Source organism: Arthrobacter sp. AQ5-05 (assembly GCF_003287975.1).
In the GTDB taxonomy this organism is placed as follows: Bacteria; Actinomycetota; Actinomycetes; order Actinomycetales; family Micrococcaceae; genus Paeniglutamicibacter.
Window position 1 is genome coordinate 110,735 of sequence record NZ_QMKQ01000001.1, and the last position, 57,671, is coordinate 168,405.

The 57,671-nt window shown below is 67.5% G+C and carries 52 protein-coding genes and 1 other RNA gene (2 of these 53 running past the window's edge); 39 read left to right on the plus strand and 14 right to left on the minus strand.

The annotated features are described in order from the left end of the window. The 13 genes from DQ353_RS00590 to ssrA form a co-directional block, all read left to right on the plus strand. A protein-coding gene (locus DQ353_RS00590) for a type II secretion system F family protein (RefSeq protein ID WP_286166531.1) crosses the window boundary here: on the plus strand, positions 1-733 show its 3' portion. The gene continues 209 nt to the left of window position 1, outside the view; the window shows 733 of its 942 coding nt (coding positions 210-942); its start codon lies beyond the left edge, outside the window; it ends in the stop codon at positions 731-733. Between the two features lie 190 nt (positions 734-923). After that, positions 924-1,118, plus strand: a complete 195-nt coding sequence (locus DQ353_RS00595) for a hypothetical protein (protein ID WP_245348633.1) — start codon at positions 924-926, stop codon at positions 1,116-1,118. Between the two features lie 10 nt (positions 1,119-1,128). Then, entirely contained in the window at positions 1,129-1,536 is a 408-nt protein-coding gene (locus DQ353_RS00600) for a TadE family protein (protein WP_113760868.1), read from the plus strand. Beyond that, on the plus strand, positions 1,529-2,059 hold the full coding sequence (locus DQ353_RS00605; protein WP_113760869.1) for a hypothetical protein: 531 nt from the start codon (positions 1,529-1,531) through the stop codon (positions 2,057-2,059). The genes DQ353_RS00600 and DQ353_RS00605 overlap by 8 nt, the downstream gene beginning before the upstream one ends. A gap of 88 nt (positions 2,060-2,147) precedes the next feature. Continuing rightward, positions 2,148-2,585, plus strand: a complete 438-nt coding sequence (locus tag DQ353_RS00610) for a hypothetical protein (RefSeq protein ID WP_113760870.1) — start codon at positions 2,148-2,150, stop codon at positions 2,583-2,585. A 191-nt stretch (positions 2,586-2,776) separates the two neighbouring features. Further along, positions 2,777-3,892 (plus strand): peptide chain release factor 2, encoded by a 1,116-nt coding sequence (prfB, locus tag DQ353_RS00615; protein ID WP_113760871.1) that lies wholly within the window; start codon positions 2,777-2,779, stop codon positions 3,890-3,892. Positions 3,893-4,202: 310 nt separating this feature from the next. Beyond that, entirely contained in the window at positions 4,203-5,009 is an 807-nt protein-coding gene (locus DQ353_RS00620) for a CoA transferase subunit A (RefSeq protein ID WP_113760872.1), read from the plus strand. Between the two features lie 3 nt (positions 5,010-5,012). Continuing rightward, positions 5,013-5,645 carry a CoA transferase subunit B gene (locus DQ353_RS00625; RefSeq protein ID WP_071213557.1) on the plus strand — a complete coding sequence of 211 codons (633 nt, stop codon included), beginning with the start codon at positions 5,013-5,015 and terminating at the stop codon, positions 5,643-5,645. 291 nt (positions 5,646-5,936) lie between these two features. Then, the gene (gene ftsE / locus DQ353_RS00630; protein ID WP_071213556.1) at positions 5,937-6,764 is read left to right on the plus strand and encodes a cell division ATP-binding protein FtsE; all 828 of its coding nucleotides are present in this window, start codon (positions 5,937-5,939) and stop codon (positions 6,762-6,764) included. Beyond that, positions 6,761-7,675: a permease-like cell division protein FtsX gene (gene ftsX / locus DQ353_RS00635; RefSeq protein ID WP_113760873.1), complete on the plus strand. Its 915-nt coding sequence runs from the start codon at positions 6,761-6,763 to the stop codon at positions 7,673-7,675. Before ftsE ends, ftsX begins: the two co-directional genes overlap by 4 nt. Positions 7,676-7,772: 97 nt before the next feature. Continuing rightward, a complete protein-coding gene (locus DQ353_RS00640; RefSeq protein ID WP_286166532.1) occupies positions 7,773-9,182 on the plus strand; it encodes a peptidoglycan DD-metalloendopeptidase family protein in 1,410 nt (469 codons plus the stop codon). Positions 9,183-9,238: 56 nt separating this feature from the next. Further along, the gene (gene smpB / locus DQ353_RS00645) at positions 9,239-9,721 is read left to right on the plus strand and encodes an SsrA-binding protein SmpB (RefSeq protein WP_113760875.1); all 483 of its coding nucleotides are present in this window, start codon (positions 9,239-9,241) and stop codon (positions 9,719-9,721) included. Between the two features lie 110 nt (positions 9,722-9,831). Continuing rightward, positions 9,832-10,201: a transfer-messenger RNA gene (gene ssrA / locus DQ353_RS00650) on the plus strand. 101 nt (positions 10,202-10,302) lie between these two features. Here ssrA and DQ353_RS00655 read toward each other — a convergent pair. The 3 genes from DQ353_RS00655 to DQ353_RS00665 all read right to left on the minus strand — a co-directional run bounded on the left by DQ353_RS00655 (position 10,303) and on the right by DQ353_RS00665 (position 15,301). After that, positions 10,303-12,084, minus strand: a complete 1,782-nt coding sequence (locus DQ353_RS00655) for an HNH endonuclease signature motif containing protein (RefSeq protein WP_181578177.1) — start codon at positions 12,082-12,084, stop codon at positions 10,303-10,305. A 258-nt stretch (positions 12,085-12,342) separates the two neighbouring features. Continuing rightward, positions 12,343-13,089: a PspA/IM30 family protein gene (locus tag DQ353_RS00660; protein WP_113760877.1), complete on the minus strand. Its 747-nt coding sequence runs from the start codon at positions 13,087-13,089 to the stop codon at positions 12,343-12,345. Positions 13,090-13,243: 154 nt separating this feature from the next. Beyond that, entirely contained in the window at positions 13,244-15,301 is a 2,058-nt protein-coding gene (locus tag DQ353_RS00665) for a TPM domain-containing protein (protein WP_113760878.1), read from the minus strand. A 273-nt stretch (positions 15,302-15,574) separates the two neighbouring features. Here DQ353_RS00665 and DQ353_RS00670 point away from each other — a divergent pair, with 273 nt between their 5' ends. The 4 genes from DQ353_RS00670 (at position 15,575) to DQ353_RS00685 (ending at position 20,124) form a co-directional block, all read left to right on the plus strand. Beyond that, positions 15,575-17,224: a S1C family serine protease gene (locus DQ353_RS00670; protein WP_113760879.1), complete on the plus strand. Its 1,650-nt coding sequence runs from the start codon at positions 15,575-15,577 to the stop codon at positions 17,222-17,224. Positions 17,225-17,566: 342 nt separating this feature from the next. Beyond that, positions 17,567-18,388, plus strand: a complete 822-nt coding sequence (locus DQ353_RS00675; RefSeq protein ID WP_181578178.1) for an electron transfer flavoprotein subunit beta/FixA family protein — start codon at positions 17,567-17,569, stop codon at positions 18,386-18,388. 22 nt (positions 18,389-18,410) lie between these two features. Next, a complete protein-coding gene (locus tag DQ353_RS00680) occupies positions 18,411-19,364 on the plus strand; it encodes an electron transfer flavoprotein subunit alpha/FixB family protein (protein WP_113760880.1) in 954 nt (317 codons plus the stop codon). Positions 19,365-19,368: 4 nt separating this feature from the next. Continuing rightward, a complete protein-coding gene (locus tag DQ353_RS00685; protein ID WP_113760881.1) occupies positions 19,369-20,124 on the plus strand; it encodes a PIG-L deacetylase family protein in 756 nt (251 codons plus the stop codon). 122 nt (positions 20,125-20,246) lie between these two features. Here DQ353_RS00685 and DQ353_RS00690 read toward each other — a convergent pair whose 3' ends face one another. From DQ353_RS00690 to folP, 5 genes are all read right to left on the minus strand, one after another. Beyond that, positions 20,247-20,804 carry an anti-sigma factor gene (locus DQ353_RS00690; protein ID WP_181578179.1) on the minus strand — a complete coding sequence of 186 codons (558 nt, stop codon included), beginning with the start codon at positions 20,802-20,804 and terminating at the stop codon, positions 20,247-20,249. Positions 20,805-20,880: 76 nt separating this feature from the next. After that, positions 20,881-21,351 (minus strand): tRNA (cytidine(34)-2'-O)-methyltransferase, encoded by a 471-nt coding sequence (locus DQ353_RS00695; protein WP_113760883.1) that lies wholly within the window; start codon positions 21,349-21,351, stop codon positions 20,881-20,883. Between the two features lie 107 nt (positions 21,352-21,458). Then, positions 21,459-22,400, minus strand: a complete 942-nt coding sequence (locus tag DQ353_RS00700) for a J domain-containing protein (protein ID WP_113760884.1) — start codon at positions 22,398-22,400, stop codon at positions 21,459-21,461. Between the two features lie 176 nt (positions 22,401-22,576). Further along, positions 22,577-23,320: a dihydrofolate reductase family protein gene (locus tag DQ353_RS00705; RefSeq protein WP_181578180.1), complete on the minus strand. Its 744-nt coding sequence runs from the start codon at positions 23,318-23,320 to the stop codon at positions 22,577-22,579. After that, positions 23,320-24,288 (minus strand): dihydropteroate synthase, encoded by a 969-nt coding sequence (folP, locus tag DQ353_RS00710; RefSeq protein WP_113760886.1) that lies wholly within the window; start codon positions 24,286-24,288, stop codon positions 23,320-23,322. Before folP ends, DQ353_RS00705 begins: the two co-directional genes overlap by 1 nt. Positions 24,289-24,423: 135 nt before the next feature. Here folP and DQ353_RS00715 point away from each other — a divergent pair, with 135 nt between their 5' ends. From DQ353_RS00715 to DQ353_RS00730, 4 genes are all read left to right on the plus strand, one after another. Further along, on the plus strand, positions 24,424-25,362 hold the full coding sequence (locus DQ353_RS00715) for a hypothetical protein (protein WP_146755167.1): 939 nt from the start codon (positions 24,424-24,426) through the stop codon (positions 25,360-25,362). A gap of 137 nt (positions 25,363-25,499) precedes the next feature. Next, a complete protein-coding gene (locus tag DQ353_RS00720) occupies positions 25,500-26,690 on the plus strand; it encodes a cysteine desulfurase family protein (RefSeq protein WP_113760888.1) in 1,191 nt (396 codons plus the stop codon). After that, positions 26,687-27,823: a tRNA 2-thiouridine(34) synthase MnmA gene (gene mnmA, locus DQ353_RS00725; RefSeq protein WP_113760889.1), complete on the plus strand. Its 1,137-nt coding sequence runs from the start codon at positions 26,687-26,689 to the stop codon at positions 27,821-27,823. The genes DQ353_RS00720 and mnmA overlap by 4 nt, the downstream gene beginning before the upstream one ends. A 159-nt stretch (positions 27,824-27,982) precedes the next feature. After that, positions 27,983-28,363, plus strand: coding sequence for a VOC family protein (locus DQ353_RS00730; protein WP_113760890.1), 381 nt, complete (start codon positions 27,983-27,985; stop codon positions 28,361-28,363). Positions 28,364-28,396: 33 nt separating this feature from the next. Here the strand turns inward: DQ353_RS00730 and DQ353_RS00735 are convergent, their stop codons facing one another. Both DQ353_RS00735 and DQ353_RS00740 read right to left on the minus strand, forming a co-directional pair. After that, positions 28,397-28,900, minus strand: a complete 504-nt coding sequence (locus DQ353_RS00735; protein ID WP_286166534.1) for a hypothetical protein — start codon at positions 28,898-28,900, stop codon at positions 28,397-28,399. Between the two features lie 85 nt (positions 28,901-28,985). Beyond that, the gene (locus tag DQ353_RS00740; RefSeq protein ID WP_113760891.1) at positions 28,986-29,510 is read right to left on the minus strand and encodes a tetratricopeptide repeat protein; all 525 of its coding nucleotides are present in this window, start codon (positions 29,508-29,510) and stop codon (positions 28,986-28,988) included. Positions 29,511-29,650: 140 nt separating this feature from the next. Between DQ353_RS00740 and DQ353_RS00745 the strand changes: the two genes are divergently transcribed. Continuing rightward, positions 29,651-30,151, plus strand: coding sequence for an MFS transporter (locus DQ353_RS00745; protein WP_113760892.1), 501 nt, complete (start codon positions 29,651-29,653; stop codon positions 30,149-30,151). Between the two features lie 430 nt (positions 30,152-30,581). On the opposite strand, the gene DQ353_RS00750 is transcribed toward DQ353_RS00745, so the two are convergent. Continuing rightward, positions 30,582-30,947 (minus strand): hypothetical protein, encoded by a 366-nt coding sequence (locus tag DQ353_RS00750; protein WP_113760893.1) that lies wholly within the window; start codon positions 30,945-30,947, stop codon positions 30,582-30,584. Positions 30,948-31,165: 218 nt separating this feature from the next. Between DQ353_RS00750 and DQ353_RS00755 the strand changes: the two genes are divergently transcribed. The 6 genes from DQ353_RS00755 to DQ353_RS00780 all read left to right on the plus strand — a co-directional run bounded on the left by DQ353_RS00755 (position 31,166) and on the right by DQ353_RS00780 (position 38,327). Continuing rightward, complete coding sequence (locus tag DQ353_RS00755; RefSeq protein WP_113760894.1) at positions 31,166-32,803, plus strand: ABC transporter substrate-binding protein; 1,638 nt, start codon at positions 31,166-31,168, stop codon at positions 32,801-32,803. Between the two features lie 118 nt (positions 32,804-32,921). Then, complete coding sequence (locus DQ353_RS00760; RefSeq protein ID WP_181578209.1) at positions 32,922-34,007, plus strand: ABC transporter permease; 1,086 nt, start codon at positions 32,922-32,924, stop codon at positions 34,005-34,007. A 3-nt stretch (positions 34,008-34,010) separates the two neighbouring features. Beyond that, positions 34,011-34,982, plus strand: a complete 972-nt coding sequence (locus DQ353_RS00765; protein ID WP_113760896.1) for an ABC transporter permease — start codon at positions 34,011-34,013, stop codon at positions 34,980-34,982. After that, on the plus strand, positions 34,979-36,661 hold the full coding sequence (locus tag DQ353_RS00770) for a dipeptide ABC transporter ATP-binding protein (protein ID WP_113760897.1): 1,683 nt from the start codon (positions 34,979-34,981) through the stop codon (positions 36,659-36,661). The genes DQ353_RS00765 and DQ353_RS00770 overlap by 4 nt, the downstream gene beginning before the upstream one ends. Before the next feature lie 180 nt (positions 36,662-36,841). Continuing rightward, positions 36,842-37,234, plus strand: coding sequence for a chorismate mutase (locus DQ353_RS00775; protein WP_113760898.1), 393 nt, complete (start codon positions 36,842-36,844; stop codon positions 37,232-37,234). Position 37,235: 1 nt separating this feature from the next. Further along, on the plus strand, positions 37,236-38,327 hold the full coding sequence (locus DQ353_RS00780; protein ID WP_286166535.1) for a uroporphyrinogen decarboxylase/cobalamine-independent methonine synthase family protein: 1,092 nt from the start codon (positions 37,236-37,238) through the stop codon (positions 38,325-38,327). A gap of 16 nt (positions 38,328-38,343) precedes the next feature. On the opposite strand, the gene DQ353_RS00785 is transcribed toward DQ353_RS00780, so the two are convergent. Beyond that, positions 38,344-39,306 carry a DUF7847 domain-containing protein gene (locus DQ353_RS00785; protein WP_220093944.1) on the minus strand — a complete coding sequence of 321 codons (963 nt, stop codon included), beginning with the start codon at positions 39,304-39,306 and terminating at the stop codon, positions 38,344-38,346. Positions 39,307-39,681: 375 nt separating this feature from the next. On the opposite strand from DQ353_RS00785, the gene mtrA reads away from it, so the two are divergent. From mtrA to secA, 7 genes are all read left to right on the plus strand, one after another. Then, complete coding sequence (gene mtrA / locus DQ353_RS00790) at positions 39,682-40,359, plus strand: MtrAB system response regulator MtrA (protein ID WP_071213530.1); 678 nt, start codon at positions 39,682-39,684, stop codon at positions 40,357-40,359. 20 nt (positions 40,360-40,379) lie between these two features. After that, positions 40,380-42,182, plus strand: coding sequence for an MtrAB system histidine kinase MtrB (gene mtrB / locus DQ353_RS00795; protein WP_113760900.1), 1,803 nt, complete (start codon positions 40,380-40,382; stop codon positions 42,180-42,182). After that, a complete protein-coding gene (locus tag DQ353_RS21245) occupies positions 42,175-43,890 on the plus strand; it encodes an LpqB family beta-propeller domain-containing protein (protein ID WP_181578181.1) in 1,716 nt (571 codons plus the stop codon). Before mtrB ends, DQ353_RS21245 begins: the two co-directional genes overlap by 8 nt. 83 nt (positions 43,891-43,973) lie before the next feature. Further along, entirely contained in the window at positions 43,974-44,855 is an 882-nt protein-coding gene (locus DQ353_RS00810; protein ID WP_181578182.1) for a ComF family protein, read from the plus strand. 151 nt (positions 44,856-45,006) lie between these two features. Beyond that, positions 45,007-45,723: a ribosome hibernation-promoting factor, HPF/YfiA family gene (gene hpf, locus DQ353_RS00815; protein WP_113761222.1), complete on the plus strand. Its 717-nt coding sequence runs from the start codon at positions 45,007-45,009 to the stop codon at positions 45,721-45,723. A 24-nt stretch (positions 45,724-45,747) separates the two neighbouring features. Beyond that, positions 45,748-46,968, plus strand: coding sequence for a winged helix-turn-helix domain-containing protein (locus tag DQ353_RS00820; protein ID WP_113760903.1), 1,221 nt, complete (start codon positions 45,748-45,750; stop codon positions 46,966-46,968). A gap of 77 nt (positions 46,969-47,045) precedes the next feature. Further along, on the plus strand, positions 47,046-49,772 hold the full coding sequence (gene secA, locus DQ353_RS00825; RefSeq protein WP_113760904.1) for a preprotein translocase subunit SecA: 2,727 nt from the start codon (positions 47,046-47,048) through the stop codon (positions 49,770-49,772). Here the strand turns inward: secA and DQ353_RS00830 are convergent. After that, positions 49,769-50,452 carry an Rv3235 family protein gene (locus DQ353_RS00830; RefSeq protein ID WP_113760905.1) on the minus strand — a complete coding sequence of 228 codons (684 nt, stop codon included), beginning with the start codon at positions 50,450-50,452 and terminating at the stop codon, positions 49,769-49,771. The genes secA and DQ353_RS00830 overlap by 4 nt on opposite strands. A gap of 58 nt (positions 50,453-50,510) precedes the next feature. Beyond that, on the minus strand, positions 50,511-51,329 hold the full coding sequence (locus DQ353_RS21930) for a LysM peptidoglycan-binding domain-containing protein (protein WP_220093945.1): 819 nt from the start codon (positions 51,327-51,329) through the stop codon (positions 50,511-50,513). 100 nt (positions 51,330-51,429) lie between these two features. Here DQ353_RS21930 and DQ353_RS00840 point away from each other — a divergent pair, with 100 nt between their 5' ends. The 4 genes from DQ353_RS00840 to DQ353_RS00855 form a co-directional block, all read left to right on the plus strand. Further along, the gene (locus tag DQ353_RS00840) at positions 51,430-51,975 is read left to right on the plus strand and encodes a hypothetical protein (RefSeq protein WP_113760907.1); all 546 of its coding nucleotides are present in this window, start codon (positions 51,430-51,432) and stop codon (positions 51,973-51,975) included. 191 nt (positions 51,976-52,166) lie between these two features. Beyond that, the gene (locus DQ353_RS00845) at positions 52,167-52,823 is read left to right on the plus strand and encodes a CpaB family protein (protein ID WP_220093946.1); all 657 of its coding nucleotides are present in this window, start codon (positions 52,167-52,169) and stop codon (positions 52,821-52,823) included. Beyond that, on the plus strand, positions 52,820-54,070 hold the full coding sequence (locus DQ353_RS00850; protein ID WP_113760909.1) for a CpaE/TadZ family protein: 1,251 nt from the start codon (positions 52,820-52,822) through the stop codon (positions 54,068-54,070). Before DQ353_RS00845 ends, DQ353_RS00850 begins: the two co-directional genes overlap by 4 nt. A 105-nt stretch (positions 54,071-54,175) precedes the next feature. Further along, positions 54,176-57,671, plus strand: partial view of an NAD-glutamate dehydrogenase gene (locus DQ353_RS00855; protein ID WP_113761223.1) — the 5' portion only. It continues 1,319 nt past the right edge of the window; the window shows 3,496 of its 4,815 coding nt (coding positions 1-3,496); it begins with the start codon at positions 54,176-54,178; its stop codon lies beyond the right edge, outside the window.

Here is a 57,671-nt window from a genome sequence, read left to right on the forward strand (position 1 = left end):
TCCGATGCTGGCCGACGTGGCCAGGCTGTCCCAACGCCTGAACCCCAGCAACGAGGCAATGGCGCGGCGGCTGGCCCGGGCCGGGCTGGGTATCAGCGTGCTGGATTTCCGTGCCCAGCAGCTGCTGTGGTCCGCCGGGCTGACCCTGGCCGGTGCCGCGCTGCTCGGCGCGAACCTCGTGGCCGGGCGCTTCAACCCGATGTTCGCGTTCCTCGTCCTGGTCTCTTGCGCCGTCGGCGGCTACCTGCTGCGCGACTGGTACCTGGGGGAGCAGACCACTCGGCGCAGCCGGCGGATCCTTGCCCAGTTCCCCACGATCGCCGAACTCATGGCGTTGGCGGTGGCCGCGGGGGAGAGCACCGTGGGTTCCATTGAACGGGTGGCCCGCACCTCGAGGGGAGCGCTCAGCGAGGAATTCGCGCTGACGCTGGCCCACGTCCGCGCCGGGGCAACCCTGGCAGAGGCCCTGGCGGAGATGTCGGACCGGATCCAGCTGACGGCCATGACCCGATTCGTCGACGCGATCACGGTGGCGGCCGAACGCGGGACCCCGATTGCCGCGGTGATGCGGGCCCAGGCCCAAGACGTGCGAGACGCGGCCAAGCGCGAACTGATGGAATCTGCCGGCAAGAAGGAAATCGGCATGATGGTGCCCATAGTTTTCGGCGTGCTGCCGCTGACCATCGTTTTTGCGGTGTTCCCGGGGCTCGCGCTGATCGACATGAACTACTGACAGGAGGAGGAAAGGTACACGCCGCTCCCTTCGGCGCGGCGACATGCACCGGGCGGGGAAGACCCGGGGCACGAGACACGGAATCGCATCATGAAGCACCAGGCTCCCGCGGCCGTGAAGGCGGCGGAGCAAACCAGCAAGGAGAAGGAACATGAGGATCGCAGAGAAGTTCTGGTTGATGGTCATCGGCATGGGAATGTGGGTCGGCACCCGCACCATGGACCTGGCCGGAAACATCAAGCGCAACGAACGCGGTGACGTCCCGGGCTGGGTCATGATCACTCTCATGAGCGCTTTGCTCGTGGCGGCGCTCCTGGCCATCGCCGGCCCGCGCCTGGAAGAGCTGTTCAACCAGGCGATCGACCGGGTTGCGGGGATGGGCTAGCGACGCCGGCATGCCAAGGCTAGTCGCATCCGGGAAGCACGGCACGCAGGAGAACCAGCAGGGTTCGGCGGTCGCCGAGTTCGTGATGGTCTCCGCGCTGCTGATCGCGGTGTTCATGGGGATCCTGCAGCTGACTTTTGCGCTGCATGTGCGCAACACGCTCATGGATGCCGCGGCCGCCGGTGCCAGATACGGAACGCTGGCCGACCGCGGGCCTGGCGACGGGGTGCGCCGCACCAAGGAACTGATCCGCGGGGCGCTCAGCGACCGGTTCGCTTCCAATGTGCACGCCACACCCGTCGACATCGGCGGCACACCGGGCGTGCGGATCACCGTGCGGGCAGGAATCCCGCTCTTCGGGATGGTCCCGTTCATGGGTGAGTTCGTGGTCCAGGGGGAGTCGGTGCGATATGGATAGGACACGACGGCGCACCGCTCCCGGAGAGGTCGACGCCTGGCCCCGGTGCCTGGGGGTCGCACGCTGTCCGGCCGCCACCAATCCCGCCGCAACCGTCAGGGGGCGTCGTGCCAGCCGCGGCACCCAAGCCGGCTCGTCCATCATCGAATTCATCTTCCTGGTGGTGCTGCTCCTGGTGCCGTTGGTCTACCTGGTGGTGGGCGCCGCCCACGTCCAGGCGGCCAGCTATGCAGCCGTGGGTGCGGCGGACCACGCAGCCAAGGTCTTCGTTACTGCCCAAACCGAAAGCCAAGGCCGTGCAAGGGCGGCCGATGCCGTTCAACGCGCAGCAGCCAACATGGAGATCGGGCCCGGCCGCACGCATTTCACCTACAGCTGCCGGGGCACCTGCCTTTCAGCGGGAAGCACCGTGACGGTCCATGTGTCCATCAAAACGGTCCTTCCGCTGCTCCCCGAGGGCTGGGGCTGGAGCACCGGCAGTGTCGGGTCCGATGCAACCCAGCGGGTCGATCGATATGGGTAGCCGCGCGGGAATACTCGTGAGGCCCCGCCCGGGGGACACACCCGCACCCCGGCCGGTTCCCGGCGGCCACCGGAGCGAGGCGCGAACCATGCTGCCACCGGGGCGCGAAGCGGGCCAATCCATGGTGCTGATCATCGGAATGGTAGCGATCGCCCTGCTGGCCATCAGCGTCGTGCTCGCCGCCACGGCGGTCAACGTCCAGGCGCACAAGCTCCTCTCGGTGGCCGACGGCGCGGTCGCTGCGGCAGCCGACAACTTCGAGCTCACCGCCGGGGGAGAGGATATTGCCACGCTCCGCCTGCAACCCGCCGAGGTCCGGCACGCTGCGGAAAAGTACCTCGGTGACATCAACGCCGGGGCAGGCTTTTCCAACCTGCACATCGTTGCCGCGGGGGTGGAACCGGATGCTGTCACCGCACATGTTCGGCTCGGTGCGGTGGTGCACCCGCCCATCATCGGCTGGGTGGTCCCGAGCGGAGTGGATATCCGGGTGGATGCCTATGCGCGGACGCTGCTTTCGCGCTGAATTCCCGTCGCACGGGCTCGGGGCGATGGGTACTGCAGTCGCAGTCCGGACCCCGGCGCCCGCGCTCGCCGGAATCGCACGGCCGACCGGATCCGAACCGCGGCACAGCCCCTTCGTGCCCGGACGCATTGGGCACAATCACCGGTCGGCGCAATGCCTGGCCCCGCAAATGTCGTAGGCTGGAAACTACCATGGCTTCAACTGACTTTTCTGCCGAAATCAAATCACTGCGCTCCACCTATGCCTCCATTGAAGAGGTTTCCGATGTGCCGCGCATCCGTGCGGACATTGCAATGCTCTCCGAGGAAGCCGGTGTGCCCGATCTTTGGGACAACCCGGCCGCCGCGCAGGTCGTCACCTCCAAGCTCTCGCACCGCCAATCCGAGCTTGAACGACTCACCGTCATCCACAACCGCATCGAGGATCTGGAAGTGCTTGTCGAACTCGCGGAAATGGAAGGCGACGCCGACACCTTGCAGGAGGCCGAGACCGAATTCAAGTCGGTGCGCAAGGCCTTGGCCGACCTGGAAGTGGTGACCCTGCTCTCCGGCGAATTCGATTCGCGCGAGGCTGTTGTCACCATCCGTGCCGGTGCCGGTGGCGTGGACGCCGCGGACTTCGCCGAGATGCTGATGCGCATGTACCTGCGGTGGGCGGAAAAGCGCGGTTACTCCACCCGGGTCATGGACACCTCATACGCCGAAGAGGCCGGCCTGAAGTCAGCGACCTTCGAGGTCAATGCCCCCTATGCGTACGGCACGCTGTCGGTCGAGGCAGGTACCCACCGACTGGTGCGCATCTCTCCTTTCGACAATCAGGGCCGCCGCCAGACTTCTTTCGCCGCGGTCGAGGTCATCCCTTTGATCGAACAAAACGACTCAATCGAGATCCCGGAAAATGAGATCCGCGTCGATGTGTACCGTTCCTCGGGCCCCGGCGGGCAGTCCGTGAACACCACTGACTCCGCGGTGCGCATGACTCACATCCCCACGGGCATCGTGGTGTCGATGCAGAACGAAAAGTCGCAGATCCAGAACCGTGCGGCCGCGCTGCGCGTGTTGCAGTCGCGACTGCTGCTGGTGAAGAAGGCCGAACAGGATGCACAAAAGAAGCAGATGGCAGGCGACGTGAAGGCATCGTGGGGCGACCAGATGCGCTCCTACGTCCTCAACCCCTACCAAATGGTGAAGGACCTGCGCACCGAGCACGAGGTTGGAAACACCTCTTCGGTGCTCGACGGCGAAATCGACGACTTCATCGACGCCGGGATCCGCTGGCGCGCCGCGCAGCGCCGCCCGGGAGCCTAAACACGCACCAACGCCAAGGAGGTCCCGCAGACACATTTCACCATGTGCCTGGGGGACCTCCTTCGTTGTCTGCACGGAGTCAGGAACATCGGCGCACGGGGCCAAGGCCGGGCCGCAATCTCGGGATGCCGGTCGGCCCGTTCGGCGGCCTTTTGGGCCTCATAAGTGAATTTCCCGCTTGGACGTCCTACGATGTGGCTAAGGAACCACACGCAGGTCATGCGATGCCAAGCATCCAAGCACGGGTGCTTCGTGCCAATCGGTATGTGGTGTCCGGGTATCGTCCATTCGCAATCCCAGGAGTGCAGCAATGCTAGACAAGACCTACGAATCTGCCGGCGCCGCAGTAGCGGACATTCCCGAATCAGCATCCATCGCGGTTGGCGGCTTTGGACTCTCGGGAAACACCAACGCACTGATCCGTGCGGTATTGGAAAGCGGGGTGGGCGACCTCAAAGTCGTCTCGAACAATTGCGGAACCGACGAGCACGGCCTGGGGATTTTGCTCGGTGCCGGCCGGATATCGAAGATGACGTCCTCCTACGTCGGGGAGAACAAGGAATTTGCGCGCCGCTACCTCAAGGGCGAACTGGAACTCGAACTGACACCGCAGGGTACCCTCGCCGAGAAACTGCGCGCGGGCGGAGCCGGAATTGCGGCCTTCTACACACGTACCGGCGTCGGCACCCAGGTGGCCGAGGGTGGGCTGCCCCAGCGATACGGGCCAGACGGAGAAATCCTCCAGGCTTCCCAACCCAAGGACCAGCGTGACTTTGCGCTGGATGGGGAAACCAAGACATTTGTCCTTGAGGAATCCATCGTCACCGACTATGCGCTGGTGCATGCGGCCTACGGAGACCGTCATGGCAACCTCGTGTTCAACAAGGCCGCCCGGCAGTTTTCGCCCGTAGCGGCGATGGCGGGGAAGATCTGCATTGCCGAAGTGGAGCATTTGGTCGAGCCCGGCGAACTCGATCCCGATGCGATCCACCTGCCCGGGGTCTTTGTCCACCGCGTGGTCGAGGTCGGAACCGACATCGAAAAGCCAATTGAAAAGCGCACCGTGCAGGCAGCAACCGCTGCATCGGGCGACCGGTCGCTGAAGAAGGAGGCCTAAGCAATGTCTTGGTCACGCAATGAAATGGCGGCCCGCGCCGCGCTTGAACTGCCCGACGGAGCATACGTGAACCTGGGGATCGGCCTGCCCACGCTAGTGCCGAACTACGTTCCTGCCGACCGCACGTTGGTGCTCCAATCGGAAAATGGGATCCTTGGCGTTGGCCCGTATCCCGCCGAGGCAGATGTCGATCCCGACCTGATCAATGCCGGGAAGGAAACCGTGACAGTGCTTCCCGGCGCCAGCTACTTCGATTCGGCCACCAGCTTCGCGATGATCCGCGGCGGCAAGATCGACGCAGCAATCCTCGGTGCCATGCAGGTTTCCGCCGCCGGAGACCTGGCCAACTGGATGATTCCGGGCAAGATGGTCAAGGGCCCAGGCGGAGCCATGGACCTGGTCCACGGTGCCAAGCGCGTGATCGTCCTGATGGAGCATGTGGCCAAGGACGGCAGTGCGAAGATCGTCAACGAATGCTCCCTGCCCCTGACCGGCCGTGCGGTGGTGCAACGCATCATCACAGATCTCGCCGTCATCGACATCACGGATGCAGGGCTTCGTTTGATCGAATGCGCTCCCGGTGTCACCCCCGAGCAGGTCCAGTCCGCGACGGAAGCTCCGTTGCTGCTGGGGTAGCGCCGATTCCCGGTCGTGCAGGAGGTCATCGATCCCTGCGCCGGGAGCGGGCGTGTCGTTGCCTTAGCGGGAGACTTGCCCGCGCGGTGTTGAGCCCGCGGTCCGCGGTTGAAGGCCACGGATCGGATACGCAGCGCGCGCCCATCGGACTCACAGTTTCGGGACACACCCGCTTTTTGTCCCGGATGTGTGCCGCCGGGACGGATAGAGTTCAAGGGCTGGCTTTGCAACTTCCTTCAACAAAGTCCCGTGCCTGGATCATGCGCCGGCGATCCCGCGGGCAGAGCTGCGATGATTAGATTCGAAAACGTCACGATGGTCTATGACCAAAAGTCACGCCTTGGTTCGGAGAATGCGCGCCCTGGCCTCGACGACGTAACCATTGAAATTGACCGCGGTGACTTCGCGTTTCTTGTTGGGGCCTCCGGCTCCGGCAAGTCCACATTCCTCCGCCTGATCCTTCGCGAAATCGTGGCAACCGGTGGTTCGGTGCACGTTGCCGGACAGAACGTTGCACGTATTCCATCGTGGCGCGTGCCCAAGCTGCGCCGAGGCATCGGCGTCGTGTTCCAGGACTTCCGCCTGTTGCCGCAGAAAAACGTGTTTGAGAACGTCGCGTTTGCGATGCAGGTGGTCGGTGAAAGCCGAAGCGCCATTCGAGACCACGTGCCAGAGGTCTTGAAACTTGTGGGCCTCGAAGGCAAGGAGAAGCGCCAGCCCGACGAACTATCCGGCGGTGAACAACAGCGCGTGGCCATTGCCCGCGCCATTGCCAACAAGCCACAGATCCTGCTCGCCGACGAGCCCACGGGAAACCTTGATCCGGCAACGAGCGTCGGGATCATGAACGTGCTGGACCGGATCAACCAAAACGGCACCACGGTGATCATGGCTACGCACGATGACGGCATCGTCAACTCGATGCGTCGCCGGGTCGTCGAGCTTTCGCTCGGCAAGATCATGCGCGATGAAAGCGCCGGCGAATACACCTCGATGATCCCGGTGATCAACCAGGACGGCACGCGCGAATTGCGGCAGGCCGATCACAGCACATGGCAAAAACCGTCGACCGGTAACCAGGCCTTTGCGCCGTTCGACACTGAGGACGACATGCCATGAAACTCGGATTCATTCTTGGCGAAGTAGGCTCAGGCCTCCGCCGCAACCTTTCCATGGTCGTATCCGTCGTCTTGGTCACCTTCATTTCTTTGACCTTCGTGGGCACCGCTGCCCTGATGCAGATGCAGATCACGCAGATGAAGGGCTACTGGTACGACAAGGTCCAGGTGGCCATCTACCTCTGCGGTGAACACAATGAAGGGACCAACTGCGCCGAGGGCGCGGTCACGGAAGGCCAGCGCGGCGAAATCGAGTCCATGCTGGGCTCGGCGGCCGTCAAGCCATACGTGGAGAACTTCGAGTACGAATCGAAGGAGCAGGCGCTCACCCACTTCCGCGAACAGTTCGACAACTCCTCGATGAGCGAAACGGTCACGGCGGACCAACTGCCCGAGTCGTTCCGGGTTTCGCTGGTCGATCCGGAGAAATACCAGATCATCAAGGAACTCTTCTCGTCGATGGATGGCGTGGACGTGGTGGTTGACCAACGGGAGTTGCTGGAAAAGATCTTCTCCATCATCAATATCGCTTCCTTCGTCGCCATTGGCATTGCCGGGGTGATGATCCTGTGTGCCGTGCTGCTCGTGGGCACGACAATTCGCCTATCGGCCTACTTGCGCCGCCGCGAAACCGGCATCATGCGCCTGGTTGGCGCCTCAAAATCCTCACTCCAACTACCCTTTGTCCTGGAAGGTGTCATCTCCGCGCTGATTGGTGCGCTGTTGGCCTCCGGGGTCTTGTGGGCTGCGGTGAGATTCCTGATCGACGACAAGCTGGCCCTGGAGTACAAGGACACGGCATTCATTTCCACTGGCGAGGTATTCATGGTCGCGCCGTGGCTGATCCTGCTGGGTGTGGTTTTGGCTGGTGTATCGTCGTTGGTAACCTTGCGACGCTACTTGAAGGTTTAGTGCGTCGCTTCCTCATGTCAGACTCGCTTCCCATAGGACTCAAAGGACATTTATGTTAGCCAAAGCAGTATGGTGCCGGATTGCGCGTTCAGGGGCCGTGGGTGCGCTTTCAATCGCACTCCTGGTTTCCGGAGGCGTAGGCGCCCACGCCGACGAGCTAGATGACCGCAAGGTCCAGGTAGAGCAGAACATCGACAATCTCTCCGAGGATCTTGAAGTCCTTGACGGTGATATCAAGGCCACCGACGCAAAACTCCGTGGATTGCAGGCGCAGCTTCCCGCTGCCGAACAGGCCTTGGCCGATGCCCAGGGCAGGGTGCGCCGAGCTTCCGACGAAGCGGCGGACCTCGCCCGTCGGGTGCAGGCTGCCCGCGAAACCCGCGACCAGCTGAACGTGAAGATTGCCGAGGGCAAGGCGAAGCTGGAGGACTCCAAGCAAATCATTGGCCAGATCGCCACTGAGGCCTACAAACGTGGTGGGGTCTCGTCCGACCTGTCCTTGCTGTTGAACGCGACCTCCGACGGCAACCTGGCAGCAGGGATGGACCTGGCCGACCAAGCCATGCGGTCGCAGAACGCGGCGCTGGATGCCCTCTCCGAGCAGTCCGCCACCGACGCAAATGCCAAGTTGCGGTTGGCAGCGGTGGAAGCCGAAATCACCGACCTCAAGTCCGCCGCCGATGCTGCGCTTGCGCGTGAACAAGTAGCCCGAGACGATGCGGAATCCAAGAAGCAGTCGCTCGACGGCATCATCACCCAGACCGACGCCTTAAGTGCAGAGCTCTTGGCCCAACGGCCCCGTATCCAGCAAAGACTGCGCGCCGAAGAAGTCGAAAAGGCCCAGGTCAATGCGGATATCAAGGAGCGGCAAGAACGGCTGATCCGCGAGGAAGCCGAACGCAAGCGCAAGGCCGCGGAGGCCGAACGCAAGCGCATCGCCGAGGCAAAGGCCAAGTGGGAGCGCGAGGAAACAGCGCGAGCCAAGAAGGCCAAGGAAGAAGCCGCGCGGCAGAAAAAGAAGGATACCTACGTCAAGCCCCAATACGTGGCGCCGAAGCCGCAAGCCGTTCCCCAGGAACGTAGTTCCTGGGGTCTGATCAAGCCCGTGTCCGGTGGACGACAGACCTCGGGCTTTGGCTGGCGACCCACCCCGTCCGGAACGATCGACTACGGGGGGCGTGGCGGCTATGTGCACGCCGGTGTCGACTGGGGCTTTGGCGGGCAGTGTGGTTCGCCGGTGCGTGCCGCTGCCGACGGCGAAGTGTGGATGGCTGGCTGGGGTGGAACCTCCGGAAACAAGGTCACCATCAGCCATGGCGTGGTCAAGGGCAGGGCCCTGGCCACAAACTACCACCACATGCAGCGTGTGGTGGTCAGCGCGGGGCAGCACGTCAAGCAGGGCCAGGTCGTCGGCTACGTCGGCACCACGGGCAACTCCACCGGCTGCCACATGCACTTTGAGACCATCGTCAACGGTACGGCCGTAAACCCATTGGGACTTCTCTAGCGGTAAGCTATAAGCTCGCCAAGTGAAGAAACCACTCGCGGAGAGGAGAAGCCAACGTGTCTAAGAAAGACCCGCAAGAACGGATCATTGCAAGCAACCGCAAGGCCCGACACGACTTCGAGATTCTCGATACCTACGAGGCCGGCATGGTACTCAGCGGGACCGAAGTCAAGTCGCTGCGTGAGGGTAAGGCATCGCTGGTCGACGGGTTTGGGCAGTTCTACCGCAACGAGTTGTACATTGAGAACGTCTACATTCCGGAATACCTCAACGGATCGTGGACTAACCACGCAGCGCGGCGGCGACGCAAGCTGCTGCTGCACCGCATGGAACTCCTGAAGATCGAGCGCAAGATCAACGAGGCAGGTCTGACGATCGTGCCGCTGAGCCTGTACTTCAAGAACGGGCGCGCGAAGATCGAAATCGGTGTGGTCCGCGGCAAGAAGGAATACGACAAACGCCAATCCCTGCGTGAAAAACAGGACAACCGCGAAGCGCTGCGCACCATGCGGGAACGAAACCGCGGGGTGCGCGAGTAAGTCTGGTTGCGCCAAAGGAATAGACCTGACGCTAATGTGCGTTAGACTATATATGCACGGTTGATCCGTGTGGTTGGAGCGGCGCAAGCTGCTCATTGACAACAAAATACGGGGATGATCGGTTTCGACGGTGTGAGTCGCGACATGTGAAGCGGGCCGAGGATGCAAAGTTATCTCGTTAACGATCTTTGCAAAACAATAAGTGCCGACTCAAAGCGCACTGACTTCGCTCTCGCTGCCTAAGCAGCCAGACAGTCCGTAAGCCAGGGGATGCTATCGCCCCTGTTCCTTACGTCATTTAGATAGCCACTGCGGGTAGTTAGTGTTACCGGAACGACCCGCATAATTTAGGTAACTGTGCCCGGACCAGCCGCTTGTTTGCAAGACGACTGGGGCAGAGAAAATCCAACGCAAACTGCGCCCGGAGAAGACCTGGCAACACCACATCGGACGGGAGTTCAATTCTCCCCATCTCCACAACGAAGGCCCTGCAGATCCACGGATCCGCAGGGCCTTTCTTGCGCCTGCACGATTTTTCGAACCAAGGACCCTGATCGAAGCGGTGGCATGCAGGACCGCAGCTAGAACAGCTTGGGATTGGTTTGCCGCCGGTGCTGCCAGTAGTCGTTGCGACGCGGGATTTGTTCCGGATCGAGGTACTTGGGCAATAGCACTGCCGGCAAACCATCGCCGTCCCGGACAAGCCGTATCTTTCCGGAATGGAAATCATGGTGGTGGGCGCTGCAACCAGGACCGGTGTTTTCCACACTTGTCACCCCGCCGTCCTCCCACGAGTCGATATGGCACATTTCGCAGTGCTCCGGCGGCACCGAGCAACCCGGAACCAGGCATCCGCCGTCCCTGGCGAGAATGCCCTCCCGCATGTAATCCGGGACAAACCGCTGTTCCCGGCCCAGATCGAGGATCTGGCTCTCGCCGCTGAACACGATTGGCAATACGCCGGAGTCGCACAACATACGTCTGAGTTCTCCTGGGCTGATGTCCAGCCCGTGGGCGCTGATGCCTGCTTGTTCGGCCAGCCCGAGAAGCGTTTCGAGCCGGCAGTACACCACCAATGTCGCCCTGGCTAGGCCCCTGCCGCCCTTGGCGGAGCCACCGACGCTTTGCAGGGCGTTGAGGATTGATTGCAGGCGGCGCCGTGCCGGTGCCAGTCCATCGAGCCGAGAATCCTCATCCTCCTGCCAGTGACTTGTCGGGGCGGCTGTGGGAATCCCGGGGTCCCGCGTGGCCAAGCCGGGGTAACTGTTGGCCTTGTTGGCTGACAGGCCCAGATCCGTGTATGCGGCCCGGGGGAGTGCTTCGGCCGCGGTTTCCGGGGTGATGGCCCATGCGGGAATCGGGGGCGCGTCGTCCATTTCCAGCTCGCCGCCGTCCCGGCGTGCGGGTGCTTGGGTTCGAGCCGCGGCATCGCGGGCAAGATCCTCCCTGTTGCCCGCAGTGGTGCGTGCGTTGTCCGCATGGGCGAAGTGCGACAGGAAGATCTCTGCCTGTGAATTGAGTACGCACATGCTGAAGTACGAGAAGTGCTCGGTGCGGCGGGTCAGGAAGATCCCGGTCTTGGCGTCGATCTCTTCGTCGCTGGGCTCGCTGGGAGCAGTTTTCTCCAACGATCGCTGCCAAGAGGTGACGAGCTTGCCGGTCGCCTGTGGACCCTGGGTGCGCAACGAATCCAGGACTTGGTCTTCCAAGGTGGTGGAAAGTTTCTCGGCCTCGGGTTGTCTCTTGATGACGAGTGCGACCTTGTCCATCTTCTTCGCCACCTGGATCGCGTGCCTGGGGTCAACCGTCCCGGACTGGGCGTCCTCGGAAAGCCTGGGGTAGCGGGCAGGTCGGCTGACCCCGTTGACGTCCACATGGGGTGCCAGTGCGGTGGCTGCATTGATCCGGTCACGTACCTCGAAGTATGCGGTCCCCAGCAGGTGCTGCAGGAAATCCGCGGTGTCCTTGTGGGGCATCCGGCCGGTAGGGGCAGTCGGCGGGTCGGTGGGCAGTGAGCTCATCCCTGCCAAGAACGGTCCGGGCTCGGCCACAGTGGCGGAAAGCTGCTCCATGGTCTCGATCGGCAACTCGTGGGCCAGGGTGCGTTGGGCGGATTGTGCGGCGAGGATCTGCGCATAGGAGGTGCGCCGGTGGGCACGTTCGACGATTAGTGCGACCATGGCTGCCTCGGTGGGTGAGGTTGAGCCGGTGGCCAGTTCGGTGGCGGTGGCAACGAAGAATTCCTCAGCGGCGAGCAGCACGCGCAAGCGATTGGCCCGGGCCACCGCGTGGCCGGGCATGGAGCCCCGGCCGGTGTGTCCACGGCCCTGGCCCAGGATCTGGGCGAACTGCTCGGTGTTCATGCCATTGAGCATGCCCGATCCACCCGTGTCCGATCCAGAGGGTTTGAAAATCTGTGGATAACCGGCAAATTAACGCCGGGACCCGGGTGCGCGGGTCCGCTGACGGCGGACGCCGGGACCCGGGACAGGTATGCCCCGGGACGGCAAAAAGGACGGACGAGGCCCCGCGAACCGGAATCATCCCGGTGTGCAAGGCGCCCGTCCGTCCTTTTGGCAGGCGGCCGCAGGGGCCGCCAAGGCGCGTGTGCGCGTGCTTGGTTACTCGTCGGCGCCGGTGGTGATCGAGGGCGCGGTCTTCGGAGCCTTCAGCGCAGCCAGACGGGCCTCGATCTCTGTCTGCTCGCCCATGTCCTCCAGCGAGTTGAACTGGGCGTCCAGCGACGAGGAGGCAAGCTCCGCGGCGCCGCGCACGCGGGCCTCTTCGCGACGGATCTTTTCCTCGAAGCGTCCGACCTCGCTGGATGGATCCATGATGTCGATGGACTTCACGGCCTCCTGCACCTGGTTCTGGGCCTGGGCGGACTTGGCGCGGGCCACGAGCTCGTCGCGCTTGGAAACCAGTTCCTGGCGCTTGGACTTCATGGCGTCCAGGCCGGACTTGAGCTTCTCCACGATCTCGCGCTGCGAGGTGATGGTCGGCTCCGAGGACTTCGCCTCGGACTCGGCCTGCATCTGGCGCTGGATGGCGACCTTGGCCAGCGAGTCGAACTTGTCGGCGTTGGCCGCCTCGCCGGCGGAACGGAACTCATCGGCCTTGCCCGAGGCGGCCAGGGCCTTGCTGCCCCAGTCTGAGGATGCCTGGATGTCCTCGTTGTAGTCTTCCTCGATCATGCGCAGGTTGCCAATGGTCTGGGCGACGGCGGTTTCGGCCTCGGCAATGTTGTCGGTGTAGTCGCGAACCATCTGGTCGAGCATCTTCTGGGGATCTTCGGCCGAATCGAGCATGGCGTTGATGTTGGCCTTGGCCAGCTGGGAGACACGACCAAAAATAGACTGCTTTGCCACGGTGAGACCTTTCGTTGACTGACTGGTTGATCTTCTTCTGTCGCGCTTCCGGATGCCGGAACCGCAGTACTGCAATCTGTGGGGGTGCCGGTCGGTTGCCGGGACCCGTGGCACCGACCGGGGGCGGTCGCTACCGGTGCTGGGGTGCTGCCGGCTAGAAGTTACCCCCCGCGCCATCGCCGAACCCGCCGCCGAAGCCACCTCCGCCGCCGCCGAATCCGCCAAACCCGCCGCCGCCGAAAACGCCGCCGCCGGAATCACCGGAGTGCGAGCCGCCGCGCAGGATGGAATCGATGAGGATGCCGCCGAGGATGGCGCCGCCCAGGCCGTTGCTTCCGCCCCGGCCGCCGCCGAAGCCGCCGCCGAAGCCGTTGACGTCGTTTTCCGCCTCGCGGGCGGCTTGGTCGGCCAGCGCCGAGGCATGCTCGGCGTAGGACAGGGCGTTGACCGGGTCGGAGGAGGCCATCCGCAGGGCTTCCTCGAGGTTTCGCTGGGCCTCCGCCAGCCGGGTGCGTGCCGTGGCGCCGACGCCGCCGCGCCGGGCGCGGATAAAGTCGTCGGTGCCGCTGATCTTCATTTGGGCGGAGCGGATGGCCGCCTGCAGCTGGTCGGCCGCACGGCGGTTGCGTTCCTGCGCATCGCGGATCTGGTTCAGCTGCTCGTTCAGCGGACGAAGCCCGGCATCGACCTCGGCCAGCAAGGCGACCGGGTCCACCCGCCCGGTGCCGACCTGCCCCTGGACCGAGGACAGCGCGGATTCCAGGGCGGCGACCGATCCGGCCAGCTCCGGGTTGGAACCGTTGGCGACCAGGGCGCGTCCCTGGGCCAGGTCCTGGGCGGCGGTGGAGACCATGGACTCGAGGTCGGTGCGGGCCTTGTCCAGGTCGTCTCCGGCGTGGGCCACGGCATCGAGCAGCACGGTGGCCTGGTGCACGGCGTCCTCCCCGGCGCGGACCGCAACGGCGGCCTCGGCGGTTTCGGCCGCGGCGATCTTCGCCTCGGCGGTGGACACCGCGGTGTCGGCGAAGTCCAGCCGTTCGGTGGCCTCGGCGATGTTGGTGTGGACCTGGTTCAGCGCGCCGTCGGTGTAGCGGGTCGCAAGCTCGGTGAGCTGCCCCTGGACCGTGCCGACGCGCTGGCGCAGCGGCTCGATCCGGGCCTTGAGCGAGCTGGCAGCCTCCGGTGCGTTCTTTTCCAGCTCGCGCAGCGAGGCGAATTCCTCGGTGTGCTGCTCGAGGGTCTCATTCACGGCCTCGCAGCGGCGGATGATCTCACCGAGCCAGGAGCGCTGTTCTTCCTCGGTGTCGGGGATCTCGTCGTCCAATTGCTGCTGCAGCTTGAAGGACTCGGACATGTGGGTCTTGGCCGTCTCGATGTCCTCGGCGAAGGGCTTGATGGCCGCCTCGCCGAATTGTGCCTGGGCGAAGCCGACCTCCTGCTCGGAGGAGCGGATGGCGTCGTCGGCGGCAATGAGCAGGCTGCCGGCCTTGGTGCGCAATTCCGGGATGCCGAGCGATGCCAGCGGGTCCAGCGGCTTGCCGTCGGGACCGGTGGCCACCTGGGGGAGCTGCGCGGGGAGCTTCTTGCGGCGGGTCAGCGCCCAGGCGGTTGCCCCGCCGACCACCACGACGCCGCCGACCAGCAGCCAGCCGGCGGTGCCGCCACCGCTGGATCCGCCGTTGGAGCCCGAACCGTTCGAGCCGGTGGCGGCTTGCCCGCCGTCGGGGGTCTTGCCGTTGGAGACGTTCTCGATGCCGGTCACGGCACCCAGGGCCGCGGCGGCCCACTGCTTGTCGGACAGCTCGGGAGAAACCATCTGGTTGAAGATGTCCTGGCCCGAGGCGTGCAGCTCGCTGCGGTCGTTGGTGGTGAACCTGGCGTTGCGATCCTGGACGGCGACGGCCAGCACCACGTCGCTGGTGCCCATGTTCTTGGACTTGGCCACCTCGGTGACCCACTCGTCGGGGTTGTCCGGGTTGGTGAAGGTATCCACGTAGATGACGTAAAGCGACTGGCCGGTATCCCGCTTCAGCTGCTTCACAGCGTCCTCGACCTCGGAGGTGCCCGAACCCAGGACGTTGGCCTGGTCCACGACGAACTGGCCCGGGGGGATCTGCACGGGGGAGTCGGCCAGTGCCGGGGGTGCAAGCATGAACAGGGACAAGATTCCTGCGGAGGCAACTAGTGCCATCCGCCGGGGGAGCGATTTCATGGTTTTCCTTCACCCTTGCATGGTCGGCCGCAGAAAATGCGCGGATCGTTGCATGATTCCAAGCAACTTTCCGGTTTCTGCTGTCGATGTTGATTCTAGGTGGGTGAAACGCGCGAGTCCACAGAATCGCCGGTGCATCGGGCAGGCGGTTTTCGAATCACACCTTCTCACAGCCGACACTCAGGTTCTCCTTTTCGCCACCACAGCCCGCACGGGCATAGTTGTAACCAAGAAACGCAGAGGAATCCACCGTCAGGGATTGGAAGAACAGTCATGAGCGAGAACCAGTTTGAGCAGCCGGGCACCGGCCGCGATCCGGAACAGCAGCCGGAATCCGGCGCCGTGCCGCCGCGCCCCGCGACCCCGCCGGGCACCCCGGCCAACGGTTCGGGCGACTCGGCCGCGGGCACCGACGGCACGCAACCGGTCTCCCGGATCGAAGGGGCGACGGATCCGACGCAGGCACTGCCCCGCCACCCGGGCAACCCCGGCCAGAATGCACCGGCACAGGACACCCCGGCGCAGGGGCCGGCAACCGGTGCGCAGCCGCAGCCTCCCTACGGCGCCCCGGCCCCCGCGCAACAGCCGGCGCACGCCTGGAACTCCGCGTCGCAGGGCGGATCGCCATACGGCACCCCGACCGCCGAAGAACACGCCTCCGCCTTCGGCGCGCCGCTTCCCCCGGCCCGGAACAACGCGCCGAAGAAATTCACCTCCGGCGCCCTGATCGTGGGCATGGTCGCAGCCGCACTGGTGGGCGCCGGCAGCGCGGTGGGCGCCAACTACGTGATGAACACCAACCCCACGGCAGCCGCCTCCTCCAGCACCACCCCGCAGGGCGACGTGGTCATCAACAACCCGAAGAACGTCACAGCTGTCACCGCCGCGGCCGCCAAGGCCAGCCCCAGCGTGGTCACCATCGACGTCGCAGGCACCTCCGAGGCGGGTTCGGGCTCGGGCATCATCCTGGACACGGCCGGGCACATCCTGACCAACACCCACGTGGTGACCCTGGGCGGGACCACCAGCAGCCCGAAGATCGCGGTGCGCACCTCCGACGGGAAGGTCCACGACGCCACCGTGGTGGGCACCGACCCGCTCTCGGACCTGGCCGTGATCAAGATCGACGCGCAAGACCTGGTTCCGGCCACCCTGGGAGCCTCCGGGAGCCTGAACGTGGGCGACACCGCCATCGCGATCGGCGCTCCGCTGGGCCTGAGCGGCACCGTCACCGACGGCATCATCTCCACGCTGAACCGCACCATCTCCGTCGCCTCCTCCGCGGTGCCCAAGCAGTCCGAGGGCAGTGACTCGAACGGCAACGGCAACCAGTTCAACTTCCAGTTCCCCGGCGCCCCGGACCAGCAGCAACAGCCATCCAGCTCCACGGGTTCGATCTTCATCAACGTGATCCAAACCGACGCGGCGATCAACCACGGCAACTCCGGCGGCGCGCTGGTGGACGTGAACGGGAACATCATCGGGGTGAACGTCGCGATCGCCTCCTCCGGATCCAGCGCCAGCTCCTCGGGCGACAGCGGATCGATCGGCGTCGGGTTCGCCATCCCGATCGATTACGCCAAGCGCATCGCCAAGGACATCATCGACAACGGCTCGGCCACCCACGGGATGCTCGGGGTCACGGTGCAGGCCAAGCCCGCCGGGGTGGCCAGCGGCTCCTCCTCGTCCTTCAGCATCGGTGCCGAGGTGAAGTCGGTCGTTTCGGACAGTCCCGCGGAGAAGGCCGGGTTGAAGGTCGGCGACGTGATCACCGGGGTGGATGCGCGCAGCATCTCCGACAGCACCTCGCTGACCGCCGCGATCCGCGAGATCCCGGCCGGCGGCACCACCGAAGTCCGCTACACCCGCGGCGGCGCCGAGGCATCGACCACCGTGACGGTGGGCGAAACCCCGGCCCAGTAGCGGCGCACCCGGGCGACACACGGCGCAACATGGCCGGTGCCGCCCCGGGTCACACCGCGCAACGCGGAGCAATGCAGTGAAATATTGACGGACGCGGCGTGCCGGCTGCCAGGACCCGTGCTGGCGCCCGGTGCGGCGCGTTTGCCGCATGCGTGCAGCGTTTGCGGTGCCGGTGCGCCCGGCCCCGCCGCCACTTGCGCCCGGGGCGGGCCTGCGGGCGCCTCCGGGCACCGATACGATGGAGCGGGGAGATCGGCCGGTCCTGCCCGCACTCGGCGGCGCCCGGTGCGCACCGGCCGCGGTTTCCCACGCAGATCTGTCCAAGTTTCCAGAAAGGCAGCAATGAGCCAGAACACCGGCACGCCCCTGAACATTCTCGTGTTGGTCAAACACGTGCCAGATGTCCAATTCGATCGCCACCTGACCGGCCCCGGGCAGCGGTTGGACCGCAAGGATTCGGTCCTGTCGGAACTCGACGAGTACGCCATCGAGGCGGCCTTGGCGCTGGCCGAGTCCCGCGGCGGGGACAAGGCGGGGAACACCGTCACGGCCATGACCATGGGGCCCGAAGCGGCAGCGAACGCCGTGAAGAAGTCCCTGCAGATGGGGGCGGCAGCGGGCGTGCACATTTGCGATCCCGCGCTGGCCGGTTCCGATGCCGGGGCCACCTCCCTGGTGCTGGCCACCGCCATCAAGCAGCTGGGCGGCTTCGACGTGGTGCTCACCGGCATGGCCTCCACCGACGCCGAGACCTCCCTGGTTCCCGCGCAGCTGGCCGAACGCCTGGGCGTGGCGCAGCTGACCAACCTGTCGAAGCTGGAGGTCGCGCCCGGAAGCAACACCGTCACGGCGCTGCGCGTCGGCGAGGACGGAGCCCAGTGGCTGGAGTCCGCGCTGCCGGTGCTGGTCTCGGTCACCGACCAGGCCAACGAGCCGCGCTACCCGAACTTCCGCGGGATCCTGGCGGCCAAGAAGAAGAAGGTCACCACGCTCACCCTCGCGCAGCTGGGCCTGGCCGAAGAGGCAGTGGGCGCCGCCGGGTCCGCGACCCGCGTGCTCTCCGCCGCGCCGCGCCCGCCGCGCGCCGCAGGGCAGGTCATCACCGACTCCGGCCAAGCCGGCATCGCGCTGGTGGACTTCCTTGCCGACGCCAAGCTGATCTAGCACCACTTTCAAGGGGAACAACATGTCGAACATCTTGGTATACATCCACGACCCCGCCGGCGCGCCGACCAAGGGGCAGCGCGAACTGCTGGCCCTGGCCGCCCGCCTGGGCGAGGCCAGCGCGGTGCTGGGCGGCCCGGCCGACGCGGCCGCACTGGCGTCGCTGGGCGCAGCCGGCGCCACCGGATTCTACGCCGCGGCCGGCGGCCTTGACGCCACCGGGCTCATCGCCCCGGCGGTCTCGCTGCTGGAGGCCGCAGTGCGCGAATCGGGCGCCACCGCGGTGCTGCTGCCCAACACCGTCGAGGGCCGTGAAATCGCCGCACGCACCGCCGTGCGCCTGGACGGCGGGGTCATCACCGACGCCATCGACGTCGACGCCGAGTTGACCGTGACCAAGCCGGTGCTCGCCGGCAGCTACACCGTCAAGGCGCAGGTCACCCGCGGCCCGGCACTGATCACGCTGAAGGCCAACAGCGTCGAGGTGCCCGACGCGGCCCCGGCCGCCGGAGCAGCCGCCCCGGTGCGCGAGCTCGAGCTCGGCGACACCGGCCCGGCGGCCAGCATCACCGCCACCGCACCGCACACCGCCACCGGCCGCCCGGAACTTTCCGAGGCCCGCTTCGTGGTCGCCGGCGGACGCGGCGTGGACGGGGACTTCGGCCCGGTGGAGGATTTGGCCGACGCCCTGGGCGCGGCGGTTGGTGCCTCGCGCGCCGCCACCGACGCCGGCTGGATCGACCACGCCGCGCAGGTCGGGCAGACCGGTGTGACGGTCTCCCCGCAGCTGTACATCTCCGCCGGCATCTCCGGGGCGATCCAGCAGAAGGCCGGAATGCAGACCGCCAAGACCATCATCGCGATCAACAAGGACCCCGACGCGCCGGTGTTCGAGATCGCCGACCTGGGCATCGTGGGCGATTTGGCCGTGGTGCTGCCGCAGGCAGCCGCCGAGATCCGCCGGCGCAAGGGCTAGGCGCATGGGCATCTTCGACCCGGCAGTGCACCCGGTGCGCCGGGTGATGTGCTTCGGCGCGCACCCCGACGACCTGGACTTCGGGGCCTCGGGCACCGTGGCGGCCTGGACCGCCGCGGGCGTGGAAGTGGAGTACTGCATCATGACCGACGGCGACGCCGGCGGGTTCGATGAGCGCACCGCAGCTGGGATCACCGCGACCCGGCATGCGGAGCAGCGCGCGGCCGCGGCCCTGGTGGGCGTGGAGACAGTGCACTTCCTGGGGGAGGCCGACGGGTTCCTGGAGCCCAACCACCGGGTCATGAAGCAGGTCGTCGCGCTGATCCGCACGCTGCGCCCCGACGTGGTGCTGGCCATGCACCCGGAACGGAACTGGGAGCGGATCCAGCGCTCGCACCCGGACCACCTGGCCTGCGGCGAGGCGGTGACCCGCGCCATCTACCCGGCGGTGGAGAACCCGTTCTCCTACCCGGAACTCGTGGAGGCGGGACTTGAGGCCTACAAGCTGCCGTGGCTGTGGCTGTACGGTGCCCCGGCCGAGCGGGAGAACCACCGGGTGGATGTCACTGCGGTGTTCGAGCTCAAGCTTGCCGCGCTGCGCCAGCACCTGAGCCAGCACCCCGACGTGCCGGCCATGGAGCGCTACGTGCGCCGGCAGTCGCAGGAGCAGGGTGCGATCGCCGGGCTGGCACCGGGCGCGCTGGCCGAGGCATTCCATGTGGTCGCGGTCAACGCGGCGGACACCATCGCCGGTTTCTAGACCCGGCGCATCAAGCCGCGGGCCCGCGGCGGGTTAAGCACGTGTGGGCCGCCTCCCATTCACAGGGGAGGCGGCCCACAGTCGTCTGCGGCGCGGGTGTTGCGCCGGGACCGCAAGGTGCGTTACTTGGCTTCGGGCAGGTCAAGCACGGCCAAGGGCTCGGTGCTCGGGGCGGTGCTGCTTCCGTCGCCCGGTTCCACCGAAACCATGACGGAGGCGAGCTTGTCCACGCCGTTGAACCCTTCCCTGACGGGTTTGTCCGACGGGGCGATGGTGGCCAGCAGGGTGGGCCGGTCGGTGGAGGCCTCGATGAGCCACACCACGTAGTCCTCGGTGGGGTCGATGGCCGGCAAACCGGTCAGCTCGATCATCCCGGCGTCGGCCTTCGCGGAGGTCTTGAGCACCGCATGCCCGCCGCCCTCGAGGTCCGCCTGGGCGACGACCTGGTCGGAGGCGCGCTCGACCTTGGAAACGTAGTTGGTCGGAATCAGGTTCACCAGCCCGGCGACCAGGCCGATGACGACCACCGCCAAGGCAGCGACCACGAACATCCACTTCTTCAGCGGGCGCCGGACGGGGGCCTCGGCGTCCGTGGACACCGCATCGACAAGATCCATGCCGAGGTCGTCGTCGTTCTCGTCGCCGCGGTGCGCAGGGTATGCGGGATCGGTGCCGGTCATGATGTTGCCATCCTTTTCAAAGAGCGGGGGTGGCCGGTAATTGCCACGTGTAAGCATAGGCCAGAAGGCTAGGGATTTAGTGTGTGCCGCCGGGGGCGAAGCCGTGCTGGCGCCAGGCCTCGTAGAGCGCGATGGATGCGGAATTTGCGAGGTTCAGCGAGCGGCGGGCCTGAAGCATCGGCAACCTGACGGTGGCGGTGATGTGCGCATCGTTCTTCAGTTCCGCCGGCAGCCCGACGGACTCGGGGCCGAAAAGCAGCACGTCGCCCGGTTGGTAGGACACCTCCGTGTAGAGGGTGCTGCCCTCGGAGGTGAAGGCGAAGACGCGCGCGGGGGCCAGTGCCGCCCAGGCGGATTCGATGTCCGGGTGCACGGTGACCACCGCCAGGTCGTGGTAGTCCAGGCCCGCGCGGCGCAGCTTGGAGTCCTCGAAGTCGAAGCCCAGCGGCTCGACGAGGTGCAGTTCGGCGCCGGTCACCGCGGCAAGGCGGATGGCGTTGCCGGTATTGCCGGGAATTTCGGGAGTGTAAAAAAGGATTCGGAACACGCACCCCAGTTTACGGTGCGCCGGGCCCGCCCATGGTGCCGGGCGCTCCGGCGGCGGTTCCCCGGCTGGTCCGCGGGGCCGGTGAGCGTGGCCGGGTGCGCAGGTGGCTAGTACATTCCGCCGATGAGCCGGGCCAAAATGGTGCGATCCACCACATGCGGGGTGGGCCCGGTGCCCAGGAACATCTTCATTTCCCGCACCAGGTTCACGGCGTTGACCACGTTGAGCACGTTCATCGGCCCGGGTTCGGCGCCGCGCGCGTAGTCGATGACCGGTTCGTGCAGGTTCCCGTCGGGGGACAGGAGCACCGTCCACCCGGTCACGTTCAGCTCCGGGAAGAGGCGCTGCATCTGGTGCACCACCGGCCCGAGACGCGGCGGGTCGATGTGCTTGCCGTCGCGCAAGAGGGTCGAGCCGTCCCAGCGGTAGACGCCCCTGGGCAGCAGCATCGAGTGCACCAGGGCCAGGCGGTAGCCGCCGAGCAGGGCGTGGTCGATGTATCCGCCGCCTGGGGCGTGCAGCCCGTTGACCAGGCGGGCCGAGGGCAGGGCGGTGAGCACCTGGCGTGAAAGCAGCTGCACCGAGCGGTTCTCGCGGGCCAGTCGTGCCTGGGCACCGAAGATGCCGCGCTTGCGCGGGGTGCCGTGGACCTGGCGGATGGAGGTGGCCCTGTCGATGGCCCCGGGCTCCTCGAGCCCCGGCAGGTAGATCGTGGCGTCGGTGGCCGAGGGGCGGGGACCCGAGGTGCCAAAGCGCATGGAGCCGGCTGCGCTTGGGGGGTGTGCCGGTTCGGTGCCGTAGGTCCCGGGTGCCGGGGCGCCCCCGCGCAGATAGCTGGACTCGGTGCCGTAGCTGCGGTCGTAGCGCGTGCGGGCGTCCGGGTCGATGAGGGTTTCGTAGGCGAGCGTGGCGCGGGCAAAGTCCCGGGCGTCGCCGCCGTGGTCGGGGTGCGTGAGCCGGGCCGCCTTGCGGTAGGCGGACTTGATTTCCCGGGGGCCGGCGGTGGGGGCAATGCCCAAGACTTCATAATGGGTTTGCCGCTGGGCCACGTGGCCGCCTTTCGGTTCGGGGTGCAGGAGGACGGGGGGTGCAGGCCCCCCCGGCTCGGGGGCGCGCCGGGTCCGAAGCCCGGTATCGCTCCAGCGATCCTACCGGTTCCGGGTGCTGGTTTGCTGCGTGGAGGCCCGGGCCCCCGGCTTCGGGCCAGTGGCCCGGAGTGCGGCTTTTAGCCTCGGCGGTATTCGGCCAGCAGGGTGCCGTCCTCCTCCAGCAGCAGGTTCAGCCCCAGGTGCCGGGGTTCATCGCCCTGCTGCCCCCGGGAGATCCGGGGCCCGTCGCCGCCGGCCAGCACGGGGGAATAGGTCACGCACAGGCTGTCGAGCGCGTCCGCGCGCTGGAAATCGGCCAGCAGCGTGGGTCCGCCCTCGGAGTGGATCACGCGCAGGCCACGGGCATGCAGGGTCTCGATGATCCAGCGCGGGTCGATCGCGGGTCCGGGGGCCTGCGCCGAGACGACCTCGGCCACCGCACCCAGGGCCGCTGCGCGCCCTGGATCGGCCGAACCGGAGCCCAGCAACAGGATCTTCCCGGGGTTCTTGGTGAACAGTGCGCTGTGCACATCCAGGTCCAGGCGGCCGGAGACGACCACGAGCAGCGGGCGCTCGGGCATCCCGTTCGCCAGGCGCCAGGCGCGCGAGGCGGCATCGAGCAGCTCGCCCTCGTAGCCCTCGGCGCGGATGGTCCCGGCGCCGACGACAATGGCATCGGCCAGCCGGCGCAGCAGCATGAACACGCGATGGTCCGGGGCGGTGCCCAACGCCCCGGAGAGCCCCTCGATGCTAGCCGCCCCGTCGGTCGAGCTGACGAAGTTGAAACGGACGAAGGGCTCGGTGCCGGGCCCGGGCGCGTACCAGTCAAGCAGCTGCCGATCGTCGGGGTCCGGGGCGGGGGCGGGAAGCAGCCTGCGCATCAGGCGTCCTCCCGGGCCGCCGCGCGCACGGTGTGGCCGGCGGCTCCAAGGGCCTCGGGGTGGGCCGGTGCGTTGACATCTCCCATGTTGTGCGCCAGGTACGCCGGTTCGCGCCATCCCATGGCAGCCTCCAGCATCCGGATGGTGGAGACCGACTCGGGGACGTTGTGCATGCGGATGATCCGCGCCCCGTTCATGATGCACATCGCGGCAGCGGCCATCGACCCGGCAGTGCGTTCGGCCTTGGGTGCATCGAGGGTCTCGCCGATGAAGTCCTTGTTGGACACCGCAGCAAGGCTCGGGTAGCCCAGCGCGGCGATGGCCTCGAACCCGGCGGTGATGGCCAGGGTGTGGCGGGTGTTCTTGTTCAGGTCGTGCCCGGGGTCAACGATGATCTTGTCCTCGCCGATTCCCAGGGACCTGGCGAAGCCGACCTTGTCGTGCAGGTAGGCGGCGACCTCGGCCACCACGTCGCGGTAGCGCGGGCGCGGGTAGACGGTCCGCGGGGCGGCCAGCGAGTGGGTGATGACCAGGTGCGCCCCGGCCTCGGCGACCACGGAACCGAGTTCCGGGTTGCTCAGCCCGGTGGTGTCGTTGATGACGTCGGCGCCGGCGGCCAGGGCCGCGGCGGCAACCAACGGGTCGAACGTGTCGGCGGAGATGATCACGTCGCTGTGGGCGCGAACCGCCTCGATGACCGGGATGATCCGCTGGGCCTCCTCCTGCCAGGACAGGGCGGGTCCGGGGGAGAAGGGCACCCCGCCAATGTCGATCCAGTCGGCGCCCGCGTGCGCCGCATCCAGGGCGGCGTCCACCGCGGAGGCCAGGGCGAAGGTGGCCCCGGAATCGTAGAAGCTGTCGGGGGTGCGGTTGATGATGGCCATCAGTGCGATCCGCGAGCTGAAATCGATGCTCCGGTGCCCAAAGCGGTGGACCGGGTGGCGGAGGGCTGGAAGGTACATGCTCATGCGGGCTCCTTGCGGGGATCTGTTATACCATTCTTACCAGTTTTAGAAGGATTTGCGTGGATTGGACCGGCCCCGGGTGCCGCCCGGCCGGGTGCTCGGCGGGCGTGCGGCCCCGCGCATGGGTACGCTGAATGAATGACTTTGAACTTCACCACCCCGGATGCCGGTGCGTGGATCGTTGCGGCACTGCAGGAACAAGGACGGGATGCGGACACCGCAAACCTGGTCGCGGGGCAGGTCCCGCGCGGCTACGAGGCCTACGCGCGGATCTTCCACCCGGCGATGGGCCCCGACGGGCAGCCGGTGCGCTGGGGACAGATCGCCGCACGGCGCGGAACCACCATGCACGCCCTGGCGCAATTCGCCGCGCTCTCGGGCATCGGCGAGGACGGGGTGCCGCTGGCCGAGGATTCCTGGGAGGGCGAGGCCCCCGGCTGGGACGGACTGGGTGCCGCCGAACTGCGCGCCATGGCCCCGCTGCTTGCCGCCCACACCACCACGCCGGAGCAGATCCACCTGGCCCTGTGGAACGGGCTCGCATTCATCCACGGCGGGGACCAGGTCGAGGTCGTCATCGAGGACGACCCGGACCTCGATGCGCAGCAAAACGCCGCGCGTGCCGCGCAGCTCGCCGCCAAGGCCAAGACCCCGGCGTTCTCCGATGCGGTGCGCAACGCACCGACGCTGCAGATCGGCTCCGGCTACCGCTCCTTCTACCTCTTCACCGGGGACGGGCAGGACCTGGCCAGCCCGCTGTGGGCACGGACCTCGCTGGGGGAGCAACGCCAATCGCCCAACCTGGCCTGGCCCCAGGACCGCAAGTGGCTGATGAGCACCGAACTCTACGAGGACTCCACCATCGTCGGCGGGCCCCGCGCGCTCATCGACGCACTGCTGGGCTGCGCGGACCTGGAAGCCCGGGAGGTGGAGGCCGACTCCCGGCTCGACGCAGCCGGGGACACCCGCAACGAACTGCCCGAGGCCGACACCGTGCCCTTCGACCCGGAGGAACTGGCCGGGGAATACTTTGGAGGGGAACAGAACCAGGGGGGCGGACGCCCCTTCGACAGCTGAAGCGAGGATCGCGCAGGCCGCGGGCCGGGCCCCGGACAAGCTGTGAGCAATCACTCCGCCCCGAAAACCCCCAACACGGCTAGAATTGTTCGGTGTCCACGAGCCCCATTTACCTAGACCACGCAGCAACGACACCCATGTCGGACGCGGCGCTGGCAGCCATGACCCACGAACTGGCCCAGACCGGCAACCCATCCTCGCTGCACGGTGCCGGCCGCCGCGCCCACCGCGTCATGGAAGAATCCCGCGAACGCCTCGCCGCCGCGGCCGGGGCCCACCCCTCGGAAGTCATCTTCACCTCCGGCGGCACCGAATCGGACAACCTCGCGCTCAAGGGCCTGTACTGGGCCCGCAACGGCGCCGATGCACGCCGCACCCGCATCCTGGTCCCGGTCATCGAGCACCACGCGGTGCTCGACACCGCCGAATGGCTCGCGGCCCACGAGGGGGCAACCATCACCTGGCTGCCGGTTACCTCCGACGGGGTCATCGACCTGGAGGTGCTCGCCGCCGAAATCGCCCGCGATCCCGCATCCATCGCGCTGCTCACCTGCATGTGGGCCAACAACGAGGTGGGCAGCGTCCAGCCGATCGCCGAGGTCGTCGCGCTCGCCGGACCGGCCGGCATCCCGGTGCATTCCGACGCGGTCCAGGCCTTCACCGCGTTGCCCATCTCCTTTGCCGATTCCGGCCTGGCCACCATGGCCGTGTCCGGGCACAAGATCGGCGGCCCGGTGGGCATCGGTGCCCTCTTCGTGCGCCGCGATGCGGTCCTGACGCCCATCCAGCACGGCGGCGGACACGAACGCGCGCTGCGCTCCGGCACCCTGAACGCCGCCGCGGCTGCGGGTTTCGCCGCGGCGGCCACCGAGGCCACGGCCAACCTGGCTGCCGAAACCGAACGCCTGGCATCCCTGCGCGACGCACTGGTCGCAGGGGTGCACGAGCGCATCCCCGAAGCGGTCTTCAACGGCACCGCGGATCCGGCGCACGCCGGCACCCGGCTTCCGGGCAACGCGCACTTCACCTTCCCGGGCTGCGAGGGCGACTCGCTGCTCTTCGTGTTGGACATGCTCGGGGTGCACTCATCCACGGGCTCGGCCTGCACCGCGGGCGTGCCCCGGCCCTCCCACGTGTTGCTGGCCATGGGTCGGGACGAGGAAACCGCCCGCGGGGCCCAGCGCTTCACGCTCGGGCATACATCGAGCGCCGCCGACATTGGGAAACTGGTGGCGGCATTGCCCGAGGCCTACGCGCGGGCGCAAAAGGCCGGCATGGCCGCACAAGTCAGCAGCATCCAAACAGCAGGGACAGGGTTTACACGATGAAGGTATTGGCAGCAATGAGCGGCGGGGTCGACTCGGCCGTTGCGGCGGCGCGAGCGGTCGATGCCGGCCACGAGGTCGTCGGCGTGCACCTGGCCCTGTCCCGGATGCCCGGCACCCTGCGCACCGGCTCGCGCGGCTGCTGCACCGTCGAGGACTCCAACGACGCCTGGCGCGCCTGCGACAAGCTGGGGATCCCGTACTACGTGTGGGACTTCTCCGAGCGTTTCAAGGAGGATGTGGTCGATGACTTCATCTCCGAGTACGAGGCCGGGCGCACCCCGAACCCCTGCATGCGCTGCAACGAGCGCATCAAGTTCGCCGCGTTGCTGGAAAAGGCCATCGCGCTGGGCTTCGACGCGGTCTGCACCGGGCACTATGCCAAGGTCATCCGCGATTCCGCAGGCAACCCGGAGTTGCACCGCGCCGCCGACTGGGCCAAGGACCAGTCCTACGTGCTGGGCGTGCTGACCCATGAACAGCTCGACCACTGCATCTTCCCGCTGGCCGACACCCCCTCGAAGGCGCTGGTCCGCGCCGAGGCCGAGGCCCGCGGGCTCTCGGTGGCCAACAAGCCCGACAGCCACGACATCTGCTTCATCCCCGACGGGGACACCCGCGGCTGGCTGGCCGAGCGCATCGACATGACCCCCGGTGCGATCGTGGACCAGGAGGGCAAGCCGCTGGGTGAGCACGAGGGCGCCCACGCCTTCACCGTCGGGCAGCGCAAGGGCCTGAAGCTGGGAACCCCGGCAGCCGACGGCAAGCCGCGCTTCGTGCTGGAGATCCGCCCGAAGGAAAACAAGGTCATCGTCGGCCCCGAGGCCTTGCTGGCGGTCGACGAGCTGCGCGGCATCCGCATCTCCTGGGCGGGGTTGCCGATCGCCGACGCGTCCGCCGGCACCGAGTTCGACTGCATGGTCCAGGTGCGCGCGCACGGGGATCCGGTCGATGCCCGCGCCCGCGTCGAGGCGCAGGAGGACGGGTCCAACGTTCTGGTTGCCACCCTCATCGAGCCGATGCGCGGCGTCGCCCCGGGCCAGACCATGGTCATCTACCAGGACACCCGCGTGCTGGGCCAGGCCACCATCGACTCGGCCCGCTCCACCGCCTGGGACCCGACGCTCGTTTCCTGATCCACCACGCTCGATGAAGGCCCCGCCGGTTGCCCGCGGCGACCGGGCGGGGCCTTCGCCGTTGGCGACGCGCCGGCAGCCGTGCCGGCGCGATGCCCCAACAACCGCGCCCGCGCCGAAGCTGTTCCATGGCCGGGCCCGAACGGCTATCGTGTGGCCATGACCAGTCGACTAGCTGCCATTGCCATCGATGCGGGAAATCCACGGGTGGTGGCGGACTTCTGGTGCGCCGTCCTTCACTGGCGCGTGCTCGAGGAAGACGACGAGGGCATCGGCATCGGACCGCCGGACGGGAGCTGGCCTTCCATCGATGTGTTCGCGGTGCCCGAGGGCAAGAGCGTCAAAAACCGGTTGCACTTCGACCTGCGTGCCGACGGGGTCTCGACCGCTCAGGAGCTCGAACGCCTGCTCGCCCTGGGTGCCCGGCGCATCGACGTCGGGCAGGGGCCGGACGTCAGCTGGGTGGTCCTGGCCGATCCCGAGGGCAACGAGTTCTGCCTGCTCTCGCGAACCGTCCAGGACCTGAAGAACCAGGGATGACCCCCCGGGGCCGGGGGGAGCAGCGCGCCGGAGTCACTTGGGCGGCATCGGTGCCGGCCGTGGGTGGTTGCGCACCCGAAAGAGCACCAGGAGAAGCAACGCCGCGGCGCTGGCCAGGTAGAGAACACTGCCCCACGGGGCATGGTCGCCGCCGGAGAGGCCGAAGGTGTCGGCAAGGCCGATCCCCGAGGGGAACGACGCGACCATCAACGACGGGGCACCAAGCGCGATGAACAGCAGGGACAGCGTCGTGGCGCCGGCGGCCGAGACCTTCCGCCGCAGAGCCGCGAGCAGCACTCCTGCACCAAGCAGGATTCCGGTGAGGGCCCACGCCACCACCAGGGGCGTTCCCGGATACTCGCCGGCACCGGACATCTCCGCGCGAATCCCGGCCAACGTGGCACCCGGAACCGCTGCCAAGGGGTTCCAGACCATGATCTGCAACGCACCGACGACCGCGTAGCCGGCCACCAGCCCGAACCCCGCCAGGGCGGCCCGCACCGCGCGGGAACGAGCAAGCGCCGGTTCGGTCATCATGCCGCCAGCCTAGCTGTTCTCCCCGCGGGGCCGCGGCCGGCGCGTCCCCGCCTGGCGCCGCCGGGCCATCGCCCACCGGTGGCGGCTATCGGTCGCCCGGAGGGTCCGCGGGGTTCGGCGCGTCGGCCAGGGAGCGGATGTAGGCGGCATTTCCGAGGATGGCGGGCTTGTACCGCTCCAGGTCCGGGGACTGGATGCCGGCGGCTACCACCTCGAGCAATGCGGCGACGGCCTCGTCGAGCCGACCGCACGCATGCAGGGAAATCGCCTCGAAGACGGCCAGCGACGGCGAATCCGGGAACTCTGCCCGGGCGCGCTCGAAGACCTCCGCCGATCGGGTGAATTCGCCGAGGTTCCGCAAGGTGGATCCGTACTGCAGGTGGCATCGGCGCAGCAGGTCGCCTGCCAGCCCTGCATCAAGGGCCCGCTCGTAGAACGAGGCCGCGGCGCTTCCCACTCCCGCGGTGTCGTAGGCGCCGCCCACCTCGTAGAGGATCCGCGGGTTGCCGGGGTGCCTCTCCAAGATCGGCAACAGTGCATCGATGGTGGGCTGCATGTTGTTCCGGTCGCGGGCCTCGAAGATCCCCTCGAGCTGATCATCCAGTGTCATCGCTCCAGTATCCGGCAACCACCGCCCAACGGGAGCACTCCCCGCGCCGGGTCTGGAACCGCCCTCGGAACGATCGATCCACGCCTCGCCTGGGCGGCCCGGCCCAGCGGGCGGCGCAAGCGCCTGTAGGATTTTTCAGCATGTCGCGGGGGAGGGGATACCGGCGATTGTGGGCCGGCAATGCCGCCTCGAACTTCGGCGACGGCATCCGCTACATCGTGATTCAGCTGTCGGCGACGGCGCCGACGAGGAGTCCGTTGCCGGTCGCGGGGCTGTCCATGCTGTTTTCGGCGGCCAAGTTCCAGGTGCTCCTGCCCGTTGGCGCCATTGTCGACCGGATGGACCGAAAAGCCATCCTCTGGATCCCCAACCTGGGCAGAAGCGTCCTGCTGGCGGCGCTGGCCGCGCCGGTGGCCACCGGACCGGAATCGATGCCCGCCCTGTACGTGGCCTTTGCCCTGGTCGGGGTACTGGAAACGGCTGCGGACAACTCGGCCCTGTCCACCCTCCCGTCGCTGGTGGGCAGCAAGGACCTGGATCGGGCCAACAGCCAGATTGCCGCCACCCAGCTGGTCGCCGAAAAGTTCCTCGGCCCGCCGCTTGGCGGGTTGATGTTCGCCGCGGCCGCGGTCCCTTCGTGACTCGGGACCGATGCCCGCGAGGCACCCGGGTTGTTTGGCGGCGGGCCCGTCTTCACCGGAGCGAAGCGGGCAACCCCAGGTGGTCCCGGACACGGCGGACCGGGTTTCCGACCGTGTGGCCGGGAAATCGACGCTCCGTCGAATCCGATCACTGGATCCGTCAGAACCGGCCCTCCCGCGTTGCGATGCGGGCAGGCCGCTCGGATACTGGCGGTGGTTGGGTGCCTACGCGCGCCGACGGGCGCCAAAGAAACGACGAGGAGATGGCGGCATGGGAGAGCTGCACGTCAACATGAACATCACGCTCGATGGGGTGGTCCAGGCAAACGGCGGCCCCGGCGGCGTTCGGGTCGCGTGCACGCAAGAAACCCGCCTGCCGACCGCGGGGAGCGGACGGCAGGCGGGCTCAATGGCCGTGCGGGCAGGTCCGCTAGGCCTTGTCTTCGTCGACGATGCCGTACATGCGCGTGGAAATGTCAGGGTACTCGAGGCGGGTCTTGCCCGCATCGAGCGGCGGCAGCTGGGCCGGTCCGTGCTCCACGCAATGCACGAAGTCGAATTCCGGCCACCACTTCTTGGGCCGCTCGGCCTCGGTGAATCCGCACACGGCGCAGGTCAGCTGGACCCAGACGGGGCGCTTGCCGGTGCGGTTGGCGCGCGACTGGATCAGCCAAGCCGGGGGATTGGCGTTCAGTTCGGCAAATTCCGCTTCGCTCATCCGCGGTGGGATGCCGTGGCGCTTGGCCATTTCCATGGGGATATCCAACGCAATCGCTGCGTCTCTACGTGTCATCATCGTGCTTAACCCTAGGCCACGAAACGTGACTCGGCGTGCCGCGGGTGAACATCGCCACGTCCTGGGGGGCAGGGAAGAATGGCCGAAAAGGGTCACGATTGTATTTCTTTGTGCGCGGCCACACATAATAGTCGCGCTTTATGACGATGATCACATAGGCTGAATGGGTTGTGGCCGATCCCACAACGCATGTGCTCGCAGACAGAAAAGGAACACTCATGGCTCCCAAGAAGAACGGTGTGCGCCTAGCGGCCGCCGTCGTTGGCATCTCCGCCCTGGCGCTCACCGCATGTACCAGCCCGGCTGAGTCCCCGAACCCCGGAGGCGGCTCGGGCTCCGCCGCAGCCGGATCGACCGTTACCGTCGGCACGACCGACAAGGTCACTTCGCTTGACCCGGCCGGCTCGTATGACAATGGCTCATTCATGGTCATGAACCAGATCTACCCGTTCCTGCTGAACTCCAAGCCGGGATCCGCCGAGCCGGAGAACGACATGGCGGTATCGGCCGAGTTCACCACTCCCACCGACTACACCGTCAAGCTCAAGCCGGGGCTCAAGTGGGCCAATGGCTCGGACCTCGACTCCAAGGACGTCAAGGCCAGCTTCGACCGCCAGGTGAAGATCGCCGACCCGAACGGTCCCTCCTCGCTGCTGGGCAACCTCGCCAGCGTCGAGGCCCCGGACGCCACCACCGTGGTCTTCAAGCTCAAGAGCGGCAACGACCAGACCTTCCCACAGGTGCTCACCAGCCCCGTGGGCCCGATCGTCGACGACGAGCTGTTCCCCGCCGACAAGGTCCTCGACGACGATGCAATCGTCAAGGGCAAGGCCTTCGCCGGCCAGTACACCATCGAGTCCTATGCCAAGAACTCGCTGATCTCTTTCAAGACCTTCGACGGCTACCAGGGCCTGCTGGGCAAGCCGGCCAACGCGGCCGCCAACATCAAGTACTACGCCGACTCGAACAACCTGAAGCTCGACGTGCAGCAGGGCAACATCGATGTTGCCTGGCGCTCGCTCTCGCCCACGGATGTCGAGGACCTGGCCAAGGATTCCAAGGTCAAGGTCCACAAGGGCGCCGGCGGCGAGCTGCGCTACATCGTGTTCAACTTCGACATCATGCCGTTCGGCAACAAGACCTCGGACGCTGATGCGAAGAAGTCGCAGGCGGTCCGCCAAGCGGCGGCCCACCTGGTGGACCGCCAGGCCATCGCCACCAAGGTCTACAAGGACACCTACATCCCGGCGTACTCCTACGTCCCGGCGGGCTTCACCGGAGCGATCGAGCCGCTGAAGGACCTCTACGGCCAGGACGGCGGTCCGTCGCAGGACAAGGCCAAGGCGGTGCTCGAAGCGGCCGGGGTCTCCACCCCGATCGACCTGAAGCTGCAGTACAACCCGGACCACTACGGCCCGAGCTCGGGCGACGAATACGCCATGGTGAAGAACCAGCTGGAGGCCGGAGGCCTGTTCAAGGTCGACCTGCAGTCCACCGAATGGGTCACCTACCAGAAGGCCCGCGTCACCGACTACCCGGCCTACCAGCTGGGTTGGTTCCCGGACTACTCCGATGCCGACAACTTCCTCTCGCCGTTCTTTGCCAAGGACAACTTCCTGGGCAACGGATACGACAATCCCGAGGTCGGCAAGCTGATCTCCGAACAGCGCGTGGAAACCGACCGTGCCAAGCGCACCGCGCTGATCGAGGAAATCCAGACCAAGGTCGCCGGCGACCTCTCCACCCTGCCGCTGCTGCAGGGTGCCCAGGTAGCCGTGGCCGGAGCCGACGTGACGGGAGTCGAGACAACCCTCGACGCATCGTTCAAGTTCCGCCTGGGAGTCCTGGCCAAGTAGAGACCACCACCTCCAGGGACCGCGACGGTGCCCGTTCCCGAACGCGGGAACGGGCACTCGCGGTCCCCTTTTCGGTACACCATCCTTTTTGAGCTAGGACCCACAGTCAATGGCCATCATGACCGATCTCGCCGAGGACCCCTCGGCACCAACGACGCCGAACACGGCGACACCAAAGGCGGGAGGCAGCTTTGCACGTTACCTCGTCACGCGTTTCCTGCTGATCTTCCCCACCATCTTCATCCTCGTCACCCTCGTGTTCTTCCTCATGCGGGTCACCGGTGACCCGATCACCGCGGCCCTGGGCGGGCGGCTGACCCCGGACCAGCTCGCGGAGCGCATTTCCGCCGCCGGATACGACCGGCCGGTGCTGGTCCAGTACTTCGAATACCTGGGCCAGATCTTCACCGGCAACTTCGGACGCACCATCTCCGACAACCGCGCGGTGACCGAGGTGCTGACCACCTTCGGCGCCGCCACAGCTGAACTGGCCTTCAACTCCCTGGTCATTGCGCTGCTGATCGGCATCCCGTTCGGGCTGATGGCCGCCAAACTGCGCGACCGCTGGCCCGACGCGATCCTGCGCGTCTTCGCGATCCTGTGCTACGCCACCCCGGTGTTCTTCGCCGGTCTGCTGCTCAAGCTGATCTTCGGGGTCTGGCTCGGCTGGCTGCCGATCGCCGGGCGCGCGGGCATCAGCGCCGAGCTGCAACTGACCTCGTTGCAGAACCCCACGGGCATCTACCTGCTCGATGCGCTGCGCTCCGGGAACATGTCCGCGGCCTCCGACGTCATCGAGCACGCGATCCTGCCCGCAGTGGCCCTGGGCCTGCTCACCGCCGGGGTGTTCCTGCGCCTGGTGCGCACCAACGTCATCGGCACCCTGGGCCGCGAGTACGTGGAGGCCGGCCGCTCGCGCGGGGTTTCCGAGTACCGGTTGCTCACCAAACACGCCTACCGCCCGGCGCTGATCCCGATCATCACCGTGATGGGCCTGCAGATCGCGCTGCTGCTGGGAGGTGCGGTGCTGACCGAGACCACCTTCGAGTGGAAGGGCCTGGGCTTCATGCTCGCCCAGTACCTCACGGCTCGCGACTTCGTGGCCGTGCAGGGCATCGTGGTGCTGCTGGCGGTCATCGTCGCGGTCACCAACTTCATCGTGGACATCATTGCCGCGCTCATCGACCCGCGAGTGAGGTTCTAGGACATGGCAAGCACAACCCCAACCCTGGCGGCCAGGCGCTCCTGGGCCGATCGGCTGCCGATCATCTCGCACTACCGGATGAGTGCCGGGCTGCAGCGCGGGATGCTCGTCGCCGGCCTGGTGCTGTCCCTGGTGTTCGTGCTGGCCGCGGCCTTCGCGCCGCTGCTGGCACCGTACGGCTTCGCACAGATCTCCGATGCCGAGGGGGACTTCCCGACGCAGGCGGCACCGGGCGGAAAGTTCCTCTGGGGCACCACCGTGGGCGGCTTCGACGTCTTCTCGCGCACCCTGTGGGGTGCGCAGACCGCGTTGCTGGTCATCGTCATCGCGGTCATCGCCTCGATCTTCCTGGGTGTCTTCCTGGGCCTGGTCTCCGGCTACCTCGGCGGCTGGCTCGACCGCATCCTGGTGGTGCTGGCCGACGCGATCTACGCCTTCCCGTCGCTGCTGCTGGCCATCGTCATGTCGATCGTGATCACCGGCGGGCAGTCCGATCTCTGGGGCGGCATCCTTGCCGCGGCCATCTCCATCACCGTGGTCTTCATCCCGCAGTACTTCCGCGTGATCCGGGCCGAGACCGTGCGGCTGAAGGCCGAGCCCTTCGTTGAATCCGCTAAGGTGGTCGGCGCCTCCACCTGGCGGATCATGTTCAAGCACGTGTTCAGGAACGCGACCCGCACGCTGCCGTTGATCTTCACCCTCAACGCCTCCGAGGCGCTGCTGACCCTGGCCGGCCTGGGCTTCCTGGGGTTCGGCATCGAACCGACCAAGGCCGCCGAATGGGGATACGACCTCAACCGCGCGCTGTCCGATGCGACAAGCGGCATCTGGTGGACCGGGGTCTTCCCCGGCGCTGCCATCGTGCTCACCGTGCTGGGGCTGACCCTGGTGGGCGAATCCATGAACGACCTGGCCGACCCGCGTCTGCGGTTGCGCCGAAAAGCAAAGCGTCGCGGCGGAAAGGCCACAGCATGAACGCGCACCGCAAGGCGGTCATCGGCCGGGCCGACGGCACCGTCCTGTCCATCGAGGACCTGGAGGTCACCTTCACCACCGACGCCGGGGAGGTTCCCGCGGTGCGCGGGGTCAGCTTCGATGTTGCCGCCGGGGAAGTCGTCGCGGTGGTCGGCGAGTCCGGCTCCGGCAAGTCCGTGACCGCACGCACCATCCTGGGGCTGCTGGCCGAGACCGCGGTGGCCCGCGGCGCGGTGGTGCTCAAGGGCAACAACATGCTCACGCTCTCCGCGCACCAGCTGCGTGCGGTGCGCGGGGACGACGTATCGATGGTCTTCCAGGAGCCCTCGACCGCGCTGAACCCGGTCTACACCGTCGGCTGGCAGATCGCCGAGGGCATCCGCGCCCACGGGAAGGTCTCCAGGAAGGAGGCCAGGGCCAGGGCCGTCGAGGTGCTGCGCAAGGTCGGCATCCCGGAACCGGAGAAACGGGTCGACCACTACCCGCACCAGTTCTCCGGCGGGCAGAAGCAACGCGTGATCATTGCCGCGGCACTCGCGCTGAACCCGGCGCTGATCGTCGCCGACGAACCCACCACCGCACTTGATGTCACGGTGCAGGCCGAGATCCTCGAGCTGCTGCGCGAGGTGCGCGACGACTTCAACACCGGGATCGTGCTGATCACCCACAACATGGGCGTGGTCGCGGACCTGGCCGATCGCGTCGTGGTGATGTACCAGGGCAAGGTGGTGGAAACCGCGCCGAGCTCCGAGCTCTTCGCCGACCCGCGTGAGGACTACACCAAGGCGCTGCTGGCCGCGGTGCCGCACCTGGGCCGCAACTCCGCCTCCGCGGGCATGGTCTCGCGTTCCGGGCAGGAGAAGGAGGTGCTGGTGCAGGCCACCAACCTGAACATCACCTACCCCGGGCGCATGGGCACCCCGGCCTTCACCGCGGTGGACGACGTGTCGCTGCAGATCTGCGCCGGCGAGGTGTACGGTCTGGTGGGCGAGTCCGGTTCCGGCAAGACCACCATCGGGAGGGCCATCGCCGGGCTGAACAAGGTCAGCGGCGGATCGCTGAGAGTACTGGGGCACGAGATGCTCGGGTTCAAGGAGCGCAGCTTCAAGAAGGTCCGCCAGGACATCGGTTTCGTGTTCCAGGACCCGGCCGCGAGCTTCAACCCGCAGCTTTCCATCGGCGAGTGCGTCGCCGAGCCGCTGATCGTGCACCGCTCGCTCGATGCCCGTGGCGCGCGCAAGCGCGTCGAGGAGCTGCTCGAGGCGGTGCAGCTGCCCAAGGCATTTGCCGCGCGCTTCCCGCACGAGCTCTCCGGCGGCCAGCGCCAGCGTGCCTCGCTGGCCCGGGCGCTGGCGCTGGATCCGAAGCTGTTGGTCGCCGACGAGCCGACCAGTGCGCTGGATGTCTCGGTGCAGGCCAAGGTGTTGGAGCTGTTCAAGGAGCTGCAGGCCGAGCTTGGCTTCGCGGCCCTGTTCATCTCCCACGACCTGGCCGTCGTGGACATGCTCTCCACCTGGGTGGGTGTGCTCTACCGCGGCAAGCTCGTCGAGGAGGGCATCGGCAACCAGGTCATGGGCGACCCGCAGCACCCTTACACCCGGCGGCTCATCGCCTCGCTGCCGGTCCCCGACCCCGTGGAGCAGGCCATCCGCCGCGAGGCGTTCCTCAGGGCCGTCTAGGCCAAGCGGTTTCGCCCCGGGTTCCCGCTCCGGCGGGTGCACGGCGCGGGGGCGGTCCACCACGGTGGGCCGCCCCCTTTGCCGTCCCCGCCCGAGGTCCCCGGCCGTGCAACCGAAGCCGTCCGGGGTGCGCGTGTCACGGTTGGGTGCATTCAAGCGCGCAACCCTAGACTTGGGTTCATGAGCCAACAGAACCACGCACAGGTGCCAGACAACGCCGAAACCGGCGCCTACGACCCCGCCGCCAGTTCCCTGGCCGACACCGTCCAGAAAGAGGTCATGGAGGAGCTGCTGTCCATCCGCAGCAGCATCGACAACTTCGACGCGACGCTGGTCTACCTGCTGGCCGAACGCTTCAAGGCGACCCAGCGGGTCGGCCACCTCAAGGCGGTGCACGCGCTGCCGCCGAGCGACCCGGGCAGGGAAAAAGCGCAGATAGAGCGCCTGCGCCGCCTCGCCCAGGAGGCGCACCTGGACCCGGAATTCGCCGAGAAGTTCATGAACTTCATCATTTCCGAGGTCATCAGGCACCACCAGACGATATCGGCGACGCACGCGGAGAACGGCAACTAGCGTGGAACCCGACACCCGCCCCGGCATCCACCCCGAGCCGGAACCCGGATCCGGCACGCGGGCAGCGGCGCGCCAGGTCCAGGCCAGCGCGCACGGGCCCATGCCCGGCAGCGACCCGATGGAATCCGTGCTGGTGATCCGCGGCGAGATCGGCGCGCCCAACCTGCCGCACCTGCACCAGCTTCCGGGCCGCGGTGTCGGCTCCGACGTGATCGGCCGCGGCGCGCAGCTGCTGGAGGAAATGGTCGTGGACCTGCAGCCCTACGGCTGGCGCCTGGCCGCGGCCCCGGGCATCGATGCCCGGCGGGCCGCCTCCGCGCTGCGCACCGACCTGAACGTGCTGGCCGATGCCATCGGCGCCGAGGAATCCGGCGGCACCGAGCTGAAGATCCAGTTCCCGGGCCCGGCCACGCTGGCCGCAAACCTGCACCTGCACCACGGCGAACGAGCCGTCTCCGACCACGGGGCCCGACGCGACCTGGCCCAGTCCCTGGCGCTGGGTGCCGCCCGGCACCTCGAAGCGGTCTCCCGGATGACCGGCGGGCAGCAGATCACCGTGTACATCGACGAGCCCGACGCCGGGGCGGTGCTCAACGGGACGCTGCCGACCTCCAGCGGCTACCGCACGCTGCGCTCGGTGCCCGCCGCCGAGCTGCGCGGCTGGTGGAGCGAACTGGTCGAGGCGCTGCGGGGCGCCGGCGCCGGGGAGGTCGTCATCGGCGCCGAGGCCGAACCCGGGACCTGGACGGGTCTTGCCGCCACCGCGCTGGAGGCGGGTGCCGATTCGCTGGGCGCCAATGCCGCCTCGCTGACCGTGCCCGGGTGGGAGCTGGTTGCCGGGGCGGTGGAATCCGGCACGCGACTGTGGCTCGGTACCGTGGACGCCGGCTCGAAGCTGCCCGGCGTCGTGGAGGCCGTCAACGCCATCCGCCGTCCGTGGCGCCAGCTCGGGCTGCCCGATGCGGCGCTCGGCGCCCTGGTGCTGATGCCTTCGGCCGGTCTGGCCGAGCTGTCCCCGGCACAGGCGACCGCGGTGCTCGGGCGCCTGGCAGGCTACGCCGAGGCGCTGAACCAGGTCCGCGTCGACGGCTAGGGCCACAGGTACGGGCCTACCGGGGCTGTTGGACGGTCCGTGCCCCGTGCCCGGGAATCGGGTGCGGCGGACCGGTGCGGGATTCCGCCTCCAGCACCAGGTCCAGGCGCTCGTGCCTGATCCGCGCGTCGACATGCAGCAGCGTGAGCATGACCTGGCCCAGCACCATGGACAGGGCGCCCACGACCGCCTGCGCGGCAACGCCGACCCACACGCCGAGGGCCGCGTCGGAGCCGGAGAGGAATTGGCCCGTGGCCACATCCAGGATCTGGACCACGAGCCCCGAGAGCAGCCCCAGGACGATTCCGACCACCAGCAGGATCCCCAGGATCCGCCACCAGGATCCGCGCACCAGCCTCCACGAGGAGGCGATGGCCGCACCGATGCCCATGGACCTGGCCACCAGTTCGACCGGTCCGAAGCAGAGCTTGATGGCCAGCCACCCATACAGCGGCAACAACGCCAGGAGCCAGAGGGCCAGCAGGATTCCCGCGCCGGCCAGCCCCAGCGGGCGAGCCAGGGCGACGGCGCCGGCCACCGAGAGCATCAGCACCAGCAGCACCGCGGCTCCGGCCAGCAGGTTCCAGGCGGCCAGCCGGATCATCGCCCGTGAACTCAACGCCAGGGAGGTGCCCCACGCGGTGCGCAGACCCAGTGTGGCGCGCATGGCCGCGACGGTGCTCGGCCCAACGACCAAGACCCCTGCCAGCAGCTGCACCGCCAGGTAGGTGCCGAACCCCGCGGCCAATGGCGGCCAGGACCGTTCGAGCCCCTGCACCACCTCGGCGGGGGAGGATCTGCCCGAATCCAATGACACCTCGAAGCCGGTGAACCAGGGAAGCAAGAGCCACAGTGCGACCAGCGCCGGCAGCAGCTGGACCAGCACCGCGTTGAGCAACGTGGGGATCGGCGCTAGCCGGATGACGGCGAATGTCGCATCGAGCAGGTCGCCGAACCCCAGCGGCCGCAGCTCGATCACCCCGGGGTTTGCCGGCTGTTGGAAATGGTGCGCGGGCTCCGGGCCGGCGCCGGATGGAACATCCGGCTGCCCATCCCACCCGGACGGGGGCGGGCCCCAGGACGGGTGCGGATCGGGCCGCCCCGGTTCCGGGACCTGGGAATCAGCTGGCATCGGGAAACGACCTCAATCCTTGGCGGGGGCTCCGGGGCGGGGAAGGGTGCCGGCCGAGCCGTTCCTCCCCTTGCGGCCAGTCTAGCCGCGCCGGAATGCGAGACAAACGATGTGGTGGATTGCCGTTTCCGCGGCGATTTGCCCGGTGTGCTCATGTAGTCTTGAGGTATCCGGGCGCATGCTTATCGCGGCGTCCAGCGCAAGGCTACGGAAGGGCAGATTATGAAGGCACGCATCCTGGTTGTCGACGACGACGAGGCGCTGGCCGAAATGATCGGCATCGTGTTGCAGAACGACGGCTTCGAGGCCGTGTTCTGCTACGACGGTGCCAAGGCATTGGGTGTTTTCCGCGAGGTCAAGCCCGATCTGGTGCTGCTTGACCTGATGCTTCCGGGGCTGGACGGCATCGAGGTCTGCAAGCTCATCCGCGCCGAGGACGATGTCCCGATCGTCATGCTCACCGCCAAGTCCGACACCGCCGACGTGGTCCGCGGCCTGGAATCCGGTGCCGACGACTACGTCCCGAAGCCCTTCAAGCCCGCGGAACTGGTGGCGCGCGTGCGCGCCCGGCTGCGCCCCGGCGAACAGCACGCACCCGAAACCCTGAAGATCGGGGACCTGAGCATCGATGTCGCGGGCCACCGGGTGACCCGCGAGGGCGAGCCGATCGGCCTGACCCCGCTGGAATTCGACCTCCTGGTTGCCCTGGCCCGCAAGCCGTGGCAGGTCTTCACCCGTGAGCAGCTGCTCGAGCAGGTCTGGGGCTACCGCCACGCCGCCGACACCCGGCTGGTCAATGTCCATGTCCAGCGCCTGCGGTCCAAGGTCGAGATGGATCCGGAAAGCCCCGAGGTCGTGCTGACCGTGCGCGGCGTGGGATACAAGGCGGGCCAGGCCTGAGCCTGGAGATGACGGGCAGCATGAACACCGTCGAAACGGCCCCGGCCGAATCCCGGGTTCCGGAGCCGGACCGCCGGCACCCCTGGCACCGCCGCGCCTGGACGGCAATGGCACGCGCGCGCAACACCGTGCGCTCGCGCTGGACCCGCTCGCTGCTCTTCCGCACCGTGACCTCCGCTGTGCTGCTCACCGCCCTGGCCTTGCTGGGCGCCGGTGCGTTCCTGTCCAACCAGATCGCCACGGGCCTGTTCCAGGAGCGCTTCAACCAGGTCGAGTCCGAGTCCCTGCGCGGGCTGAACCAGGTGCGCGCCATCTTCGACTCCGCTGCCACCACCGACCGCACCAGCACGCGCTCGCTGGTGACCAGCACGCTGAAGATCCTCGAGGGCGACACCGCCCTGGTGCCCCGCGACTTCGTGCTGGTCCCGCTCTCCGGGGACGACAACCTCTACGTGGGTCCCACCGCCAGCGGCAACCTGACCTCGCGCATCGTACCGGAGGCCCTGTCCGCCCAGGTCCAGGAGTCCAACGCCACCTACTGGCAGTCCATCGAGGTCAATGCCGGGGCCAGCGCCGGCCCGGGGCTGATCTTCGGCACCAAGGTGACGCTGCCGCCGGGCCGCGAATACGGACTGTACCTGGTCTACGACCTGTCCAGCGTGCAAAAGACCCTCGACTTCATCAACCGGGCCATGGGCCTGGTCGGCGGCCTGCTGCTGCTGGTCGTCGGCGGCATCACCTGGTACGTCACCCGCCAGGTGGTCCGCCCCGTGGCCGCCGCCGCGCAGGTCTCCGAGAAACTTGCCGCCGGGCAGCTGGAGGAACGCATGGTCGTTTCCGGCGAGGACGAGATCGCCCGGCTGGGCAACTCCTTCAACCACATGGCCGCCTCGCTGCAGGACCAGATCAACCAGCTGGCCACGCTCTCGGCCATGCAGCAGCGCTTCGTCTCGGACGTGTCCCACGAACTGCGTACCCCGCTGACCACCGTGCGGATGGCCGCCGAGGTGCTGCACGACGCCCGCGAGGACTTCGACCCGATCAACAAGCGGTCCGCGGAGCTGCTCTACAACCAGGTCGAACGCTTCCAGATCCTGCTCAACGACCTGTTGGAGGTCTCCCGCTTCGATGCCGGGGTCGCGGTGCTCGATGCCGAGCCCACCGACCTGGTTTCCGTGGCCCGGCGCGTGATCGACACCGCCACCCCGCACGCGGAGGCCATGGGCTCGGTGCTTCGCCTGGGCACCCCCGCCGGCGGCGCGGTGGCCGAGATGGATGCGCGGCGCATCGAGCGGGTGGTGCGCAACCTGGTGCTGAACGCGGTGGAGCACGGCGAGGGCAACCCCATCGACATCACCGTGGCCGGCAACGAAAACGCCGTGGCGATCACCGTGCGCGACCGCGGCATCGGCATGAGCCCCGAGGCCAGCACCCGCGTCTTCGACAGGTTCTGGCGCGCCGACCCTGCCCGGGCACGGACCACCGGCGGCTCCGGCCTGGGGCTGTCCATCGCCATGGAAGACACCCGGCTGCACTCCGGCAGGCTGGAGGCCTGGGGGGAGCGCGGCGTGGGTTCGTGCTTCCGGCTGACCCTGCCGCGGATCCTGGGCGACACCATCATCGCCTCCCCGCTTCCGCTGGAGCCCATCGTGCTGGCCGACGCGGTGTTCGACCGCGGCATGGTCGTCTCCTTCCCGCTGACCGGGGAGATCCCCGCGATCGGGTTCAAGCCCGCCCCGCCCCTGATCCCCGAGGAGCACCCGGATGCCGCGGCGCCGGGCACCGGCGGCCACACCCCAGGAAGGCACCACCCGCATGACTAGGAACCGCCCAACTCCCCGGATGCTGCTGGCCGTGCTCCTGGGCTTCGCGCTGGTGCTCACCGGGTGCTCGCAGATCCCGCGCAACTCACCGGTCCAGTCCATTGCGCTGGATGGCTCCGGCACCGATGCCGACGGCAACGTGCAGTTCGACCTTCCCGGCCCGACCCCCGACGCCACCCCCCGGGAGATCGTCGAGGGATTCATCGAGGCAGGCATCGCGGCCCAGGACGACTACAAGACCGCCCGCCAATTCCTGAACCCCAAGCAGGGCGGGGTCTGGAAGGGCTCGGTGCGGACCCTGGTCTACGACGCCCGACCCTCGGTGATCCCCGGCACCAACCCCAACACCTTCACCATCCAGATGGAGGTGGTCTCCGAGGTCGATGCCTCCGGCATCATGACCGAGTTGCCCGCGCACACCACCCGGGCGGTGGACGTGGCGCTGGAGAAGGCCGATGGCCAGTGGCGCATTTCCCAGCTTCCCGATGGCATCATGCTGGACAAGGCCAGCTTCAGCCACGTCTTCGCCCCGCAGACCCTGTACTTCTACGACGTCAGCTACCAATACGCGGTGCCCGACGTGCGCTGGTTCCCCACCCGCACGGGCGTGGCCGCGGTGATGGTCGAGGCGCTGTTGGCCGGCCCGGCACCGTACCTGGAGAACGCGGTGGTTTCGGCGTTCCCGCCGGGCAGTTCGCTGGTGCGGTCCTCGGTGCCGATCGAATCGCAGCGGGCCACCGTCGACTTGAAGTCCGCCACGTTCCTGGACTCGACGGAGCTTTCCCGCCAGCAGATGCAGCAGCAACTGGACCTGAGCCTCGGCGGGCTGGGCACCGTGCGCTCGGCGGTGATGACCGATGAGCAGTCCGAGGTCAAGATCGGACCCAAGGACCCCGATTTCCAGGTCGCCGAGGTCAATGCCCCGGTCCCCGACACCCAGATCGGGGTCCTGGACAAGGCGCTGTACTACCTCAAGGGCAAGTCGCTGCGGCTGGTTGGCGGCATCGGGGACATCTCCGGATACGACCCGCACCTGCCGGCGATGAGCCCGCAGGGGAACCGCTACGCGTTCCTGAACGGGTCGTTGACCAAGCTGATCGCCATCAACGAGGAAGGCCGCAGCTCGGTGGTCGCCACCGGGAAGGACCTGGTCCGGCCCTCCATGGATGCCCACGGCTGGACCTGGACCGTCGACAACTCCTCGACCACCAGTGTCCTTGCCGTGCCGGAAGACACCGTGCGCAACGGCAAGGTCCGCCCGATTACCGCCGACTGGCTCGAGCGGGCCAAGGTCTCCTCGCTGCGCGTGTCGCGGGACGGGGCCCGAGCCCTGATCGTCTCCTCGAAGGACGGGGAAACCAGCGTGACGATCAGCGGGATCCTGCGCGATGCAGACGGCGCCCCGCGCGGCTTCGCCCCGCCCAAGCGGCTCTACCCCGAGGTCCCGGCGACCCAAGCGGTCTGGAACTCCGATGTCTCGGTCATCGTCTCGGCAACCAGCACCACCGAAAAGGTGGCGGCAGAGGAAATCGGCCTGACCGGCACCCGCGTGACGTACCTGCCGCTGCTGGGCATGCTCGATCTGTCGGCCGGTCCCGGGGAACGCCGCCCCGTGTACGCCGAGACAAAGGACAAGATCTACACGCGCGTCGGCAGCTCCTGGCACGAAATGGAAATCATGGTCCGGGACCTGTCCTACCCGGGCTGATTGCCCGGTTGCCGGTCGCGGTTTTCCACAGACCGGCCACCGGGCATCGTGCGGGGATGGCGCGGGGGAGCATGCTGGAGTGCATGAAACCCTGGATCCGGCCGGACCCGGATGCCATCTACCGCAGGTCGCCCGTTCCCCGGCGCGCCCCGGCACGTTCCTGGGTCCGGCTCCTCGATGCGCTCTGGAGGCACCGCGGTGCCCGGGCCGTGAGAGCGGGCCTGCACGGCACCGCGGCACTGCTGTTCCCGGTGGACTGCGTGTGTTGCCGGCGTCCGGACACCGTGGTGTGCGGACCCTGTGCCGGGTCGCTGCGTGCATCCTGCCTGCACCCGAGGCGGGTCGAAAACCGGGCCGCGGCACTGCCGCTGGATGGGCGCCTCGAACCGCTGCCGGTGGTTGCCGCCGGTGCCTACGAGCACGAACTGGCCGCCGTTGTCCTGGCCTTCAAGAACCACCAGATGCCGGCCCTGGGCAGGTACCTGGTGCCGCCGTTGGCCCGCGCGGTGCTCGCCTCGCTGGACACCCTGGTGGACCCTGGCCGCCCGGTGGTGCTGGTCCCGGTGCCCACGCGACTGCGGGCCAGGTCCCGGCGCGGCTACTTCCCGGTGGGCTTGCTGCTGTCCCGGTTGCGACGGGCCCGGGTGCTGCCCGCTGGGGTGCAGGTGGGGAACCTGGTCCGGTACCGGGTGGCCCGGCAGTTCACCTCCGCGCAAAAGGGCAAGGGCAGACGCGCCCGGGGCGCGGTGCACGGCACGATGCACGCGCCGGCGACTCCGCATCTGGCACGCCTTGTGGCCGCCGGCACCCAGGTGCTGTTCGTCGACGACGTGCTCACGACCGGGGCGACCCTGGCCGAGGCACACCGCGCCCTGGCTGGTTCCGGACTGCGGGTATGCGGGGCGGCGGTGCTCGCGGCAACGCCCGCACCGGATGAAACACACCACGTTCGCGCAACGCGATGAAGTAATAATCCAAACATCCTTGATTATCGTTGCATCTGTCATAGGGTGAGGTATGGGCACCCCGCAAGGGGAAACGAACCCATCTTCAGCGGCCGGAAGGAGTGACTTCTTCGGTCGCTGATGTGTCACCTGAGCAATGATGGAGGACACCATGGAGATGACGATCAACGGGCGCAATGTCAGTGTTACGGATCGCTTCCGCGAGTACGTGGACGAGAAGATCGACAAGGTCGATCAGCTTGCAACGAAGATCCAGCGCTTGGACATCAAGGTCACCAAGGAGCAGCACGCACGCAATGCGGAGACTGCCCTGACCGTCGAGCTGACTGTTCTGGGACGGGGACCGGCGATCCGTGCCGAGGCCAAGGCCGCCGACAAGTTCGCTGCCTTCGACACCGCATTCGCCAAGCTTCTTGAGCGTCTGCGCAAGGCCCGGGACCGCCGCAAGGTCCACCACGGCACCCGGACGCCCCAGGCCGTCCACCAGGCAACCAGCGGACTGGAGCCGGCCAAGAGCTCGGTTCCGCTGCACGAGGCAACGCGTCTGGCGCAGCAGGAAGAAGAAAACCGACTGGCCGCCGAGGCCTCCGAGAACGGTGCGCCGCCGATCGAGATCCGCCGCAAGGTCTTCCCGGCGGAGTCCATGAGCGTCGACGATGCCGTGGACCGCATGGAAATGATCGGCCACCCCTTCTACCTCTTCGTGGACGCGGCAACCGGGGCACACTCGGTGGTCTACGCCCGGAAGTCCAAGGGCAACCAGCAGTACTCCTACGGCACCATCACCTTGGATCCGGAGGCCACCGACGAATCCACCCTGGAGACCCGTCGCTACCGCGACCCGGATCCGCAACCAGTCAACGCCTGACCTGCCGGCGCATACGATGGGACCATGAGCAGGATTCTTTCCGCACCACAGGCCCGTCGCATCGCCATCGCAGCCCAGGGGCTGCATCGTCCCCGGCCCGCCGCACCAGTGAATCTTGGTGCGGTGGGCCGGGCCTTTGCCCGGCTGGAACTGATCCAGATCGACTCGGTCAACATCGTCACCAGGGCCCAGTACCTGCCGATCTTCTCGCGACTGGGCCCTTACGCCCCGGAACTGCTGGACGCGCTCGCGGTGCAAAAACCGCGCAGGGTGGTTGAGTACTGGGCGCACGAGGCCTCGCTGGTGCGCAGCGACCACTTCAAGGACCTGGTCCCGTGGCAGCAGCGCTCCTGGCCCGGCAGCATGAAGACCATCGACGACGATGGCCGCGCCCTGGCCCACCGGATCCTTCGGCTGCTTGCCGACGGCAAGGCCCGCACCTCCCGGGAAGCCGCCGCAGAACTGGGCCACGAACACATCAAGGACCATGACTCGTGGGGTTGGAACTGGTCAGCGGTCAAGCGCGCACTGGAGGCATTGTTTGCCGAGGGGATGATCAGCACCGAGGGCCGCAACGGCGCGTTCGAGCGCCGCTACACCGCACTGCACCAGGTGTTCCCCGAAGCGCCCGCACCCGCGGCCGGGCACGACCGGCGCCAGGGCATGGAGCGGCTGCTGCTGGCCGCCGCCGGGGCGCACGGCATCGGAAGCGTGCATTGCCTGGCCGACTACTTCCGGCTCCCGTTGCGCGAAAGCGCGGCGGTCTTGCAGGAACTGGCCGACGGCGGGGCACTCGAAACGGTGGGCGTGGCAGGCGTGAAGGACACGTTCTACCTGCTGCCCGGAACCGTCGTTCCCCGTAGCTCGCATGCCAGGTCGCTGCTGGGCCCCTTCGACTCGATGGTCTTCAACCGTCGCCGGATCGAGAAGCTCTTCGGCTTCACCTACCGCCTGGAGATCTACACGCCGGCGGCCAAGCGCATCTACGGGTACTACGTGCTGCCGTTCCTCTTGGGCGAGTCGCTGGTGGCCCGCGTGGACCTGAAGGCGGAACGTGCCACCGGCAGGCTGTTGGTCCGTGGTGCCTTCGCCGAGCCCGGCGCGCCCGGGAACACCGCGGCGGAGCTGGCAGCCGAATTGCGGCTCATGGCGCGGTGGCTGGGACTCGACGAAGTCGTGGTTTCGGCACACGGGAATCTGGCAGCAGCCTTGGAGTTTTCACTAAGCTCGCCCGAATCCAGCTAAAAGCCACAAGTGAAAGCAATCTCTCACGTAGACTGAACACGCCAGAAATCCTGTGCTAGAGATTTGGGAGCTGCCTCGTGGCATCACTGCTTGAACGTATCCTGCGTACCGGCGACAAGAAGACGCTGAAGAAGTTGCGTGGATACGCCGACGCCATCAACGTGCTTGATGGCGAATTCCGTGCCCTGTCCGATGCGGAACTGCGTGGTGAAACAGACAAGTTCAAGGCGCGCATTGCCGACGGCGAGTCCCTGGACCTTCTGCTGCCCGAGGCCTTTGCCGCCGTCCGCGAGGCCGCGGACCGCACCCTGGGCATGCGCCACTTCGACGTCCAGCTCATGGGCGGCGCCGCCCTGCACCTGGGCAACATCGCCGAGATGAAGACCGGCGAAGGCAAGACCCTGGTCGCCACCGCGCCCGCCTACCTCAACGCCCTCACTGGCAAGGGCGTCCACGTGGTGACCGTCAACGACTTCCTGGCCGAGTACCAGTCCGACCTGATGGGCCGCGTCTACCGCTTCCTGGGCCTGACCAACGGCTGCATCCTGTCCAACCAGGACCCCGCCGAACGCCGCAAGCAGTACGAAGCGGACATCACCTACGGCACGAACAACGAATTCGGGTTCGACTACCTGCGCGACAACATGGCCTGGAGCTCCGAGGAGCTCGTCCAGCGCGTCCACAACTTCGCCATCGTCGATGAGGTCGACTCGATCCTCATTGACGAGGCCCGCACCCCGCTGATCATCTCCGGGCAGGCCTCCGGCGACGTCAACCGCTGGTACACCGAATTCGCCAAGCTGGTCACCCGCCTGAGCCTCGACGTCGACTACGAGGTCGACGAGAAGAAACGCACCATCGGCGTGCTGGAACCCGGCATTGAAAAGGTCGAGGACTACCTGGGCATCCACAACCTCTACGAGGCGTCCAACACCCCGCTGATCGGATTCCTGAACAACGCCATCAAGGCCAAGGAACTGTTCAAGAACGACAAGGACTACGTCGTGATCAACGGCGAGGTCATGATCGTCGATGAGCACACCGGCCGTTCGCTGGCCGGGCGCCGCTACTCCGAGGGCATGCACCAGGCCATCGAGGCGAAGGAAGGGGTGGAGATCAAGGCCGAGAACCAGACCATGGCGACCGTGACCCTGCAGAACTACTTCCGCCTCTACAAGAAGCTTGCGGGCATGACCGGCACGGCGCAGACCGAGGCCGGCGAATTCATGGGCACCTACAAGCTCGGCGTGGTGGAGATCCCCACCAACAAGCCGCTGCTGCGCAAGGACCAGGCCGACCTGATCTACAAGAACGAGATCGCCAAGTTCGATGCCGTGGTCCAGGACATCGCCGAGCGCCACGCCACCGGCCAGCCGGTGCTCGTGGGCACCACCAGCGTGGAAAAGAGCGAATACCTGGCCCGCCTGCTGGCCAAGCAGGGCATCCGCCACGAGGTCCTCAACGCCAAGCAGCACGCCCGCGAGGCCGCCATCGTCGCCCAGGCCGGCAAGAAGGGCTCCGTCACCGTGGCCACCAATATGGCCGGCCGCGGCACCGACATCATGCTCGGCGGCAACGCCGAGTTCCTGGCCGTCGCCGAGATGGAACGCCGCGGGCTTGACCCGGAAACGAACTCCGAGGAATACGAGCGCGTCTGGGACTCCGTCTTCGAGACGGCCAAGAAGCAGGTCGAGAACGAGGCGAAGGAAGTCACCGACGCCGGCGGCCTCTACGTGCTGGGCACCGAACGCCACGAGTCCCGCCGCATCGACAACCAGCTGCGCGGACGTTCCGGTCGCCAGGGGGACCCGGGCGAGTCACGCTTCTACCTGTCGATGACCGATGAGCTGATGCGCCGCTTCAACGCCGGTGCCGCCCAGCGGATCATGAACAACCCCTCGATGCCCGACGATGTGGCCCTGGAATCGAAGATCGTTTCCAAGGCCATCGAAACCGCGCAGGCGCAGGTCGAGGGCACCAACGCCGAGCAGCGCAAGAACGTGCTGAAGTACGACGACGTGATGAACCGCCAGCGCGAGGCCATCTACGGCGACCGCCGACGCATCCTCGAAGGCGGGGACCTGGAAGAAAAGGTTGGGCACTTCCTCGAGGACGTGGTCAAGGCCATGGTCACCGAGGCCACCGGCGAGGGACATGCCGAGGACTGGGACCTGAAGCGGCTCTGGGGCAACCTCAAGCAGCTCTACCCGATCTCCATCACCCTCGACGAGGTTGCCGAGGAAGCCGGCCACCGCGACGCGATCACCCCGGAACTCCTGGAGCGCGAAATCCTCTCCGACGCGCGCCTGCAGTACGCGGCACGCGAGGAAGCGGTCGGCGAGGAAAACATGCGCGAGCTCGAGCGCCGCGTGGTGCTCTCGGTGATCGGGCGCAAGTGGCAGGAACACCTCTACGAAATGGACTACCTCAAGGAGGGCATCGGCCTGCGTGCCATGGCCCAGCGCGACCCGTTGGTCGAGTACCAGCGCGAGGGATTCTTGATGTTCCAGACCATGATGGAATCCATCCGCGAGGAAAGCATCGGCATGCTCTTCAACATCGAGGTGGAGACCCGTCCGGCCCCGGAAATGTCCCTGCCGGGTGTCATTGACGGTCGCTCGGTGACCACCGAGCCGACCCTGAACACCCCGGGCCTCGAAGCCCCTGCCCGTCCGGCCACGCTTCGCTACACGGCACCCGAGGAAAGCGGCGAGGCCTCGACCCACATCGAGCGCACCCCCGATGCCGCGGCTCCGAAGACCGCCGGCGGCAACAACAAGAAGAAAAAGGGCAAGCGCCGCTAGCCGATCTCCAGGGCTGTAACCTGCCAACGTCCGTGCCACCGTTCTATCCTCAGAGCGGCGGCACGGACGTTTTGCATGTCCCGGATGATCACCGCCGCCTCGAAGACCAGGGGCAGGATCTGGGTGATGCGCATCCGCAGCACCCGTGGGTTTGAATAGCAGCAGGACGCGGGGTCGGGCCGCTGGATTGCGCCGAGGCGCATGTGGTGGTCGAGCTTCAGCATGCACTCCGGGCTCAGCGCGCGCAGCAGTTGGCGTGCAGGGCGTGCCCCGGCCAGTACCTCCAGCACCGCCGGTGCGGCCGCGTGCACGACCGCTGCCACTGATTCGGCCGGGCCCAGCAGTCCGTCCATGGGCGGGAAGAGCCGGTCCGCCACCGCCCGGGCAGCCGCGGTGGGCGGCTTTGGCCGCAGTCCGTCGGCGAAATCGTGTCCGTTGTCCGCGCGGGAATCCTCTTCGAGCCGAACCGGCTCCGGAAGGCTGCGCGCCGGTGCCCCGGCACCCGGTTCCCGGCCCGGGCAGCGCTTTCCACGCCGGTCCGGTCCGGGACCGAAGGCCTGGGGAAAACGTCGTATGGGGGTCGGCTCCACCGCGGCGGGGTCCGGCGCAGTGAAGAAATTTGCGTGGACGAGCGGCTGCACGGTGTCGGCAGGGGCGGGCTCGAGGGCGGTGATGGACATGGTGGACTCCTGGTGGGCGGATGGCTTCGACGATGGAGGATGGGGTGTGCAAGCGGGTTCAGGACCTCCGGGAAGCGAGCCGCGGTGCCTGCAGCACCACGCCCACCTCGAGCTTGTCGGGGTCGGGGCCGATCAGTCGGCTGTTCGCCGCGAACCACAGTGGCCAGGCTGCGGCGATTTCTTCGGGGCCGGCGCTCGATGGCAGGTGGCGGGCTGCAATGGCCCAGAGGCTGTCTCCGGGCCGGACCACGACCTCCTCAATCGTGCGGGTGGTTCCGCCGCCCAGCCGTGCCAGTGGCAGCGGCACCCGGTGCGGGATGAATCCGGGACTGAGCAGTTCGGCTTCGGTGCCCTTTGACGCGGTGCCCTTTGGCGCGGTGGCCTCCGGTGGCCGTGGGCCGGCCTGGCGCTCGTGCTGGTGGGTCGCTGCGGACTGGAGGTGCTGGGCCGATGCCATCGGCGCGGCAACGGCCGCCGGGGTCGCGGCAACGGCGGCGGCCGAGGTGCATCCGGCCAGCACGAGGGAGCCGCCGAACCCCGCCAGCACCACCCGGGCGACGAATCCGGGGACGAGCGCCGCCAGGGCTGCACCGCGACGCCGGTGCCCGCAGGCTGAGAGGAGGCGGGCGGCCAGGGCCAGTGCCAGGCACAACAACAGCCATGCAACGGCCACGGCACCCAGCAATCCCATGGCCAGGCCGGTGAGTCGTTCCAGGGACCACGCGTCGAGCCGGGCGCCGGTGGCGGCGCGCTCCTGCAGGGAGCGCCAAAGCACGATGCTGGCACCGAGCAGGCCCAGCGACAGGACGGCCGTCGCCACGAGCGCCAGGGCGTCGCGGGCTGTTTGTGAACGCATCTTGACCTTCTTTGATGTCATTTAATGATGTTTGCATGTGTTTGTAACAGCATGATGACACTTCATGCACGAGGAATCCAGAGGGGTAGGCGGGAAACTTTTGGGCATCTAGGGTTGGCCCATGAGATGGGAATCGCTCTTCGCAGACCTGGAGGCACAATTCGAGGCCGAGGCTGCCCGCGACCAGGCCAGTGAGATCCAGGAATTCGTGCGGATCGAACGCGCCCGCCAGACGCTGGTCCAGCGCCTGGCACGGAACCTGGGCACACGGGTCGATGTGCAGCTGCTCGGTGCCGAACGCCTCGGCGGACAGCTTTCCTCCCTCGGCAAGGACTGGCTGATGCTGCGCCACGAAGGCACCGAGGAACTCGTTCCCTTCCGTGCGCTGGCCTGGTGGTCCGGACGGGAGGCGGGCCGGAACCCTGAGCCTGGGGAGCGGCGGGTCGCGTTCTCCCAGGCCCTGCGCGTGCTGGTGCGGGACCGGGCCAGGGTGGGCATCGGCGGAACAGACGGGCAGCCACTGGCCAGCGGAACCCTGGACCAGGTAGGCCAGGACTTCGTGGAAGTGGCGCTGCACGAGCGAGACGAATTCCGCCGTGCACCTGCCGTCCACGGTCGGTGCGTGATCCCGTTTTCGGCCGTGGCCAGGGTGCGCCGCGAGGAATGAGGTCGGTGCCCGCGCCGTCCACAGCCGGGCACGCCCCCCTTTCACGCACCGCCGCCACGGCGTATGGTGGCCCCCAAGGACAACGGCGGTGCTCGTGCCTCCGCCGATGAAGCATCCCGCGTTTCTGCGCAGCCAAGCGGAAGACTCCCTGGCCGCGCACCCGCGGGGTCATGGCGAGGGGGGAAATCGACATGGACAAGGCCCGCGACGCGGTGGCGGCAACGGCAGGCAGGCTGGGACGACCCAGCTGGAAGGACCCGCGGCTGCTGCTGGGCATCCTGATCGTGCTGGCCTCCTGCGTCGGGGTCGTGGCGCTGACCAGTTCCATGGACCGCACCACGCCCATGTACTCGGCAAAGGCCGACATCTCCCTGGGCGAGGAAATCACCGCGGAGAAGCTCAACGTGGTGAACGTGAAGCTCGACGCCCTCGAGGAACGCTACGTGCCCGCGGACCCCTCACTGCTCGAGGGTACCCGGGCCAACTCGTTGGTCCGCGCCGGACAGCTGCTCCCGCGCAGCTCCCTGGGGCTGGATGACGGAACCAACCGCCGCCCGGTGTCCATCGACCTGCCCGATGCCTTGCCGGCGGCGATCACCTCCGGGGCCCATGTCGATGTCTGGGTCTCGCTGAAGGACCGGACCGCCAATGCCTACGCCCCGCCGACCCTGCTGCTGCCCTCGGCCGAGGTCACCGGCCGCACCGAACGGGCCACCGGCTTCGGCGGAACGGCCGGGACCCTGGTCGAGATCCTGGTGGTGGACAGCGGGCTGGCGGACCTGCTCGAGGCCATGGCCAACGACGCGCGGATCACCGTGGTCTTCAACCCCGGGGCCAGTGCCTCATGAACATCTCGGTCGTGCTGCACGGGGACGACGGCACGGTGGTTGACAGGCTCGAGAGCCATCGCGGGGTGCTCACGGTGGCCCGCAGTTGCACCGAGATGGCCGAGGTCATCGCGCTCTGCGAGACCGGGCTGGCCGACGCGGCGATCCTGGCCGGGCCGCCGGAGGAAGTTGAAACCCGCGACATCGACGCGATGATCGAGCGCGGCGTGCCGGTGCTGGTGCTCTGCGACGACGCCGCCCAGGGCAAGCGGCTCGGCGCGGCCGGCGCCTACGTGGCGGGAACCGGCAGCACCGCCCCGGAGCTGGGCATCCTGGCAGCCCGGGCCCGGGCCGAGCTGGGACACCGGGATCGCGGCGCCGATCCGGCCGCGGCGGGCGAAGAACCCGGGACGACGGCCCGGAAGCGTGCCCGGGTGGTGGTCTTCTGGGGCCCCGTGGGTTCCCCGGGCCGCTCCCTGCTGGCGCTGAACTACGCCGTGGAATGCGCGCTGGGGAACCAGGAGGTGGTGCTGCTGGATGCCGACACCTACGGGGCCTCCCAGGCAGTGCAGCTGGGGCTGCTCGACGAGGCCGCCGGCATCGCACAGATCTGCCGCACCGTGGACTCCGGGCGGTTCGACGCGGCGAAGCTGGAACGGATCTGTGCACCGGTGCTGATTGCCGGGGCCAGGATGCGCGTGGCCACCGGTCTGCCGCGCGCCAGCCGCTGGCCCGAACTGCGTCCCACCGCGCTGCGCCGCGCGGTCCTGGCGCTGCAGGAGGTCTGTGACACCATCGTGATCGACGTCGCCGCGCCACTGGAACTCGACGAGGAGCTTTCCTTTGACACCGCCGCCCCGCAGCGCAACGGGGTGACCGCCGCGATGCTGCGCATCGCCGACGAGGTCTACGCGGTCGGGGCGGCCAACAGCATCGGGGTGCCGCGGCTGATCAGGGGCCTGGAGGAAATGCACGAGGTGCTCGGGGAAATGCCGGTGAAAGTACTCTTCAACAGGGTCAGTGCGGCCAACGCCGGGGCCTCCCCGCGCCACGCCCTGGCCGAGACATGGGAACGTTTCGGGCCCGGGCTGCCGATCGCCGGATACCTGCCCAACGACCCCGCGGCGGTCGATGCGGCGCTGCTGGCCGGCAGCGCCCTAGCAGAGATCGCCCCGCATTCGGGCCTCCGGGTGGCCGTCGCTGCCCTCGCCGGGCGCCGGATCGGAGCCAAACAGACGATTCGGCACCGTTTTTCACCCTCGATGTGACGTCTATAACCGGGCGGGATAGTGTTGTAGCATCAGCGTTGCGCAACGGAGCGCAACGCACACTCGATCCACGGAGGCGTTCTTTTGAACTCGTCGGAGTCCAGCATGTCCGAAACTTTCATCGCTGAGACACTCACGCCCGAATTGGTAGCAACCTACTACGGGCAATTGGCAGCAGAAGACGCGGCGGCCTACTCGCCGCAGCAACTTGAATCCAGGGTGGGAGCCCACTTGGCCGTTGGCTGGATACGGGAGCCCAAGACGCCCCGCGTGGCCGTCACCCGCCACGCCGCCATGACCATGGTTTACGTGGTCACCGACGACATGCCGTTCCTGGTCGACTCGGTCACCGCAGAGATCGTGCGGCAGCACCATGCCATCAACGTCGTGGTCCACCCCACCTTCGTGGTCGGCCGCGACGCCGAGGACGGACACATCACCGCCCTGGACACCGTCCCGGCCAACGAGCACCTGGCCAGCGGCGACACCGCCGCCCTGCCGCAGATCTCCGCGCTGGTCGCCGGGAACCGAGACACCGCCATCGAATCCTGGATCTCCGTGGAACTCGGCGGGGACCCGAGCGACGAGGCACTGACCGAACTGGTCGCCGGCCTCGAACGCATCCTGGGGGACGTGCGCGCCGCCGTGGAGGACTGGGCCCCGATGCGCAACAAGGCCCACGAGATCGCCGACTCCCTGGCCACCGTCACCGGTGCCGAGCAGATCCCCGACCTGGACGCCGCCATCGACCTGCTGCACTGGCTCGACGACGGGAACTTCACCTTCCTGGGCTACCGCGAGTACGACCTGATCACCGAGAACAACGAAGACGTGCTGCGCATCCAGGCCGAATCGGGCCTGGGCCTGATGCGCAACGCCATCCCGGCGCGCGACACCCAGCACCTGACCAAGCGCGGCCGGGCCATGGCCCGCGACAAGCGTGCCCTGGTCATCACCAAGGCCAACTCCCGCTCCTCGGTGCACCGCGGGGTCTACCTGGACTACGTGGGCGTCAAGCGCTTCGACGCGCAGGGCAACGTCAACGGCGAACGCCGCTTCATCGGCCTGTTCGCCTCCAGCGTCTACACCTCCTCGGTGCGCAGCGTCCCGGTCGTGCGCGAAAAGGTCGAGGCCGTGCTCAAGCTCGCCGGCTTCGCCCCGGACTCGCACTCCGGCAAGGACATCGTCACGATCCTGGAGACCTACCCGCGCGACGAGCTCTTCCAGATTTCCGTCGAGGACCTCACCGACACCGTGCTGGGCATCCTGCGCCTGCAGGAACGCCGCCGCACCTCGCTCTTCCTGCGCCCCGACGTTTACGGGCGCTTCATGTCCGCCCTGGTCTACCTGCCGCGCGACCGCTACACCACCGGGGTGCGCCTGCGTATCGAGAAGGAATTGACCGAGGCGTTCAACGCCGAGTCGATGGACTTCGAGGTCCGCATGTCCGAGTCCTCGCTGGTGCGCCTGTTCTACCGGATCCGCCTGCAGCGCCACGGGCTGACCCCCGTGGTGGACCGCGCCGGACTGGAAACCCGCCTGGTCGCCGCCGTGCGCTCCTGGTCCGAGGGCATCTCCGTGGCCGCCAACGAGCTCTACGGCAACGACAAGGGCGCCGCGCTGGCCGCCGGCTGGTCCGAGGCCTTCCCCGCCGCCTACCGCGTCGAGTTCGAGGTCGAGGACGCGCTGGCCGACATCGAGCGCTTCGGCAAGTATGAGGACGAAGCGCACGTCGGCCCCGTGGTGAAGTTCTACGTTCCCGAGGAGGACGAGGACTCCGAGGTCAACGCCCGGATGAAGCTCTACCTGACCGCGCCGCTGTCGCTGTCCAAGATCCTGCCGGTGCTGCAGAACCTGGGCCTGGAAGTCATCGAGGAACGGCCCTTCGCCGTGACCCCTTCGAGCGCCGAACCGCGCTACCTCTACGATCTGGGCCTGAAGTTCCCCGCCGGGATCGACCCGATCGACACCGAGCCCCTGCTGGCCGACGCCTACTCCGCGGTGGTCACCGGCGCGGCCGAATCCGACCACATGAACCGCCTGGTGCTGCTCGAATCGGTCTCCTGGAAGCAGGTCGGGCTGTTGCGCGCCTACTCCCGCTACCTGCACCAGCTGGGTGTCTCCACCTCCTATGCGTTCATCTCCGACACCCTGGTCGCCAACCCGGAGGTCACCCACGGGATCATCGCGCTCTTCGAGGGCACCTTCGACCCGGCCCTGACCCCCGAGGAATCCGCCGTCGCCATCCAGGCCGCCCACGAGGTGCTCAACGAGGCCCTGGACAAGGTCCCGACGCTGGATGCCGACAAGCTGCTGCGCCGCTTCGTGAACCTCATCGAGGCCACGCTGCGCACCAACTACTACATCGATCCGGCGGCACTGGCCTTCAAGCTGCTGCCCGGCAAGATCACCGACGCGCCCTTCCCGCGCCCCAAGTACGAGATCTGGGTCTGCTCCCCGCGCATCGAGGGCGTGCACCTGCGCTTCGGCGAGGTCGCCCGCGGCGGGTTGCGCTGGTCCGACCGCCGCGAGGACTTCCGCACCGAGGTCCTGGGCCTGGTCAAGGCACAGATGGTCAAGAACGCGGTGATCGTCCCCACCGGCGCCAAGGGCGGCTTCTACGCCAAGCAGCTGCCCAACCCGGCCGTGGACCGCGCCGGCTGGATGGAGGAGGGCAAGGCCTCCTACCGCATCTTCATCCGCTCGCTGCTGGAAATCACCGACAACCTGGTGGTCGACGAGCACGGCGAGAAGGTCGTGCCGCCGGCGAACGTGGTGCGCCTGGACGGGGACGACACCTACCTGGTGGTCGCCGCCGACAAGGGCACCGCATCGTTCTCCGACACCGCCAACGCCATCTCCGAGGAGCGCGGCCACTGGCTGGGCGACGCCTTCGCCTCGGGCGGTTCGGTGGGCTACGACCACAAGGCCATGGGCATCACCGCCCGCGGTGCCTGGGAGTCGGTCAAGCGCCACTTCTTCGAGTTCGGCGTGGACACCCAGACCCAGGAGTTCACCGCCGTGGGCGTGGGCGACATGTCCGGGGACGTGTTCGGCAACGGCATGCTGCGCACCCGCACCGTCAAGCTGCTGGCCGCCTTCGACCACCGCGACATCTTCCTGGACCCGAGCCCGGAGCCGGGGGCCGCGTTCGACGAGCGCGCGCGCCTGTTCGAGCTGCCCCGTTCCTCCTGGGCCGACTACAACAAGGAGTTGATCTCCGCCGGCGGCGGGGTGCACTCCCGCTCCCTGAAGTCCATCCCGATTTCCCCCGAGGTGCGCCAGGCCCTGGGCCTGGGTGCCACGGTCAGCTCCATGGCCCCGAACGAACTGCTCAAGGCCATCCTGGGCGCACCCGTCGACCTGCTGTACAACGGCGGCATCGGCACCTACGTCAAGGCCTCCGACGAGTCCCACGCCGAGGTCGGGGACCGCGCCAACGACGCGATCCGCGTCAACGGCGAGCAGATCCGCGCCAAAGTCATCGGCGAGGGCGGCAACCTGGGCATGACCCAGCGCGGCCGCATCGAGGCGGCGTTGCACGGGGTCATCCTGAACACCGACGCCATCGACAACTCCGCGGGCGTTGACTGCTCGGACC

Coding starts and splice junctions, on each gene's coding strand:
- DQ353_RS00715 (WP_146755167.1), top strand. CDS start 24,424: ATGACTTTGAACTTCACCACCCCGGATGCCGGTGCGTGGATCGTTGCG.
- DQ353_RS21245 (WP_181578181.1), top strand. CDS start 42,175: ATGACTAGGAACCGCCCAACTCCCCGGATGCTGCTGGCCGTGCTCCTG.
- DQ353_RS00685 (WP_113760881.1), top strand. CDS start 19,369: ATGGGCATCTTCGACCCGGCAGTGCACCCGGTGCGCCGGGTGATGTGC.
- DQ353_RS00840 (WP_113760907.1), top strand. CDS start 51,430: ATGAGATGGGAATCGCTCTTCGCAGACCTGGAGGCACAATTCGAGGCC.
- DQ353_RS00610 (WP_113760870.1), top strand. CDS start 2,148: ATGCTGCCACCGGGGCGCGAAGCGGGCCAATCCATGGTGCTGATCATC.
- DQ353_RS00760 (WP_181578209.1), top strand. CDS start 32,922: ATGACCGATCTCGCCGAGGACCCCTCGGCACCAACGACGCCGAACACG.
- DQ353_RS00625 (WP_071213557.1), top strand. CDS start 5,013: ATGTCTTGGTCACGCAATGAAATGGCGGCCCGCGCCGCGCTTGAACTG.
- prfB (WP_113760871.1), top strand. CDS start 2,777: ATGGCTTCAACTGACTTTTCTGCCGAAATCAAATCACTGCGCTCCACC.
- DQ353_RS00830 (WP_113760905.1), bottom strand. CDS start 50,452: ATGTCCATCACCGCCCTCGAGCCCGCCCCTGCCGACACCGTGCAGCCG.
- DQ353_RS00675 (WP_181578178.1), top strand. CDS start 17,567: ATGAGCCAGAACACCGGCACGCCCCTGAACATTCTCGTGTTGGTCAAA.
- DQ353_RS00605 (WP_113760869.1), top strand. CDS start 1,529: ATGGATAGGACACGACGGCGCACCGCTCCCGGAGAGGTCGACGCCTGG.
- DQ353_RS00730 (WP_113760890.1), top strand. CDS start 27,983: ATGACCAGTCGACTAGCTGCCATTGCCATCGATGCGGGAAATCCACGG.
- DQ353_RS00705 (WP_181578180.1), bottom strand. CDS start 23,320: ATGCGCAGGCTGCTTCCCGCCCCCGCCCCGGACCCCGACGATCGGCAG.
- DQ353_RS00680 (WP_113760880.1), top strand. CDS start 18,411: ATGTCGAACATCTTGGTATACATCCACGACCCCGCCGGCGCGCCGACC.
- DQ353_RS00765 (WP_113760896.1), top strand. CDS start 34,011: ATGGCAAGCACAACCCCAACCCTGGCGGCCAGGCGCTCCTGGGCCGAT.
- mnmA (WP_113760889.1), top strand. CDS start 26,687: ATGAAGGTATTGGCAGCAATGAGCGGCGGGGTCGACTCGGCCGTTGCG.
- DQ353_RS00600 (WP_113760868.1), top strand. CDS start 1,129: ATGCCAAGGCTAGTCGCATCCGGGAAGCACGGCACGCAGGAGAACCAG.
- ftsX (WP_113760873.1), top strand. CDS start 6,761: ATGAAACTCGGATTCATTCTTGGCGAAGTAGGCTCAGGCCTCCGCCGC.
- DQ353_RS00850 (WP_113760909.1), top strand. CDS start 52,820: ATGAACATCTCGGTCGTGCTGCACGGGGACGACGGCACGGTGGTTGAC.
- folP (WP_113760886.1), bottom strand. CDS start 24,288: ATGAGCATGTACCTTCCAGCCCTCCGCCACCCGGTCCACCGCTTTGGG.
- DQ353_RS00750 (WP_113760893.1), bottom strand. CDS start 30,947: ATGATGACACGTAGAGACGCAGCGATTGCGTTGGATATCCCCATGGAA.
- DQ353_RS00690 (WP_181578179.1), bottom strand. CDS start 20,804: ATGACCGGCACCGATCCCGCATACCCTGCGCACCGCGGCGACGAGAAC.
- DQ353_RS00845 (WP_220093946.1), top strand. CDS start 52,167: ATGGACAAGGCCCGCGACGCGGTGGCGGCAACGGCAGGCAGGCTGGGA.
- DQ353_RS00810 (WP_181578182.1), top strand. CDS start 43,974: ATGAAACCCTGGATCCGGCCGGACCCGGATGCCATCTACCGCAGGTCG.
- DQ353_RS00595 (WP_245348633.1), top strand. CDS start 924: ATGGGAATGTGGGTCGGCACCCGCACCATGGACCTGGCCGGAAACATC.
- DQ353_RS00820 (WP_113760903.1), top strand. CDS start 45,748: ATGAGCAGGATTCTTTCCGCACCACAGGCCCGTCGCATCGCCATCGCA.
- DQ353_RS00755 (WP_113760894.1), top strand. CDS start 31,166: ATGGCTCCCAAGAAGAACGGTGTGCGCCTAGCGGCCGCCGTCGTTGGC.
- DQ353_RS00670 (WP_113760879.1), top strand. CDS start 15,575: ATGAGCGAGAACCAGTTTGAGCAGCCGGGCACCGGCCGCGATCCGGAA.
- mtrA (WP_071213530.1), top strand. CDS start 39,682: ATGAAGGCACGCATCCTGGTTGTCGACGACGACGAGGCGCTGGCCGAA.
- DQ353_RS00735 (WP_286166534.1), bottom strand. CDS start 28,900: ATGATGACCGAACCGGCGCTTGCTCGTTCCCGCGCGGTGCGGGCCGCC.
- ftsE (WP_071213556.1), top strand. CDS start 5,937: ATGATTAGATTCGAAAACGTCACGATGGTCTATGACCAAAAGTCACGC.
- DQ353_RS00655 (WP_181578177.1), bottom strand. CDS start 12,084: ATGAACACCGAGCAGTTCGCCCAGATCCTGGGCCAGGGCCGTGGACAC.
- mtrB (WP_113760900.1), top strand. CDS start 40,380: ATGAACACCGTCGAAACGGCCCCGGCCGAATCCCGGGTTCCGGAGCCG.
- DQ353_RS00620 (WP_113760872.1), top strand. CDS start 4,203: ATGCTAGACAAGACCTACGAATCTGCCGGCGCCGCAGTAGCGGACATT.
- DQ353_RS00775 (WP_113760898.1), top strand. CDS start 36,842: ATGAGCCAACAGAACCACGCACAGGTGCCAGACAACGCCGAAACCGGC.
- DQ353_RS00740 (WP_113760891.1), bottom strand. CDS start 29,510: ATGACACTGGATGATCAGCTCGAGGGGATCTTCGAGGCCCGCGACCGG.
- DQ353_RS00745 (WP_113760892.1), top strand. CDS start 29,651: ATGTCGCGGGGGAGGGGATACCGGCGATTGTGGGCCGGCAATGCCGCC.
- hpf (WP_113761222.1), top strand. CDS start 45,007: ATGGAGATGACGATCAACGGGCGCAATGTCAGTGTTACGGATCGCTTC.
- DQ353_RS21930 (WP_220093945.1), bottom strand. CDS start 51,329: ATGACATCAAAGAAGGTCAAGATGCGTTCACAAACAGCCCGCGACGCC.
- DQ353_RS00720 (WP_113760888.1), top strand. CDS start 25,500: ATGTCGGACGCGGCGCTGGCAGCCATGACCCACGAACTGGCCCAGACC.
- DQ353_RS00665 (WP_113760878.1), bottom strand. CDS start 15,301: ATGAAATCGCTCCCCCGGCGGATGGCACTAGTTGCCTCCGCAGGAATC.
- DQ353_RS00770 (WP_113760897.1), top strand. CDS start 34,979: ATGAACGCGCACCGCAAGGCGGTCATCGGCCGGGCCGACGGCACCGTC.